This window comes from Acinetobacter sp. WCHAc010052 (assembly GCF_002165295.2).
Taxonomy (GTDB): Bacteria; Pseudomonadota; Gammaproteobacteria; order Pseudomonadales; family Moraxellaceae; genus Acinetobacter; species Acinetobacter chinensis.
In genome coordinates, this window is sequence record NZ_CP032143.1 from 3,453,731 (window position 1) to 3,511,401 (window position 57,671).

53 protein-coding genes (2 of these 53 running past the window's edge) are annotated in these 57,671 nt (G+C 42.5%); 26 read left to right on the forward strand and 27 right to left on the reverse strand.

Features of this window, described 5'->3' with window-relative positions:
* The 4 genes in view from CDG61_RS16900 to CDG61_RS16915 are tightly spaced (at most 60 nt apart) and all read left to right on the forward strand, a layout consistent with a single transcriptional unit that may run on beyond the window.
* Positions 1-99, forward strand: partial view of a phosphatidylglycerophosphatase A gene (locus tag CDG61_RS16900; RefSeq protein ID WP_118998486.1) — the end only. The gene continues 378 nt to the left of window position 1, outside the view; the window shows 99 of its 477 coding nt (coding positions 379-477); its start codon lies off the left edge, out of view; the stop codon is at positions 97-99.
* Positions 100-120: 21 nt separating this feature from the next.
* Positions 121-1,485: a bifunctional UDP-N-acetylglucosamine diphosphorylase/glucosamine-1-phosphate N-acetyltransferase GlmU gene (glmU, locus tag CDG61_RS16905; protein WP_118998487.1), complete on the forward strand. Its 1,365-nt coding sequence runs from the start codon at positions 121-123 to the stop codon at positions 1,483-1,485.
* Between the two features lie 12 nt (positions 1,486-1,497).
* Positions 1,498-3,336 (forward strand): glutamine--fructose-6-phosphate transaminase (isomerizing), encoded by a 1,839-nt coding sequence (gene glmS / locus CDG61_RS16910; protein WP_087551112.1) that lies wholly within the window; start codon positions 1,498-1,500, stop codon positions 3,334-3,336.
* 60 nt (positions 3,337-3,396) lie between these two features.
* Positions 3,397-4,767 (forward strand): phosphomannomutase, encoded by a 1,371-nt coding sequence (locus tag CDG61_RS16915; RefSeq protein ID WP_087551111.1) that lies wholly within the window; start codon positions 3,397-3,399, stop codon positions 4,765-4,767.
* 62 nt (positions 4,768-4,829) lie between these two features.
* Here the strand turns inward: CDG61_RS16915 and pgi are convergent, their stop codons facing one another.
* From pgi to tviB, 16 genes are all read right to left on the reverse strand, one after another.
* On the reverse strand, positions 4,830-6,494 hold the full coding sequence (pgi, locus tag CDG61_RS16920) for a glucose-6-phosphate isomerase (RefSeq protein WP_087551110.1): 1,665 nt from the start codon (positions 6,492-6,494) through the stop codon (positions 4,830-4,832).
* Entirely contained in the window at positions 6,494-7,750 is a 1,257-nt protein-coding gene (locus CDG61_RS16925) for a UDP binding domain-containing protein (protein WP_087551109.1), read from the reverse strand. Before CDG61_RS16925 ends, pgi begins: the two co-directional genes overlap by 1 nt.
* 20 nt (positions 7,751-7,770) lie before the next feature.
* Entirely contained in the window at positions 7,771-8,649 is an 879-nt protein-coding gene (galU, locus tag CDG61_RS16930; protein ID WP_087551108.1) for a UTP--glucose-1-phosphate uridylyltransferase GalU, read from the reverse strand.
* A gap of 30 nt (positions 8,650-8,679) precedes the next feature.
* Positions 8,680-10,554, reverse strand: coding sequence for a polysaccharide biosynthesis protein (locus CDG61_RS16935; RefSeq protein ID WP_087551107.1), 1,875 nt, complete (start codon positions 10,552-10,554; stop codon positions 8,680-8,682).
* 139 nt (positions 10,555-10,693) lie between these two features.
* Positions 10,694-11,863: a DegT/DnrJ/EryC1/StrS family aminotransferase gene (locus CDG61_RS16940; protein WP_087551106.1), complete on the reverse strand. Its 1,170-nt coding sequence runs from the start codon at positions 11,861-11,863 to the stop codon at positions 10,694-10,696.
* A 34-nt stretch (positions 11,864-11,897) separates the two neighbouring features.
* Positions 11,898-12,551 carry an acetyltransferase gene (locus CDG61_RS16945; protein ID WP_087512945.1) on the reverse strand — a complete coding sequence of 218 codons (654 nt, stop codon included), beginning with the start codon at positions 12,549-12,551 and terminating at the stop codon, positions 11,898-11,900.
* Positions 12,541-13,155: a sugar transferase gene (locus CDG61_RS16950; protein WP_087512944.1), complete on the reverse strand. Its 615-nt coding sequence runs from the start codon at positions 13,153-13,155 to the stop codon at positions 12,541-12,543. Before CDG61_RS16950 ends, CDG61_RS16945 begins: the two co-directional genes overlap by 11 nt.
* 3 nt (positions 13,156-13,158) lie before the next feature.
* Positions 13,159-14,400, reverse strand: a complete 1,242-nt coding sequence (locus tag CDG61_RS16955) for a glycosyltransferase family 4 protein (RefSeq protein WP_087512943.1) — start codon at positions 14,398-14,400, stop codon at positions 13,159-13,161.
* Between the two features lie 158 nt (positions 14,401-14,558).
* On the reverse strand, positions 14,559-15,686 hold the full coding sequence (locus CDG61_RS16960; RefSeq protein ID WP_087551105.1) for a glycosyltransferase family 4 protein: 1,128 nt from the start codon (positions 15,684-15,686) through the stop codon (positions 14,559-14,561).
* 91 nt (positions 15,687-15,777) lie between these two features.
* Entirely contained in the window at positions 15,778-16,944 is a 1,167-nt protein-coding gene (locus CDG61_RS16965) for a glycosyltransferase (protein WP_087512941.1), read from the reverse strand.
* Positions 16,945-17,016: 72 nt separating this feature from the next.
* On the reverse strand, positions 17,017-18,336 hold the full coding sequence (locus tag CDG61_RS16970; RefSeq protein WP_087512940.1) for an O-antigen polymerase: 1,320 nt from the start codon (positions 18,334-18,336) through the stop codon (positions 17,017-17,019).
* A gap of 53 nt (positions 18,337-18,389) precedes the next feature.
* Complete coding sequence (locus tag CDG61_RS16975) at positions 18,390-19,661, reverse strand: lipopolysaccharide biosynthesis protein (RefSeq protein ID WP_087512939.1); 1,272 nt, start codon at positions 19,659-19,661, stop codon at positions 18,390-18,392.
* A gap of 3 nt (positions 19,662-19,664) precedes the next feature.
* The gene (locus CDG61_RS16980; RefSeq protein ID WP_087512938.1) at positions 19,665-20,747 is read right to left on the reverse strand and encodes a DegT/DnrJ/EryC1/StrS family aminotransferase; all 1,083 of its coding nucleotides are present in this window, start codon (positions 20,745-20,747) and stop codon (positions 19,665-19,667) included.
* A complete protein-coding gene (gene wbpD / locus CDG61_RS16985) occupies positions 20,744-21,331 on the reverse strand; it encodes a UDP-2-acetamido-3-amino-2,3-dideoxy-D-glucuronate N-acetyltransferase (RefSeq protein WP_087512937.1) in 588 nt (195 codons plus the stop codon). Before wbpD ends, CDG61_RS16980 begins: the two co-directional genes overlap by 4 nt.
* Before the next feature lie 16 nt (positions 21,332-21,347).
* Positions 21,348-22,292 (reverse strand): Gfo/Idh/MocA family protein, encoded by a 945-nt coding sequence (locus CDG61_RS16990; RefSeq protein WP_087512936.1) that lies wholly within the window; start codon positions 22,290-22,292, stop codon positions 21,348-21,350.
* A 31-nt stretch (positions 22,293-22,323) separates the two neighbouring features.
* Complete coding sequence (gene tviB, locus CDG61_RS16995) at positions 22,324-23,622, reverse strand: Vi polysaccharide biosynthesis UDP-N-acetylglucosamine C-6 dehydrogenase TviB (protein WP_087512935.1); 1,299 nt, start codon at positions 23,620-23,622, stop codon at positions 22,324-22,326.
* A 439-nt stretch (positions 23,623-24,061) separates the two neighbouring features.
* Between tviB and CDG61_RS17000 the strand changes: the two genes are divergently transcribed.
* Genes CDG61_RS17000 through CDG61_RS17010 form a run of 3 tightly spaced genes read left to right on the forward strand, consistent with a single transcriptional unit; the run spans position 24,062 to position 27,803 of the window.
* Positions 24,062-25,165: a polysaccharide biosynthesis/export family protein gene (locus CDG61_RS17000; RefSeq protein WP_087551104.1), complete on the forward strand. Its 1,104-nt coding sequence runs from the start codon at positions 24,062-24,064 to the stop codon at positions 25,163-25,165.
* Positions 25,165-25,593: a low molecular weight protein-tyrosine-phosphatase gene (locus CDG61_RS17005; RefSeq protein WP_087512933.1), complete on the forward strand. Its 429-nt coding sequence runs from the start codon at positions 25,165-25,167 to the stop codon at positions 25,591-25,593. Before CDG61_RS17000 ends, CDG61_RS17005 begins: the two co-directional genes overlap by 1 nt.
* 17 nt (positions 25,594-25,610) lie before the next feature.
* Complete coding sequence (locus CDG61_RS17010) at positions 25,611-27,803, forward strand: polysaccharide biosynthesis tyrosine autokinase (RefSeq protein WP_087551103.1); 2,193 nt, start codon at positions 25,611-25,613, stop codon at positions 27,801-27,803.
* A 57-nt stretch (positions 27,804-27,860) separates the two neighbouring features.
* Here the strand turns inward: CDG61_RS17010 and CDG61_RS17015 are convergent, their stop codons facing one another.
* A complete protein-coding gene (locus CDG61_RS17015; RefSeq protein WP_087512931.1) occupies positions 27,861-28,511 on the reverse strand; it encodes an START domain-containing protein in 651 nt (216 codons plus the stop codon).
* Positions 28,512-28,565: 54 nt separating this feature from the next.
* Positions 28,566-29,381 (reverse strand): 4-hydroxy-tetrahydrodipicolinate reductase, encoded by an 816-nt coding sequence (gene dapB, locus CDG61_RS17020; protein WP_087512930.1) that lies wholly within the window; start codon positions 29,379-29,381, stop codon positions 28,566-28,568.
* 260 nt (positions 29,382-29,641) lie between these two features.
* Here dapB and CDG61_RS17025 point away from each other — a divergent pair, with 260 nt between their 5' ends.
* Positions 29,642-29,875, forward strand: coding sequence for a hypothetical protein (locus tag CDG61_RS17025; protein ID WP_087512929.1), 234 nt, complete (start codon positions 29,642-29,644; stop codon positions 29,873-29,875).
* A gap of 60 nt (positions 29,876-29,935) precedes the next feature.
* On the opposite strand, the gene dnaJ is transcribed toward CDG61_RS17025, so the two are convergent.
* The 4 genes from dnaJ to CDG61_RS17045 form a co-directional block, all read right to left on the reverse strand.
* Entirely contained in the window at positions 29,936-31,048 is a 1,113-nt protein-coding gene (dnaJ, locus tag CDG61_RS17030) for a molecular chaperone DnaJ (protein ID WP_087512928.1), read from the reverse strand.
* A gap of 105 nt (positions 31,049-31,153) precedes the next feature.
* Entirely contained in the window at positions 31,154-31,531 is a 378-nt protein-coding gene (locus CDG61_RS17035; protein WP_087512927.1) for a hypothetical protein, read from the reverse strand.
* A 133-nt stretch (positions 31,532-31,664) separates the two neighbouring features.
* Positions 31,665-34,811, reverse strand: coding sequence for an efflux RND transporter permease subunit (locus CDG61_RS17040; protein WP_087551102.1), 3,147 nt, complete (start codon positions 34,809-34,811; stop codon positions 31,665-31,667).
* Entirely contained in the window at positions 34,808-35,914 is a 1,107-nt protein-coding gene (locus tag CDG61_RS17045; protein ID WP_087551101.1) for an efflux RND transporter periplasmic adaptor subunit, read from the reverse strand. The genes CDG61_RS17040 and CDG61_RS17045 overlap by 4 nt, the downstream gene beginning before the upstream one ends.
* Positions 35,915-36,064: 150 nt before the next feature.
* Here CDG61_RS17045 and CDG61_RS17050 point away from each other — a divergent pair, with 150 nt between their 5' ends.
* Positions 36,065-36,682 carry a TetR/AcrR family transcriptional regulator gene (locus CDG61_RS17050; protein WP_087512924.1) on the forward strand — a complete coding sequence of 206 codons (618 nt, stop codon included), beginning with the start codon at positions 36,065-36,067 and terminating at the stop codon, positions 36,680-36,682.
* 90 nt (positions 36,683-36,772) lie between these two features.
* Here the strand turns inward: CDG61_RS17050 and CDG61_RS17055 are convergent, their stop codons facing one another.
* Positions 36,773-37,912 (reverse strand): fatty acid desaturase family protein, encoded by a 1,140-nt coding sequence (locus CDG61_RS17055; RefSeq protein ID WP_087512923.1) that lies wholly within the window; start codon positions 37,910-37,912, stop codon positions 36,773-36,775.
* Positions 37,913-38,048: 136 nt separating this feature from the next.
* On the reverse strand, positions 38,049-39,071 hold the full coding sequence (locus CDG61_RS17060) for a ferredoxin reductase (protein ID WP_087551100.1): 1,023 nt from the start codon (positions 39,069-39,071) through the stop codon (positions 38,049-38,051).
* 175 nt (positions 39,072-39,246) lie between these two features.
* On the opposite strand from CDG61_RS17060, the gene CDG61_RS17065 reads away from it, so the two are divergent.
* Positions 39,247-39,894, forward strand: a complete 648-nt coding sequence (locus CDG61_RS17065; RefSeq protein WP_087512921.1) for a TetR family transcriptional regulator — start codon at positions 39,247-39,249, stop codon at positions 39,892-39,894.
* Positions 39,895-39,960: 66 nt separating this feature from the next.
* Here CDG61_RS17065 and CDG61_RS17070 read toward each other — a convergent pair whose 3' ends face one another.
* Entirely contained in the window at positions 39,961-40,578 is a 618-nt protein-coding gene (locus CDG61_RS17070; RefSeq protein WP_087551099.1) for a thiol:disulfide interchange protein DsbA/DsbL, read from the reverse strand.
* Positions 40,579-40,760: 182 nt separating this feature from the next.
* Between CDG61_RS17070 and ubiG the strand changes: the two genes are divergently transcribed.
* From ubiG to CDG61_RS17135, 14 genes are all read left to right on the forward strand, one after another.
* Positions 40,761-41,477, forward strand: coding sequence for a bifunctional 2-polyprenyl-6-hydroxyphenol methylase/3-demethylubiquinol 3-O-methyltransferase UbiG (gene ubiG / locus CDG61_RS17075; RefSeq protein ID WP_087551098.1), 717 nt, complete (start codon positions 40,761-40,763; stop codon positions 41,475-41,477).
* Positions 41,474-42,160 carry an HAD family hydrolase gene (locus CDG61_RS17080; protein WP_087551097.1) on the forward strand — a complete coding sequence of 229 codons (687 nt, stop codon included), beginning with the start codon at positions 41,474-41,476 and terminating at the stop codon, positions 42,158-42,160. The genes ubiG and CDG61_RS17080 overlap by 4 nt, the downstream gene beginning before the upstream one ends.
* A 43-nt stretch (positions 42,161-42,203) precedes the next feature.
* Positions 42,204-42,950 carry a YciK family oxidoreductase gene (locus CDG61_RS17085; RefSeq protein WP_087512917.1) on the forward strand — a complete coding sequence of 249 codons (747 nt, stop codon included), beginning with the start codon at positions 42,204-42,206 and terminating at the stop codon, positions 42,948-42,950.
* A gap of 152 nt (positions 42,951-43,102) precedes the next feature.
* Positions 43,103-43,525: a hypothetical protein gene (locus CDG61_RS17090; protein WP_087551096.1), complete on the forward strand. Its 423-nt coding sequence runs from the start codon at positions 43,103-43,105 to the stop codon at positions 43,523-43,525.
* Between the two features lie 159 nt (positions 43,526-43,684).
* Positions 43,685-43,840, forward strand: coding sequence for a hypothetical protein (locus CDG61_RS17550; protein WP_171405618.1), 156 nt, complete (start codon positions 43,685-43,687; stop codon positions 43,838-43,840).
* Between the two features lie 248 nt (positions 43,841-44,088).
* Positions 44,089-44,478, forward strand: a complete 390-nt coding sequence (locus CDG61_RS17095) for an RcnB family protein (RefSeq protein WP_087512915.1) — start codon at positions 44,089-44,091, stop codon at positions 44,476-44,478.
* Between the two features lie 216 nt (positions 44,479-44,694).
* Positions 44,695-45,054: an RcnB family protein gene (locus CDG61_RS17100; RefSeq protein WP_087551095.1), complete on the forward strand. Its 360-nt coding sequence runs from the start codon at positions 44,695-44,697 to the stop codon at positions 45,052-45,054.
* Positions 45,055-45,174: 120 nt separating this feature from the next.
* Positions 45,175-46,527: an amino-acid N-acetyltransferase gene (gene argA / locus CDG61_RS17105; protein WP_087551094.1), complete on the forward strand. Its 1,353-nt coding sequence runs from the start codon at positions 45,175-45,177 to the stop codon at positions 46,525-46,527.
* A gap of 327 nt (positions 46,528-46,854) precedes the next feature.
* Positions 46,855-47,829, forward strand: coding sequence for a sulfonate ABC transporter substrate-binding protein (locus tag CDG61_RS17110; protein ID WP_087551093.1), 975 nt, complete (start codon positions 46,855-46,857; stop codon positions 47,827-47,829).
* A gap of 93 nt (positions 47,830-47,922) precedes the next feature.
* Positions 47,923-48,846 carry a sulfonate ABC transporter substrate-binding protein gene (locus tag CDG61_RS17115; RefSeq protein ID WP_228199647.1) on the forward strand — a complete coding sequence of 308 codons (924 nt, stop codon included), beginning with the start codon at positions 47,923-47,925 and terminating at the stop codon, positions 48,844-48,846.
* A 30-nt stretch (positions 48,847-48,876) separates the two neighbouring features.
* Complete coding sequence (gene ssuD / locus CDG61_RS17120) at positions 48,877-50,052, forward strand: FMNH2-dependent alkanesulfonate monooxygenase (protein WP_087551091.1); 1,176 nt, start codon at positions 48,877-48,879, stop codon at positions 50,050-50,052.
* Complete coding sequence (gene ssuC, locus CDG61_RS17125; RefSeq protein ID WP_087551090.1) at positions 50,049-50,858, forward strand: aliphatic sulfonate ABC transporter permease SsuC; 810 nt, start codon at positions 50,049-50,051, stop codon at positions 50,856-50,858. Before ssuD ends, ssuC begins: the two co-directional genes overlap by 4 nt.
* A 9-nt stretch (positions 50,859-50,867) precedes the next feature.
* Positions 50,868-51,662, forward strand: coding sequence for an ATP-binding cassette domain-containing protein (locus CDG61_RS17130; RefSeq protein ID WP_087551089.1), 795 nt, complete (start codon positions 50,868-50,870; stop codon positions 51,660-51,662).
* 363 nt (positions 51,663-52,025) lie between these two features.
* Positions 52,026-52,646 carry a TetR/AcrR family transcriptional regulator gene (locus CDG61_RS17135; protein ID WP_087513008.1) on the forward strand — a complete coding sequence of 207 codons (621 nt, stop codon included), beginning with the start codon at positions 52,026-52,028 and terminating at the stop codon, positions 52,644-52,646.
* 55 nt (positions 52,647-52,701) lie between these two features.
* Here the strand turns inward: CDG61_RS17135 and CDG61_RS17140 are convergent, their stop codons facing one another.
* Both CDG61_RS17140 and CDG61_RS17145 read right to left on the reverse strand, forming a co-directional pair.
* Positions 52,702-53,265: a 5'-nucleosidase gene (locus tag CDG61_RS17140; RefSeq protein ID WP_087551088.1), complete on the reverse strand. Its 564-nt coding sequence runs from the start codon at positions 53,263-53,265 to the stop codon at positions 52,702-52,704.
* A gap of 88 nt (positions 53,266-53,353) precedes the next feature.
* A complete protein-coding gene (locus CDG61_RS17145; RefSeq protein ID WP_087551087.1) occupies positions 53,354-54,496 on the reverse strand; it encodes a TDT family transporter in 1,143 nt (380 codons plus the stop codon).
* Positions 54,497-54,700: 204 nt separating this feature from the next.
* Here CDG61_RS17145 and ribF point away from each other — a divergent pair, with 204 nt between their 5' ends.
* Complete coding sequence (gene ribF / locus CDG61_RS17150) at positions 54,701-55,702, forward strand: riboflavin biosynthesis protein RibF (protein ID WP_087551086.1); 1,002 nt, start codon at positions 54,701-54,703, stop codon at positions 55,700-55,702.
* 62 nt (positions 55,703-55,764) lie between these two features.
* Positions 55,765-57,671 carry the 5' portion of an isoleucine--tRNA ligase gene (ileS, locus tag CDG61_RS17155; protein WP_087551085.1) on the forward strand. Its footprint extends 937 nt past the window's final position, so the window shows 1,907 of its 2,844 coding nt (coding positions 1-1,907); it begins with the start codon at positions 55,765-55,767; its stop codon lies beyond the right edge, outside the window.

Genomic DNA, 57,671 nt, shown 5'->3' on the forward strand with positions numbered 1-57,671 from the left:
CAGGTCGGTGGCGGTTTTGGCATCATGCTTGATGACATCATCGCGGGTATATGGGCTGCACTGTGTATCTGCATTTACTTATATTTTACTATTGCTTAAACGTTGTACCTGGAAAAATACATGTCAACTAACGTTATTATTCTTGCCGCTGGTAAGGGAACGCGAATGCGCTCCAGCTTACCCAAAGTATTACAACTACTGGCGGGTCGCCCTTTACTTGGTCATGTGATCGAAACTGCAAAAAAACTGAACGCAGATAATATTATTACGATTTTTGGACATGGCGGTGAGCTGGTACAACAAGCCTTTGCCGCAGAAAATGTACAATGGGTTGAGCAGGCAGAACAGCTGGGTACAGGTCATGCTGTTAAAGTGACCTTACCGGTCTTACCTGCAGATGGCATTTCTCTGATTCTGTCTGGAGATGTTCCATGTATTACCCAGGACACGCTTAAAAAACTGCTGGATGCCTCCACCTCTACAGGTATTGGTCTCGTGACCCTGACGGTCGCAGATGCAACTGGCTATGGTCGTATTGTGCGTGAAAACGGTAAAATCCAGGCCATTGTTGAACATAAAGATGCGTCTGAAGAACAGCGTAAAATCAAAGAATTTAACACTGGAATCTATGCGGTCAGTAATGCAAAACTGCATCAGTGGCTGCCACAGCTGTCCAACGACAATGCTCAGGGCGAATATTACCTGACTGATATTGTCGCTATGGCGATTGCTGATGGACTGGAAGTGGCTTCTGTAGAACCAGAACGTGCTTTTGAAGTTGAAGGTGTAAACGACCGGATTCAGCTTGCCGCTCTGGAACGCGAATTTCAGCAGTATCAGGCAAAACAGTTAATGCAGCAGGGCGTGCATTTAATTGACCCTTCACGTTTTGATCTACGTGGCAAACTGAATGCAGGTTCAGATGTCCGTATTGATATCAATGTGATTATTGAGGGTGAATGTACCTTTGGCAACAATGTTGAAATTGGTGCAGGCTGTATCATTAAAAATACAGACATTGCAGCAGGAACAAAAGTTCAGCCATACAGTGTCTTTGAAAATGCCGTGATTGGCAGCGATGTGCAGATTGGACCCTTTGCCCGTCTTCGCCCAGGTGCGAAACTTGCTGACGAGGTTCATATCGGTAATTTTGTCGAAGTTAAAAACACACATATCGGTACAGGTTCAAAAGCCAATCACTTTGCCTATCTGGGCGATGCAGAAATTGGTGCAGGTTCAAATATTGGGGCAGGAACCATCACCTGTAACTATGATGGGGCAAATAAACATAAAACCATTATTGGCGACAATGTGTTTATTGGCACCAACAACTCACTTGTGGCACCTGTCAGAATTGGCAATGGTGCAACCACGGGTGCAGGCTCTACAATTACACGCGATGTTGCAGATCACAGTTTAGCTGTCGAACGTTCAAAACAGTTCGAAAAAGAGAACTATCAACGTCCCCAGAAGATTAAGAAATAAGAGGATTCACCTATGTGCGGTATTGTTGGCGGCGTTGCTGAACGCAGTATTACCAATATTCTGATTGAAGGTCTGAAACGCCTTGAATATCGTGGCTATGACTCTGCTGGACTTGCACTGATCAATCAGGGGCAGGTACTGCGTGAACGTAAGGTGGGGAAAGTTGCCAACCTTGAGCAGGCTGTTTCAGAAGCTGATCTTGCAGGTGCCCTCGGTATTGCTCATACCCGCTGGGCGACACACGGCAAACCGACTGAAAATAATGCCCATCCTCATATTTCTGGTAATGTTGCCGTTGTTCATAACGGTATTATTGAAAATTATCAGGAACTGAAAGATGACCTGGAAGCGCTGGGTTATGTATTCACTTCACAGACTGATACCGAAGTCGTTGCCCATCTGGTCAATGATGCCCTGAAATCCACACCAAGCCTGCTTGAAGCAGTACGCCAGGTCGTTCCTCAGCTGAAAGGTGCGTATGCACTTGGAATTGTTCACACAGATCACCCTAATGAGTTGATTACTGTCCGTGAAGGTTCTCCGCTTGTCATTGGTGTTGGTATTGGTGAAAATTTCATCAGCTCTGACCAGCTGGCTCTGCTGCCGGTGACCAACCGTTTCATCTACCTCGAAGAAGGTGATATTGCACGCCTGACCCGTAGCAGTATTGAAATTTTTGTTGACGGTAAACGTGTTGAACGTCCTGTAAAAGAACTGGACGCGACTATAAGCAACGCATCTAAGGGCGAATACAAGCACTACATGCTCAAAGAAATTTATGAGCAGCCAGAAGCAATTCAGCAGACAATTTCTCAGGCACTGAACGGCAATGCATTACGCTCAGATTTCCTGAAAAATGCCGAAACAGACTTCAGTAATATTCAACAGGTGCAGATTATTGCCTGTGGTACCAGTTACCATGCAGGAATGATTGCAAAATACTGGTTTGAACAGCTGATCAATCTGCCATGTCAGGTCGAAATCGCGAGTGAATTCCGCTACCGTACACCTGTGATTGTGGGTCAGACCCTGTATGTGTGTATTTCACAGTCTGGTGAAACCGCAGATACTTTAGCTGCTCTGCGTGATACGCAGAAACGCGCTGCTGCTAAAGAGCTGAACATCACCACCATGACCATCTGTAATGTCGCTACATCATCCATGGTCCGTGAAACCAATCACAGCCTGCTGACTTTAGCGGGTCCTGAAATTGGTGTTGCATCGACCAAAGCATTTACGACTCAGCTGGCGGCATTAATGCTGCTGGTGCTGAAAATCGGTCAGATCAAACAGTCCATCACTGAACAGCAGATTGCAGACATCACGACAGATCTGTGGCATACACCAAAAGTGATTTTGGATACTTTACAGAACGACAAAGAAATTCTGCGTCTGTCTGAACTGTTCAAAGAAAAACAGCACTGTCTGTTCCTGGGACGTGGCACGGAATTCCCAATTGCGCTGGAAGGTGCACTGAAGCTGAAAGAAATTTCCTACATTCATGCTGAAGGTTATGCTGCCGGTGAACTGAAACATGGACCACTGGCACTCGTGGATAATGATATGCCTGTAGTGATCCTGGCGCCGAAAGATGATATGCTGGATAAATTAAAATCCAACATGGAAGAAGTTCAGGCCCGTGGTGGTGAACTTTTTGTATTTGCTGATGAAAACAGCGGTATTAAAGGCAAAGACCGCCAGCACGTTGTGCATGTTCCATCTATCAATCCGATTCTGGCACCGATTGTGTACAGTATTCCGGTACAGCTGTTGTCCTATCATGTTGCGGTCTTACGCGGTACGGATGTAGACCAGCCACGGAACCTGGCAAAATCAGTCACCGTCGAATAATCCTGATCAAGAGGGCTGAAATTTCAGCCCTTTTTTCACTGTATTTTTAAGAGAAAAAAGATGTCTGAACTCACCTGTTTTAAAGCTTATGATATCCGCGGTAAACTCGGCTCAGAATTAAATGAAGATATCGCCTACAAAATAGGACGTGCCTACGGTCAGATTTATCAGCCCCGCACTATCGTGATTGGCAGCGATGTCCGCCTGACCAGCGAAAGCCTGAAGCAGGCAACCATTCAGGGTCTGAACGATGCTGGGGTCAATGTACTTGATCTGGGCATGACGGGAACAGAAGAAGTCTATTTTGGTGCTTTCCACCTGGATGTTCAGGGCGGAATTGAAGTGACCGCCAGTCATAATCCAATGGATTATAACGGGATGAAGCTTGTCCGTGAAAACTCACGACCTATCAGTGCAGATACAGGACTGAAAGATATTCAGAAACTTGCTGAAAGTGCTGAATTTAGAGAAGCAACGCTGAAAGGCAGTACTCAGAAATACAATATTCTGCCTGAATTTACTGAACATCTGATGAACTATATTGACCCTGCCAGAATCCGGCCATTAAAACTGGTGGTCAACGCAGGCAATGGTGCAGCAGGTCATGTCATTGATGCCATTGAAGAAAAATTTAAGGCATTACAGATTCCTGTTGAATTTATTAAAATTCATCATGATCCTGATGGCACATTCCCAAATGGTATTCCCAACCCGATTCTGATTGAAAACCGGGGCAGCACATCTGCTGCTGTGCTGGAACATAAAGCAGATATGGGTATTGCCTGGGATGGCGACTTTGACCGCTGTTTCCTGTTTGATGAAAAAGGACAGTTTATTGAAGGCTATTACATTGTCGGTCTTCTGGCTCAGGCTTTCCTGCTGAAACAGGCTGGTGAAAAAATTGTGCATGATCCACGACTGGTGTGGAATACCCTGGATATTACTGAGCAGTATCAAGGCATCGCGGTACAGTCCAAATCAGGACATGCTTTTATTAAAGATGTAATGCGTGAACACAATGCTGTTTATGGCGGTGAAATGAGTGCCCATCATTATTTCCGTGATTTTGCATATTGTGACAGCGGCATGATTCCATGGTTACTCGCGGTATCGGTTCTTTCTGAAACCAGACAGACTCTGTCATCCCTGGTTGAAGATATGATTCAGAAATTCCCATGCAGTGGTGAAATCAATTTCAAAGTCCAGGATACTCAACAGACCATTCAGAAAATTTTCGATTACTTTGCCGATCAGCAACCTGCCATTGACCGTACTGATGGAGTCAGTCTGGACTTTGGCGCATGGCGTCTGAATGTACGTGCATCCAATACCGAACCGTTATTACGTCTGAATATTGAAAGCCGCCGTGATCAGAACCCTCAACCAATGCAGCATTATATTGATTTGCTGACCAGCCTGATTCAGGGCTGATCAACAAAAAATAAGGAGTCATTAAGACTCCTTATTTTTCTGATAACAATAAAATCCGTTATTTATTGTTCCAGTAAAATTTTCAGTAACCCCTGGGTAGAGGCATCGAGTGCGGAAAGATCCTGCTGCTCTCTGTTCAGTATCGGTAGCAGCTGATTAGCGATTTCCTTCCCTTTTTCCACACCCCATTGGTCAAAAGGATTGATATCCCACAACACCGACTGAACAAAAACTTTATGCTCATATAACGCAATCAGCATACCTAAGCTATGTGGATTCAGCTCTTTTAACAATAAAGTACTGCTGGGCTGATTCCCTGAATATTGCTTATATTTTTCCAGCTGACTCAGTTCTGACGGATCAAGTGCCTCATTGCCAAATGCCAGCAGTCTGGATTGAGCCAGACAGTTGGAAAGTGCCAGATGATGCTGCTCAATCAATGCATCCGCATTTTCCGCATAAGTAAACTGATTGGCGTTGTAGCGTTGAACCGGTGCAATAAAGTCACAGCTGACGGCATGAGTTCCCTGATGCAGCAACTGATAAAATGCATGCTGCGCATTAGGTCCAACCTCGCCCCAGACAATTGGACAGGTGTCCATACTGACCCGTATATTATTTCGCTGAATCGATTTACCGTTGGATTCCATTTCCAGCTGCTGTAAATAAGACGCAAAATATTTCAGTCGACCATCGTAGGGCAAAACAGCATGTGTCTGAATATTCAGAAAATTATTATTCCAGACGCCCAGTAAGCCCATCAGCACAGGAATATTTTTTTCAAATGGCGCAGACTGAAAATGCTGATCAACTTCATATGCCCCAGCCAGCAACTGTCTGAATCCATCCATACCAATACTGAGTGCTATCGGCAGTCCAATACACGACCACAGCGAGTATCTTCCTCCCACCCAGTCCCATAACTTCAGCTGGTTTTCAGGAGCAATTCCCCATGCTGTCATTTTTTCAGGCTTGGTCGAAATCCCAATAAAATGGTGCTTCAGAATCTGAGGCTGATGTCCCAGCGCTTTTTCAAGCCACAATCTGACCGTCTGTGCATTGGATAAAGTATCAATGGTACCAAATGACTTGGAAGAGATAATAAACAGCGTTGTTTCAGGGCGGAGTCTGTGCAGCAGTTCTGATAACTGACTGCCATCCATAGTGGATACAAAATGTACATCCAGTGGCTTAACCGTCGGTTTCTTAAAATCAGACAGCGCCTGAGTCACCATCAGAGGTCCAAGGTCAGATCCACCGACCCCAATATTCACCACGTCCTGAATGACTTCACCTGTTGAACCACGACGCTGACCCTTATGTATCTGTTCAACCAGAACAGCCATACGCTCCAGTTGTGTATGCACCTCGCTTGCCAGTTCTGGACAGTTCTGATCATGCACTGGCAACCTTAAAGCCCAGTGCATAGCCGCACGCTGTTCGGTATAGTTAATTTTTTCCTGTGAAAACAGTCGTCGGATCCAGCCTGACAGATCCCGTTCTGTAGCAAAACCGATCAGTGCATCCATCACCTTTTTATCAATCCGATGCTTGCTGAAATCAAAACATACCTGATTCAAGCGTTCAGAAAAATGTTCAAACCGTAATGGATCCTGTGCAAACAACTCATTCAGATGACGGGTTTCAAAGGCAGTTTTCAGTTGATTCAGTTCGAACAGACCCGATGAAGACGGTTCAGATATATCTGTCCCAGAATGTGCAGTCATCAACGGCCAACTCCCATATAAGCAAATCCTTGAGATTTCACATATTCAGGATCATAAATATTACGCCCATCCAGTAACAGCGGATGTGTCATTCTTTTTAACAGTTCTGTGTAATCCAGGCTGAAATACTGTTTCCATGCAGTCAGTACGCATAGACCATGTGCACCATCCACTGCCTGATACTGATTTTCACACAGAATCAGATCAGGACGTTCACCATAGATCTGCCTGATCTCGTTTAATGCCTGAGGATCATGCAATGCCACTGCCACCCCCTGCGCCCATAATGCTTTTAACATCACATGGATCGGGGAATGCTGTACTCTTGTGGTGTTTTCCTTAAATGATGCACCCCAGATAGCAAGACGTTTACCCTGAAGATCACCCTGATAATAATTCCAGAATTTCTGAAACATCAGTTCTTTCTGCTGCTCATTAATTTCCCAGACCTGAGAAAGTAATCTGCTTTTTACACCTGTATTGGTCACAGTATTAGCGAGCGTCTGAATATCATGAGTAAAATTCTCACCACCAAAGCCTGCCCCAGGATACAGATAAGATGCCCCTATTCGACTGTCGGCTGCCATTCCCTGACGCACATGGGAAATATCAATCCCCAGCTTTTCTGCAACCACAGCCAGGTCATTGATGTAACTGATCCTGGTTGCCAGCATACCTGAGATACTCAACTTGGTAAATTCGGCATCCAAAACAGGCATAAACAGAAAATTCTGTTCCAGTGGAAATAAAGGTCTGAGCATCTCTTTCAGTCGGATCTGTGCTGCAGGATCTGTACAACCGGCCGTCAGCTGCTTCGCCTGAGTCAGACTGCGTAATGCATTACCTTCCTGAATGGTATCCGGTAAATAAATCCACTGATCATCAGGTAAAATTCTGCTGAAACGGTCAGTACCATTCAACCCCAGTGTTGAAGCATTGATCATCAGTTTAGGGTGAATAATCGGTCTGTGCTGCAACTGGGTCAACAACTCAAATGCAAGACTTTCTTCAGCTGGGCTGAAGCTGAAAATATAAGCATCCACAGTCAGTGGCAGTTCTGAAAACTCACAGAATTTCAGCCGCTCTTCCTGACGCTGCTGCTCCAGCAGTTGAGTAACAGACTCATCCTGAAAATGATAGTTTTCGGCATCAGATGAGCTGAAAATATTACACCAGTAGACGTCATGCCCACATTCAGCAAGTAAGGCTGACATAACACCTGAATAAAGTGTTTTACCAAAAACAGCAATCTTCATCGCAAAAATCCTGTGCTTTCTTAGAGCGGAAGTTCCTGAATCAGTGCCTTGAACTCATTGCCTAATTTAGGGTGCTCAATTCCATAATGCAGTACTGCTTTCAGATACCCCAGTTTACTGCCACAGTCAAAAGTCTGACCTTTCATACGATAGGCATCAACAGACTGTTCAAGCTGCAGGGCAGCAATCGCATCAGTCAGCTGAATTTCATTCCCCGCACCTTTAGGAGTATTTTCAAGCAGTTCCATAATTCGGGCTGGCAGAATATAACGCCCTACAACGGAGAGGGTGGATGGTGCAGTACCTATAGCCGGTTTTTCCACAATCCCCTGCATCACCACACTTTCACCCTCAGCAGGTGCTGCAGCCACATCAACAATTCCATACTGATCAACCATATGATCAGGTACGGCTTCAACCATAATCTGCGCATGCTTACGCTGTGAAAAATGGTCAATCATCAATGTCAAATCACTGGTATTGTCCTTCGACTTGACCAGTACATCCGGTAGCAGAACTGCAAAATCCTCCTGACCAATCACTTCTTTTGCACAGAGAACCGCATGTCCGAGACCTAAAGGTTGTGGCTGGCGGACACTGATCACACTGACATGTTCAGGTAAAATTTCTGTGATTTCTTTCAGCAGATCAAACTTTTTTTTCTGCTCAAGCGTAGTCTCAAGTTCAAAATTACGATCAAAATAATTTTCAATCGAAGCTTTGGAAGAATGTGTCACCAGAATAATCTGTTCAATTCCTGCTTCAACAGCTTCTCTGACGACATATTCAATTGCAGGACGGTCAACAACTGTCACCATTTCTTTGGGAATGGATTTACTGGCAGGTAAAAAACGGGTACCCAGACCAGCGACAGGGAGTATGGCTTTTCTGATTGTCATGCAATTTCCTGAATGTACAAATGAACAGGCTTAGTTTACCTGAATTTCTTTACCACGTTGATAGCCATCCACATAGTGTTCAAGCTGCGATAAAGCCCAGTCAATATCCTGCTGTGTCGCGGTCAGCTCGTTGATCCGTTCAAAAACTTTCATCAGCTCATCCAGCGGATAATGCTTTTCAAATGATCTTAAAATCCGGCTGTGATCAGTGACTTCAGTATCTTCCTGGTCAATCAGCAGTTCTTCATACAGTTTTTCACCTGGACGCAGGCCGGAATATTTAATTTCAATATCGCCATCAGATGAACCCTCTTCACGTACACGCAGTCCACTCAGGGAGATCATCTGTCTTGCCAGATCCTGAATACGCACAGGCTCGCCCATATCCAGCAGGAATACATCACCACCCTGCCCCAGTGCACCGGCCTGAATCACCAGCTGTGATGCTTCTGGGATCGTCATAAAATATCGAGTGACATCGGGATGTGTCACAGTTATTGGACCACCTTTAGCTATCTGCTGTTTAAACAAGGGTACCACTGAACCTGATGAACCCAGTACATTACCAAATCGAACAATACTAATTTGTGTCTGATCTTGAGCTTCAGCCATTGCCTGACAATAAAGTTCAGCCATCCGTTTCGACGCGCCCATAACATTGGTCGGTCGTACAGCTTTATCCGTCGAAATTAGAACAAAGGTTTCAACTGCATTTTTTACAGCAGCATTCAGGCTGAATGCGGTGCCAAGAGCATTATTCTTCAGACCAGAAATCGGATTGCACTCGACCAGTGGAACATGTTTATAGGCCGCTGCGTGATATACCGTCTGTACGCTGTACTGCTGAATAATACGTTCGAGCTTCGGCTGATCCAACACCGTTCCAAGAATAGGAATAATTTCAATCTGAGTTTTTAAACGCAGTTCCTTATCTATACTGTACAGGGCAAACTCAGTCAGTTCAAAAATAATCAGTTTCTTCGGCTGATTTTTCACAATCTGTCGGCATAATTCAGACCCGATAGACCCCCCTGCGCCTGTGACCATCACTACTTTATTTTTAATATTCTTTGCCAGTAATTCTGCAATAGGTGGAACAGGATCTCGTCCTAACAGATCGATAATATCCACTTCCTGAATATCTGAAACGTGAATATCACCATCAACAAGCTTTGTCAGACCAGGAATTTCTGTAATTTTTAAATGTACAGGTTCAAGAAATTTAATGATTTCACTTTTTCTGACCCGCCCTACAGAAGGCAAAGCAATCAGAATTTCATCAATCTGTTGTTTTTTCAGCTGTTTAAGACTGTTTCCTGCATCAAAAACCCGTAACCCACCAATAATCTGACCGGATAAAGAAGTATCGTCATCAATGAAAAAAACCGGTAAATGCTCATCCGAACGGTACAGCGTTGCAGCGACCTGTTGACCTGCATAACCTGCGCCATAAATAGCTACTCTTTTACGCGGCACATCAGATGACAAATGGGACTTGACCAGCATACGGATCGCAGCCCGACTGAACCAGATCCATGAAAACATCATGAAACCGAACATAATCGGAATGGAAGTCGGAATGAATGCGTGTGTCAGATAGGCAAGTAGATACAAGCCAGCAACAGTAACAAAAGTCGCCAAACCTAACTTAAAAATAAACGCTTCATTGAATGTACGGACAATGAAACGGTAAACCCCACAAATAATCAATGCAACTGTAGTGATCAGACTCACCCAGACCGCACCAAAATCAAGACGAGGAACAACCTCCGCACCTAAATTAAATTCGCGGATGGCATAACACAACCAGATCAGTGCAGGAAACACACAAAAATCTATAAGAATTAAAAAAGCCTGTTTTGCCAGTCTGGGCGCAGCAGCCAATGAGATAATAATTGATTTCACAGAAAACTTCTTTTCGGCCTGACGTTCTTATCCATTTTTAATGCAGTACATACATTAATTGATGGATACCCTCACAATATCGTTATTTTTAATATACAGATACATTAAATATGTATCTGTATAGACTGATTTTTTCCTGTTAAAGCTGACCAATAACCTGCTGAATTACTGTAACAGTTTTATTCAGGCTGGCTTCACTCAGCGTTGGATGAACCAGAAACATCAGACTGGTTTCACCCAGCTGCTGCGCATTCTCAAGACGCTTTTCCGGTCGCCATGGTGTATTGTCAAAAGCATGCTCAAGATAGACTTCCGAACATGATCCACTGAAACATGGAACACCCTGTGCATTGATTTCCTGCATAATCCGGTCACGTGACCACCCTTCAGGTAATGCATCTATATTGACCTGAACATAACATTTATAACAGGCATGTACATAATCCTGCGATGGACGGTGTACTGTAAAAAATGGACTGTCATCAAATGAAGTCAGAATCTGATTCATGTTCTGAGTTCGTTTTGCTGTCCACTCAGGCATACGGGTCAGCTGAATTCGACCAAGTACTGCCTGCATTTCCATCATTCGCCAGTTTGTACCGAATGAGTCATGTAACCAGCGGAACCCTGGCGGATGCTGTTTGTTGTAGACACTGTCATAATTTTTACCATGGTCTTTGTATGACCACATTTTTTTCCACAACGTTTCATCATTGGTTGTGACCATTCCACCTTCACCGCCAGTCGTCATGATTTTATCCTGACAGAAAGACCATGCTGAGATATGTCCAATTGAACCTGCAGATTTACCTTTATACTTAGCCCCATGCGCCTGTGCACAATCCTCGATGACATACAGACCTTTTTCTTCAGCCAACTGCATGATTGGGTCCATATCACACATCCACCCTGCAAGGTGAACACAGATGATGGCTTTAGTTTTTGTACTGAATACAGCATCTATAGTGCGACGGGAAATATTCTGCGAATCAGGTTCTACATCTGCAAATACAGGCGTTGCACCTGCTGTAATAATTGAGCTGACTGAAGCGAGAAAGGTTCTGGAGGTCACAATCACTTCATCGCCAGGACCGATGTTTAATGCTTTCAGCGCAACATCAAGTGCTACGGTACCGTTGGCAAGTGCAACTGCATACTCAGATTCTGCGAACTGTGCAAATTCTTTTTCAAATTCACGGCATTCCTGACCCGTCCAGTAATTCACCTTATTTGAAAGTAATACTTGAGATACAGCATCCGCCTCTTCCTGAGTGAAACTTGGCCACGGTTCAAATGCAGTGTTTAACATATTATCTGTCCTGATTTCTGAGCGGTTTAAACTCTTATTTCTTCTCTAAAATTCGTGCCGGGTTACCGACAACAGTCACGCCTGGTGGTACGCTTTTCGTTACAACAGCCCCCATTCCCACCACCGCCCCTTTACCAATCACTAAAGGCTTATCCGGCGTACCCTGCTTAATAACTGCGCCTGTTCCGATATAGGCATGGTCTTCGATATGAATATTACCATTACATTTTACACTCGGTGCAAAAGTAACATAATCGCCAATCACACAATCATGCGCAACATAACTATAAATATTGGCATGGAAAAACTTGCCAATTTTTATATTTGAAGTCAGACATGTAAATGGGCAGAGTAAACTGCCTTCACCAATTTCCACTTCATCCAGAATTACTGTATTCTCAGCTTTCACTTCCAGATGCTGAATGCTGTCTTCATTTAAACGTAATACAAGTTTTTCACGAACGATGCTGTTTGCAATAGCAATTGTAACTGATTTTGAAACTGCTTTATGTGATTTGAAATCATGATAACTTAGTATTGGATATCCATTCAGATCTGTTCCTGCTTGCCCATCATCAATAAAAACAAAGCATTCTTTTTCTATATGAGGGAATTGTTGGCGCACCAAAGGCATTACTTCTTTACCAAAACCGCTGGCACCATACACTCCATACAATTCAACTGTCATTCTGTTTTTCCTTTTCATGTGTACCAGTAAAACGAGTCATCGTTGCTTCGCCCTCTGCACTGATATCGTCTTTTGCAATCACTTTATGTACGGTTTTAAACATAATTTTAAAATCAAGCAAGGTGGATCGGTTCTCTACATACCAGGTATCCAGCTTAAATTTTTCTTCCCAGCCAATCGCATTACGTCCATTCACCTGGGCATGACCCGTCATGCCTGGGCGCACATTATGGCGTTTTGCCTGTTCTTCATTATATAAAGGTAAATACTCCATAAGTAATGGTCGAGGACCAACAATACTCATATCACCTTTAATTACATTCCACAGTTCCGGCATTTCATCCAGACTGGTTGAGCGCAGCATTTTACCAAAAGGCGTTAATCGCTCACTATCGGGTAAAGGATTACCTTGTGCATCCACCCCATCTTTCATGGTGCGGAATTTAATCATTTCAAAAGGTTTGCCGTTCAGACCTGGACGTACCTGACGAAACAGAACAGGAGATCCCAGATTCTTTTTTACTTTACGTGCCACGATAAAATACAAGGGTGACAGCAAAATCAGAGCAATAGAGGCGATGATGATATCGAGTATTCTTTTCATTAATCAGTCCTCATCGTTCAAAACAACATTTACAAGTTTTTCTGCAATCTTTGTATAATCCAAATTCTGAATAACATAATTTTTACCATTATCCCCCATCTCATGACGCTCACTGTCACTTAAACTGTATAACTGTATAACTGCGTCAACAATAAGTTCGGGATCTTCTGCCTCAATTCTGATACCAGCATTTGCAAGTTCTACCACATCCCCTTTACCGGAAAATGCATGAATAATAGGTTTTGCAGAAAAAAGGTATTCCGGTAATTTATTCGGAGCAATCCCAAATCTATAAAGAGAATTCTTCTGCCACCCTATATAACAAACATCAAAATAAGCCAACATAGACTGAATCTGCTTTTTAGGTATCGCATCAATAAAAGTAACATTACTTAAGCCTAAGGATTTAACTTTATTGACCAGATCTTCTTTTTCTTTACCCGCACCTACTAATACAAAATGAATATCTTTTTGTTGCTTCGACAGTGATTTTGCAGCTTCAATTAAATCATCAATTGCATTCGCAACTCCTATAGTCCCAGTATAGCCCACAATGAATTTATCATTTGGAATTTGATTAATAATATCAATATTCAATGGTTCTCTATGTGTCACTTCTTCCAAAGAAATCCCATTGGGAATCCAATGAAACTTAGCTCTGTCAAGACCTCTTGTTTGCATATGCTCTACGGCATTAAACAGATTGGAAAACACAAAATCAGCTTTTTTATAAGCTCTGTCTTCTATCCATTGCATAAAACGCACAAAAGGATGTTGAGGAGAGTGACCACCTAGCTCAATCCATGTTAGAGGCCAGATATCCCGTACTTCAAAAATAAATTTTGCTTTAAATTTATTAGAGAGATATTTTGCCCCAAGATAGCCAACAAGTGATGGCGATGAATAAAGAACAATATCTGGTTGATGTTCCATTAAAGGCGGTAATTTTTTTAATGCCCATGAAAATCTAAACCAGTTAATGACTCGCTGCTTACTGTGAGCTTCCTCATATTTTGGTAAATTTATCCATACGAATGAAAAGTTTGGTGCAATAGCCTCCAAGAGATAGGGAGATTTAAATTGTTTAGGTTTTCGTAATAAATGACTGTACCCACCTGCAATGACATAAACCTGATGCCCCATTTTAGCTAATTCAGAGGCAATATAATAATGTCGTCCACCCATTGCAGTCTCAGGAGTAGAACTGTATTGATTAACAATCCAAAAAGTTTTCTTAGTATTCATACGCTACACACTAATCAAAATAACAGCACACTTAATGCTGTTTGTAAATAACAATTTCAGCATATTATGATTTAAATTATTAATACAAAAATCCTCATTCAAAAATTAACAACTCATTTTCTTTCATCAAAAACATCTGCATGAATTTTATAAAAATATTACGAATCCTCACAATAAAAAGAAGAATAATCATTGATTACATTTTCAGAAATAAAAGGAAGTAAAAGTTTCTTTAACTCAAAATCAGATATTTTTATATCTTTATCCAATAAATTGTTTAATGCCTCTGAAATACTAATACAATCACATGGGTCAACGGTATAAAGAATATTTTCATTACTGAACAAACCATCTATTCCTTGATTTTTTGAACATATGGCAATACAACCTTGACTGATAGCCTCAATATAGACCATACCAAAAGTCTCTAAAAAGGATGGTACCAATAATATATTAGAAGAACGATACTTCAACAAAAGCTCTTCTTTAGGAATTTTATCTAAAACAGACACCCAATCAGGTATTGAATTAATCTGACAGATCTTTTTAAAATCTGTCACACTACCCCCAATAAATTCAAGCTGAAAATCCCCTCTTAAGTTATAAAGAGCAGAGCAAGAATTAAAAACTGCCATAATATTCTTATTAAGATCAAAACTGCCTACAAACAAAATCTTTTTGTTATTAATGCTTAAATTATCAAAATAATAAATATTATCAACCCAGTAATCATTTATCGGATTTGGTATAAATTTAAACTTATTTGAATTTTTTTCTAAAAATAGTGTTTTTTCACCATTTTTCATTAACACTAAGCTAGGAAAATAAATATATTTAGACTTACTTGCTATCAATCTGAAAAACAATCTTAAATGATAGCCGTATTTAAAAAATATAGACACATCAGTAGTTCTTACAAAAGTACTAAATACTGTTCCAAAAATAAAATAAAGATACAAACACAATACACCATCAGACCAAAAAGTATAAGACAAAGCTTTGCTTTCCTTCATATCTATCTTATAAAATTTTATTTTGGAAATAATCATAAAAATAATTATTAGTGATTTTATTATTGGAAAAAATTTCATGTACTTATTAACATAAAAATATTCAACAATAATATTATTTTTACTAATATTATTTCTACCAATAAGCCCCCTATTGCTACAAGGTACAAAAATATAATGATTAATATTGCTGTATTTTCTTGATAATTTTAAAATAACTTCACTATGAACCTTATTTCCAGTGAAATTATTACAAATATAAATATAAGATTTCATGCACACCTTCAATCATATATATTCTTTATTTAAAACCTTCATAAAAACGATGCCTTACATGAAGGTGACTCCCCACCATACTATTTATATATCATTTATTTTTTAGATCAAAAATATCATGATTCTCCAATAATTTACGATAGGAAAATATCATCTTCTGCTCCTGAACCTCCCAAGAGTTTTCGCATGCCACATCATAAGCATTTTTCTTCATAGACACCAAATCTCTAGTCAAAAAATCATCAACCGCTTGATTAATACCTTTTGAAGAAAAATCACTAATTACTACCCCCATATTATTCTTAACTACTAATTCAGACATATCTTTCATATTAGAGACCAAAACAGGTAAACCCGCCATAGAATATTCGAATAGTTTATTAGGCATACAATAATAGTAAGATAAACAAGTATTTTCGATTAAAGAAATACCTAAGTCAGCTGATGAAGTATATTCCAGCACAACCTGTGGTGATACTGCTGGGAAAAAGAAAATATTATTATAATTTTTAGCTAAATCAGTTATATCTTTCTCTAATTCACCATATCCCATAAAAACAACCACAACTTTGTCATCTTTTCTATCTCTAAATGCATCTAAAATTAAATGAATACCTCTACCATAAAATAAACCACCTTGATAAATTAATATGATTTGATCTTCGCGAATATCCAACTGCTCCCTGAAATGGTTATTTTTTTTCATTTCTCTTTTATTTGGTGCATTTAAAACAACAGGAGGACGTTTGATGTCATATTCTTTTTGATACCAATCAGCAATACTTTCACTAACAACTATTGTCATATCAACATGTTTTATCAACTTTGACTCAAAAAATCTGCTTATTTTCTTCCTTACTCCTTTTAAGCCATTACGCTCCACCTCAAGCTCGTGGGTGTCATAAATTAATATTGCTTGAAAGCAATATTTTAAAAAAAGTCCAAATGGAAGCATACTCAAAGAATGAATGTTTATCATTTTTATATTTTTATCTTTATAATAATTATAAATTGAAAAACAAAACTCTATATACTTTATGACTTGCATAAAAAGACTTTTATTTAAACTTCTACTCCTTAAAGAAAACCTTTTCAACTCTCTCTTATTGTCATAATTAAATTCACTATCCAACCCTTCCTTGTATAAAGCTGCAATATATAGCTTATCCACAATACCAGAATCAACTAAGCTTTTAGTCTGCTTCAAAACACGACTTGCATTTGTGAATTCATTCAAACTTATATGAAGATTTCTCATAATCACTTACTCACACATTATCAATTAATTGGAAATAAGAATATTTCATTGCACATTACTTCCATAAAAGCTTTATCTGACATAACTTAACTTCAATTTTTTCATTGAAATAAAAACAAAAACTAACGTGATTATAATAAGAGTAATATTTAATATAAAATTAGAAAAACTTGTAACTGACAACGATCTAAAATACAAAATCACCCACACATAGTAACCTGCTCCGATAGGAAGCTCTCTAAATTTCAAAATAATGCTATCTAGAATTCTTAAAACAAAACCTATAAAAAATGAAAATGGTGCAATAAAAATTGGGCCGAAATTAGCGTAAATCTCTGCCCAATAAACTGTTGGCATAGTTCCAACAATTCCTAATTGTTCTAACTGAGGGTTTACCCAATTCATAACCAATACGGTTAGCCTAACAGGCTCATATGGAAATATTCCCTTTGGATTAGGAAAACTTTTCCCATAAAGAAAATCATAATGTTCAGGAAATAATTCCAAATAAAAATATGCTGGTGTAATACTTCCTGTAAAAGTTCTAGATAATACTGAGTTAAAAGCATCCGACACCGACAAACTTTTCATAAAAAACATATACATACATATTAATATAGAAAATATTGGAATTGAAATTTTGAATATTGATTTAATAGGAATTAAACCCTTCCTACAAATAATCGTATTTACTAAAAACATTCCTACAATTAACCAAATTAAAGGGGCTTTTTCTGTAGCCATTAATGCAATAAATCCATTAACTACAAACAAGAATAAGACAACATATAAATCTTTTTTATTATGAAAAACCAACCATTGTGCATAGAAAGAGAATAATAGAAATTTTAAAATATCTTCCATAAAAATACTGTATAAAAAATATGAACCTTCAAAATTATTCCCCATATCACTTCTTAAGCTTTGTATTCCACTTTTACTTTCAAAAGAAAAAATATTAAAAATAGCAATTTCAGGAACAGCTTTAATATAGAGATAAAGAAAAACAATCCCGATAACAATGAATATGTATGATTTTAATCTTTGTATATTATTAATTTTTTTTATTCTTTCAATAGAAAAATGTGAATCAGCTAAAGATAAAGTTTTTTTAGCAACCCCTCCTCCTAGCATTATAAAAAAAATTGATAGTGAGGAAAAAAACCAAACCAAGAATATAGTTTCCCTATCAATGACTCCATTTGAAACTCTCAACGGATCCATATGGAAAAATAAAAATATTATCCCTATATATGCAAAGACAAAAATGCTAATTAAAAGAAAATTTAAAATTCCAACCTTAAGAATACTTTCTTTAAATATATATTTATACACATATAGTGCTAAAACCGGGAATAGAAAAAAAAGAATTACGAACAAAAATTCAAACATTTGATTCTCTTCCAATTTTCAAATTAAATATATATTTAAACAATATCACTCTATTAAATACCTCTTTTTTTTACAGCCCAAATCACAACAAGCATATAAATAAAATAAAATAAAAAACCTGAGAAAATATAATAATCAATAACAAATTCACTCCCAATCCATGCTAAAGCAAATAAAACACCGACACGAATTAGAAAACCAAAAACTTGTAAAATTAAAGCAATTTTTTGAAAGCCAACGATATGCAACGCCATTGAAATGGGTGATGATAAAATTTGCATAAAATACCACGGTATCATTATTAAAATATACTTACCCAAACCCGCCCACTCAATCCCAAAAATAAAATCAAATATAAAAGAACTAATTAAAGCCAATAAAACAAAAGGGATAATGATAATTTTAAATATTTTAATTAGAATAGAAATTGTATAATCATATAATCCTCCATTTATATAATAATGTGGAGCTTGCGACAAATAAACCTGTGACATTGAACTTCCAATTAATGTCATAGGCACACCCAAAAGCTTCATTGCCATCATTAAATAACCAACCTCAGAGCCAGCTAAAAAACCTGCTATAACTATCAATGGCAACTGAATTGCACTTGAGTTTGCTAATGCTTCAAAAGTTGAATATTTAGGAAATTTACTATATTTATGAAAAGTCTTTTTTATTGATGCACTCTTCACTTTTCTTAAATCTTTCTTAGCATCGGCTGCCAATTTAAATATTCCGCCAGAAAAGTTTAAAATTTGCCCTAATATTAAACCCCAAAATCCCCCCCAAACCAACCCAGTTGAAAGGCTTACCCCATTACCCAAAACTGCTTGAGTCATTCGTGTTTGAGAAATATCTTTAAATCTTTTATGACGTGTTGTCCAATATTGTAATGCAGAATATAACCCTGAAACAAAAACACCAAGTGGAATCAACCAAATCCAGTAAGATAATTGATCAATTATTTTATATTTTTGAATATATGGATGACTTATTATAAGAAATATATAAAGAATAATGGTGAGAATAATATTACTAAGTAATGATAATAATAATAAAGCTTTCCCGTCACTTTCATTTTCCGGTATTGGAATAGCAATATCAAACCTTAAACATGAAATTACGGCAAAAATTGAAACAATAGCAACATATACACCCAAGACAGAATAGTCTTCAGGAGTATACAAACGTGTCAAAATTGGTAAGCACAAAAATCCTATCAATTGGGCAAATGCTGTACCACCAACCAACACAGATACAGCCTTTAAAAAGCCCCCTTGCGCATTTAACTTTGCATTAACTTTTTCAAGAAGGCTTTTCACTACTTATTTACTCAAAAGTGCTGCAACAATTTTTTCTTGAGCTTCTACAGTCAAGTAAGGATGCATCGGCAAACTCATCACACGTTCAGCAATTGCATCACCAACAGGTAAAACAGCATCATTTGCAACAGCAGGCTGTTTATTCAGTGGAATTGGATAATGTACCGCTGTAGGAATACCCTGCTCTTTTAACTTTGCTTGTACATCATCACGATTTTCCACTTGAATGGTATATTGCGCCCAAGCACTTTGGTTATATTCTTCAATAAATGGGGTGGTTAAAATACCTGCCTCATTAAAAAGTTTTGTATAGGTTTCCGCAACACGTTGACGTGCCTGCATTTCATCATCCAGAATTTCTAATTTTGGAAGTAAAATTGCAGCCTGCAAAGTATCTAAACGACTGTTCATTCCTACACGAACATGATGATAACGACGATCCTGCCCATGGCGTGCGATCTGACGAATAATTTTTGCCAATTCATCGTCATTGGTAAAAATTGCGCCACCATCACCATAACAACCCAAAGGCTTACTTGGGAAAAAGCTTGTACATGCTACCGTACTTAAATTACAACTTTTACGGCCTTTATAGGTTGCACCAAAACTTTGCGCAGCATCTTCGATTACGGGTAAATTATACTTAGCCGCAATTGCATTAATGGCATCAAAGTCAGCACACTGACCATATAAACTAACAGGAATAATCGCTTTAGTACGTGGCGTAATCGCTGCTTCCAGCTTTTCAATATCCAGGTTATATGTTTTTGGGTTTACATCTACATAAACAGGGGTTGCACCTAACACAGCAACCGTTTCAGCTGTTGCAATATAGGTAAATCCTGGGGTAATCACTTCATCGCCAGAACCGATTCCAAATGCCATCTGCACAATTTGTAATGCATCAGTACCATTTGCACAGCTGATACAATGCTTTGCACCTACATAGGCTGCGAGTTTTCCTTCCAACTCTTTAACTTCAGGTCCAAGAATATACTGACCATGGCTCAATACATTCTGAATCCCCGCTTCAATTTTATCTTTTAAGCGTTCCTGCTGTGCTTTTAAATCAATAAATTCAATCATTTTTGTGCCTGTTGTTTTGTTACATTCTGACCATCCAAACGGTAAATTGCACCTGTATGTGAGCAAGTGGTTTCTGCTTGACCAGCCACAGGTAAATCAAGCTGCTCACCAAACTCACTCATCCAGCCAATCTGTTTCGCAGGAACTCCAACCATTAAGGCATAGGCTGGTACATCCTTATTAACTACTGCACCTGCACCTACAAATGAATATTCACCAATAGTCACACCGCAAACAATCGTACAGTTTGCCCCCAAAGTCGCACCTTTTTTCACCAGGGTATTGCGATATTGATCTTTGCGTTCAATTAAAGAACGTGGATTGTAGACGTTTGTGAACACCATACTTGGACCACAAAAAACACCTTCTTCCAAAGTCACATTGTCATAAACAGAAACATTATTCTGTACTTTACAATGATCGCCAATCACAACTTTGTTACCGACAAAGACGTTTTGCCCCAAGGAAACGCCTTGTCCAATTCTGGCACCACCGCACACATGTACAAAATGCCAGACACGAGAGTTCTCACCAATCTGAGCACCCTCGTCAACAATTGCACTTTCATGTTGATAAAAACTCATCGTGTTTCCCCTTTTATTATTTTACTTTTGCTAACAACGGATGCGGATTACCTGGATTTTCAACAATCGGAGCAATACGAATCACTTCTACTGTTTCAATAGCAGCACGGTTTTCTTCAACACCGTAGCCTTTACCAGCAAGAATACGCTCATAACTTTGCGTATGAAGATCCGTAAAACCACCTGAAAATTCAAGCTCTTCATTCTCAATTGTAATACTGCGATAAGTCAGTTTTTCACCTTTCACCGCATTTGATGGCAAATTGTTTGCATCAATAGACAAGAACCAGCGTACACGTGCACGCTCATATTCCAGATAACCTGAAGCTGTCTTTTCATCACGGAAATGCACTTCATTTTTTACGATATCACCAAAGATGAAATGCAACATGTCATAAAAATGCACACCAATATTGGTTGCAACACCACCAGACTTGTTATCTACACCTTTCCATGATTTTAAGTACCATTTACCACGAGAAGTCAGATAAGTTAAATCAACATCGAAAATTTTTCCTTCAGGTGCTGCCTGCACTTTGTCACGCAATGCAATAATTGAAGGATGTAAGCGTAACTGCAAAATTGAGTTTACTTTTGCACCATACTGTTTCTCATATTGAGATAGCATGTTGAGGTCTTCTGAATTTAAAACCAATGGTTTCTCACAAATCACTTCAATACCATTTTTGAGTGCATATTTCATGTGAGGTGCATGTAGATAGTTCGGTGAACAGATCGCAACGTAATCGAGTTTTTCACCTTTTAATTTCTGATCTTCCACATACGCTTCAAATTCTTCAAATTCAGTAAAAAATTCAGCTTCAGGGAAGTGGCTATCCATAATCCCGACAGAATCATTAATATCCATTGCAACAGCTAAAGTATTACCTGTTTCTTTAATCGCCTTTAAATGACGTGGAGCGATATAACCAGCAGCACCAATAAGAGCAAACTTTTTCATAATTCAATACTTTATAAATTGATTTTTAAAATTACAGACGGAAAACAGTAAAACCTTCAGCTGCAAGCTCATTACGGTCGAACAGGCTTTTTACATCAGCAATAACTGGCTTATCGCAACGCACATATGATTTCAGCTGTGCAGGTGTCAATATCCGGAACTCTTCATGACCAACAGCAACCACCAGACTGTCCACCTGATTTTCAGCATTCACAGTTCCAAGTTCAACGCCATACTCATGTCTGACTTCCTCAGCGTCCGCCCATGGATCAGCAACAATCACCTGAGCCCCCCACAGTTCAAACTCCCTGATCAGATCTGAAACTTTACTGTTTCGGATATCCGGACAGTTTTCTTTGAATGTCACGCCAAGTATACCAATACGGGCACGAGGAACATCCACACCATTTTTCAGCATATGCTTAATCGTGTTGCGAGCCACATAACGCGCCATATTATCGTTAATCCGTCGACCCGCAAGAATCACCTGCGGATGATAACCAACTTCTTCTGCTTTATGCGTCAGATAATAAGGATCCACACCAATACAGTGACCACCAACAAGACCGGGGCGGAATGGAAGAAAATTCCACTTACTGCCCGCAGCTTCAAGTACATCCACCGTATCAATACCGATACGCTCAAAAATGACTGAAAGCTCATTAACGAGTGCGATGTTAAGATCACGCTGAGTGTTCTCAATTACCTTGGCTGCCTCAGCAACTTTTATACTTGATGCTTTGTGTGTCCCTGCTGTAATAATGCTTGCATAAACACCATCCACCAGGTCTGCAGTTTCAGGTGTACTACCACTGGTAATTTTTTTAATTTTAGTCAGTGTGTTTACCTTATCACCTGGATTAATACGCTCCGGGCTGTAACCTGCAAAGAAATCCTGATTGAACTTCAGTCCTGAAACACTTTCCAGAACAGGAATACAGACTTCTTCTGTTGCACCTGGATATACAGTTGACTCATAGACAACAACATCCCCCTTCGAAATCACCTTACCTAATGTCTCACTTGCTTTTTTAAGTGGAGTCAAATCAGGACGATTAACGTGGTCAACAGGTGTAGGAACAGTAACAATAAAAAAATTGCAGCTTTTTAAATCTTCCAGATTTGCTGAATAAGTTAACTGCGCTGCCCTAGCCAGTTCTTCAGAAGATACTTCCAACGTATGATCTGTACCACCCTTCAACTCATCAATTCTTTTCTGATGAATATCAAAGCCCACTACCGGGTGTTTTTTACCAAATTCCACTGCGAGCGGAAGACCGACATATCCTAATCCGATAACCGCAATTCTTAGTTCCGAGATCTGTAACATTCCAGAGCCTTATCTTGTATATTTATGTATATAATAAAACAGCTTTTAAGCACAGCATAATATAACAGACTTTTTTTATTCCAGTTATTAAAATCATAAAATAAATATCAATAAAGCCATTTTTTACTCTGCAAACAAAAATCAAGATCATCCAAATATAATAAATAAAAACAATGACATAAAAATAAAATCAATGGCAATATTTATCATTGCTTACCAAAAGCATATTGAAACCATCAGAAAACATACATTAACTCGACATAAATTTATTTTTAAATTTAATTCAGTGCACACAATAATAATCGAATAATACTACCGCTATACCAGCTTCCTGGTATAAAATAGCAATTACAATTTGTTATATTTTTTTTTATATTGAATTGGGTACAATACCAACTATTTTAATTATCTAACATTATTTTTATAAGCGGGATTGCGAGTGAGACAACTACCATTATCATTACTGCTAGCTTTTGGTCTGACGGGTTCAGGTTGCGCCATTACATCTGGCCTACAGACCTATGACTTACCTGTTGAAGGGGTTTATCAGACTGATCTTGGCACATCAGTGAATGTGGTTCAGTTAACACAGGAATCCTTACCCGCTGTTCAACCCGCACAGATCAATATCCGTCAGGACTACGCTCATCTGTTTAACCGCTCACATAAAAACTATCTCTTAAGTGCTGGCGATATTTTATCCATTTACCTGTGGGCTTATCCCGAAATCACACCACCAACAAATACCATCAATAATGAACAGGCCGCACAGTCCAACGGTTACCAGATAGACCAGAATGGATATATTCAGTTTCCTGTGATTGGTCGTTATAAAGCAGCAGGAAAATCCTTAAACCAGGTCAATCAGGAACTGAGAAGTCAGTTATCCCGCTTTTTAAAAACACCTGATGTTGTTGCACGCGTCCTGTCTTATCAGGGACAAAGATTCTCCGTCCAGGGTAACGTCATGAAAGGTGGCCAGTTTGCACTCAGTGATCAGCCTGTCAGTCTTTATACAGCACTGGGGATGGCTGGTGGCATCAACACTCTGAATGGTGACAATACAGCAATCACCCTGGTCCGACAGGGTAAAACATACAGTTTAAACAGTATTGAACTCGAAAAAGCAGGTTATTCTCTGCACAATCTGTTGATCCAGCCCAATGATACTATTTATGTCAATTCACGTGAAAATCAGAAAGTTTATGTCATGGGTGAGTCTGGGAAAAATCAGTCTCTAACCATGCGTGATCAGGGGATGAGCCTAAGTGATGTGCTGGGCGAAAGCCTTGGTCTGAATCCACTGTCTGCTAGCCGAAGTAAAATTTATGTAGTTCGCAGCAATCCAAATGATTTCAGTACTGAAGTTTACCATCTGAATTTAACCAGTATTGGTGACTTTGGCCTGGCAAACCAGTTTAAAATGCGCAGCAATGATATTGTTTATGTAGATGCTTCAGGACTTGCCCGTTGGCAACGTGTTGTCAATCAGGTTATTCCTTTCTCCAACATGATTTATAACGTTGACCGTATGGGACAGTAATGAAGATCCAGAACATCCTCGTTGTCTGTGTGGGTAATATCTGCAGAAGCCCAATGGCAGAGTATTTACTGAAACATGAATATCCAGACCTCCATATTGAGTCAGCAGGCATTTCTGGTCTGATTGGTCATTCTGCAGATGACAAAGCAGATCTTTGCATGCAAAAATTAGGCATTGATATGTCGCCGCATAAAGCACGCAAGCTGAATGGTGATCTGATTAAAAAAGCCGATCTGATTCTGGTCATGAGCAGTAATCAGCAAAAGCACCTTGAACAGACCTGGCCATTTTCCAAAGGAAAAACATACCGATTAGGACACTGGCAAGGAAAGAATGTCTCTGATCCCTACCGCCATGACCAGGCTGTATTTGATGAAACCTGTCTACTGATTCAGCATTGTGTCGCAGACTGGAAAAAACATATTTAACTTTTGATACCAAGATTATGAGCCAAAATACTAATACAGAAGATACAATTGACCTGAAGGAACTGTTCTTCTCTCTCATTGCTCAATGGAAACTGATTGCGCTGTGCATCATTTTAAGTATGGTCTGTGCTTTACTTTATCTGAGAACAACACCTGATACTTATTCGGTGGATGCACTGGTTCAGGTTGAGGAAAATAAAGGAGCTTCGGCGGCACTGCTGGGTGACCTATCCAGTATGGTGGATCAAAAACAACCTGCTCAGGCTGAAATAGAGATTCTGAAATCCCGCTTAGTATTAGGCTCTGTCATTAATGGATTGAACCTAAATATTAAGGTCTCAGGTACACAGGATACATTCTGGAACCGCTTACTGAACAAACACGAATATAATGCAGAATATTATGGGAAGTCAGTTGTATTCTATGATGATGCAAAATCCTTTGAAATCCGTCAGTTTGATATTCCTGCAAATTTTCTCGACAAAAGTCTTTTGCTCAGCTTCAAAGACAATACTTTCTCTCTGATCAATGAAGCAACTGAACAGACTGTATTTTCCGCACCTATCAATCAACTGACTCAAAAGCAGTCTGAATATGGCGCATGGAAAGTTGCTATCTTTACTAAAGATCACTTAAAAGCCACATACAACATCCGCAAACAGACTTTACCTGCTGCTATGAAAGCATTAACCAACAATTACTCTGTTGCTGAAAAAGGTAAAATGACGGGGATACTGGGGCTGAATTATCAGGGAACCGATAAAGAGCACATCACCAAGGTACTGAATGCAATCCTTGTTGCTTATAGCCAGCAGAACATTGAACGCCGTTCCGCTGAAACTGCACAGACTTTAAAGTTTCTGGATGAACAACTGCCTGATCTGAAAAAACAGCTCGATGTAGCTGAACGTGAATTCAATAAATTCCGTCAGCAGTTCAATACAGTTGATGTGACCAAAGAATCTGAGCTCTATCTGACCCAAAGTATCACTTTGGAAACACAGAAAGCCCAGCTGGAACAGAAACAGGCTGAGCTTTCAGCAAAATATACGCAGGAACATCCTGCCATGCATGAAATCAATGCTCAACTTGGTGCAATCAATAAAAAAATTGCAGAACTGGATGGCACGCTGAAACGTCTTCCAGATCTGCAACGTCAGTATTTACAGCTGTATCGTGAAGTTGAGGTGAAGCAGCAGCTGTATACTGCACTGTTAAACTCTTATCAGCAGTTGCGTATTGCAAAAGCAGGTGAAATTGGTAACGTTCGTGTCGTCGATACCGCAGTTGAACCGATTGAACCGATTAAACCAAAGAAATTGCAGATCCTTGTACTGTCCATATTCTTAGGTGGATTCCTTGGGACTTTACTGGCATTACTGCGTAACATGTTACGTTCAGGGATCAAAGACTCAAGTCAGATTGAAAATGAACTGGATTTGCCTGTCTATGCAACTGTACCACGTTCACCTGTTCAGGAAAGCCGGATTAAACTGCTGAAAAAGAAAAAATCCATTCCTGTGCTTGCGGTTAAAAACAGTGATGATATTGCCATTGAGAGTCTGCGCAGCATGCGTACCGCAATTCACTTTGCGCTCAGCAACGCGAAAAATAATATTATTATGATTTCAGGACCTGCACCCGAGGTTGGTAAGTCATTTATTTCAACCAACCTTGCGGCTATTCTTGCACAAAGTGACAAGCGTGTTCTGATCATTGATGGTGATATGCGTCGTGGTTATCTGCATAAATATTTTGACCAGGAAAACAAAAATGGTCTGTCTGAATATCTGAATGGTCAGTTAAATCTGCAACAGGCGATTCATCAGTCATCCATTCAGAATCTGTCCATTATTCCTCGTGGTAAAAGCCCGACGAATCCTTCTGAGTTATTGAGTTCTGCAAAATTTGCTGCAATGCTTGAAGAAGTGTCCGCGCTGTTTGATCATGTGATTATTGATACCCCACCAGTACTGGCAGTAACCGATGGTATTATTATTTCACAATATACCGGTGTGAACCTGGTGATTGCCCGCTATGCGAAGTCTCAGATCAGAGAACTCGAACTGACGGTCAACCGTTTCGATCAGGCTGGAGTCAAAGTGAATGGCTTTATTCTGAATGATATTCAGCGTGGCACGGGTGGTTATGGTTATGGCTATGGCTACAACTATGCTTATGGTTATAAAGCCTCACAGGATAATGACTGATTTCATAAAGTAAAAAAGCCCGCGAAATGCGGGCTTTTTTACTGACCGAACGGGCATTCAGCGTAAGAATTCTGGTAAAGGCTGATAGCTACTGTTTTTGGCAAGTTCAGTCTTCATTCTTTGCAACATCTGATAGGGCTGTTGCTCAACCAGCAGATTAGTCACACTGGCCGGAATAGCCCCTTCAGGATTTGCATGCCCCGTTGTTGTGACTTTAACCCGCCCATCTGCCTGCTGCTGAAAAACCCAGTCACCAGAATAATCACTGATCCGGATATAACCTGGGTTTACAGGTTTAACCTTTGAAACAGCCGTGTTTTTTATACTGATCACGCCACTGGCATCTTTATACATTTTACCTTTTACAACCATATCACGGTCTTTTAAAGGAAATGGAAAGTCCAGCACCATATACAGGGTAAATTCACCTTTGGCATCGTCACGACTCAGTACTTCTGCCTTGGCGACATTGGGTACCCATCGGGTACTGTTCCGGACATCAAGAATTAAGGCAACCGCCCTTTCTATAGACACATCCAGCACTGTTTCTGCTTTATAAGACAGCACTGACTGTCCTGTATTCTGATAAGTCCAGACCTTCACATTGTTTTTATTCAGGCTGAGTCTGGCATTGGTGGGAACAGCTGCCTGTGTGGTCAGACTGATTGCAGCGACCACACAGCTAAGAAACATCGCTTTTTTTTTCATTTTAGGATCAGTTTTATTTAATACTGCTACAGTTTAAACAAAGCTGCATCCCGCTTAAATGTCATTTAAGCCTAAAACATCCTTCATATCGTATTTTTTTGCATCTTTGCCGACAACCCATACTGCAGCTCTGACTGCACCTGATGCAAAATTCATTCGACTGGTGGCTTTATGTGTCACTTCCACACGCTCACCTTCACCAATGAACATTACGGTATGTTCACCTACAATATCTCCGCCACGGATCGTTTCAAAACCGATTGTTTCACGCTCACGTGGACCCGTATGTCCTTCACGGCCATAAACCGCAACTTTTTTAAGATCACGACCCAGTGTATCAGCAACTGCTTCACCCATCATCAGTGCTGTACCTGATGGTGCATCCACTTTATGGCGGTGATGAGCTTCAATAATTTCAATATCCACTGTATCGCCAAACACTTTCGCAGCAAGCTCCAGCAGTTTAATGGAAACATTGACACCCACTGAATAATTGGCAGCATAAACAATCGGGGTCTGAGCAGCAGACTGATTTAACAGTTCTTTCTGTTCATCAGAAAAACCCGTTGTACCAATCACCATTGCAACACCTGCTTCAGCACATAATTTCAGATTATGCGCAGTCGCAACAGGTGCAGTAAAATCAATCACCACATCCACATCTTTCAGAATTTCTTCCAGACTGCCTGCAATCTTCACCCCAACGGCACCAATCCCGGCAAGCTCGCCTGCATCTGCTCCAATCAAAGAACTTTCAGGGCGTTCCACTGCTGCCGCAAGCTGATAACCCGCAAGCTGCACAGCCTGAATCAACGTACGGCCCATACGACCGCCTGCACCTAAAATACCAATACGTGGAGCTGTAGACATGATCTATTCCAAACTGACTTTTAATTGTGCTTACTATAACAAAACTCCCTGCTTAGACTAAGTTTTCAGACTAAAAATAAAGTAAATCCGTGCGGCTGTATGATCGCTCAGATCTATTCCAGTATTTACAGTCATGCTTTCAGGCTGGAAGGAATTTAAAAATATTTTCAGACACTTGCCCATTTTCACAATTCTGAAAACTTGCCCATGCAGACTCACCTGTACGAATGATCACAATACAAGTAAATAAGGAGATGAAAATGCATTCGGTGAAAAAGCTGCTTGTGGGTTTACTGGGGATGATGATGGCTGCTGCCTGGGCTGAACCTGCTGTACAGCCTGGAGATACCCTCGAAAGTCTGGCTCAGGCAAAAATCAGTGTCACGGTTCGCGACCAGGTTCAGTCTGAAAAAACAACTGAACAGGCGGCTGAAGAACAAAGTACAGGATCAGAGGTACGGGTTGAAGATATTGATGCTCCAGTACTGGAATAAACTCTGTTTTGAACAGATATAAAAAAAGGCGATATCACTATCGCCTTTTTTTAAGAACGGTCAGTCAAACAGCCGATCAAAGAATGATTTCTTTTTTGGAGATGATTTATTGTCATCGCCATCCATTGTTTCCTGCAGCTCTTTCAGCAGTTCACGCTGGCGGGAAGTCAGATTGACCGGTGTTTCCACCACAATACGGCAAAGCAGATCGCCCTGCATACTGGTCCGTACCGGTTTCACACCTTTGCCGCGTAAGCGGAATAATTTACCGGTCTGTGTTCCTTCTGGAATTTTGAGACTGACACGACCTTCGAGAGTCGGGATTTCAATTTCTTTACCCAGAGCTGCATCAGCAATGCTCACAGGCACATCCATATACAGGTCTGCACCATCACGCTGGAAGATTTCATGCTCACGAACCACGACCTCAACATAAAGATCGCCGGACTGACCATCACGGATTGCTTCACCTTTACCACTCAGACGGACACGGTCACCGTTGTCCACACCTGCGGGAATTGTAACTTCAAGCGTCTGCTGACGGTCTGAAACACCTGAACCATGACAGGTATTACATGGGTTTTTAATAATTTTACCCTGACCACGACAGGTACTACAGGTCTGTTGTACAGAAAAGAAGCCCTGCTGCATACGAACCTGACCGTGTCCATGACAGGTTTTACAGGTTTCAACATCTTTCGGGTTTTTGGAACCTTTACCGTCACATGTTTCACACGGCGCTGGCGCCGTAAATGTAATGGTCTTTTTCACGCCTTTGACCGCTTCTTCAAGCGTCAGTTCCATTACATAGCGCAGATCCGAACCACGACTGGCACGTTGCTGACGTCCACCGCCACCAAATGCACCACCGAAAATATCGCCAAACTGACTGAAAATATCTTCTGCGTTAAAACCGCCACCAAAGCCACCGCCGCCGCCCATACCACCTTCAAAGGCACGGTGCCCCATACGGTCATACATACTGCGCTTTTCACTGTCAGATAAAATTTCATAAGCTTCAGCAGCTTCTTTAAATTTTTCTTCAGCCTCTGCGTTGTCAGGGTTACGGTCAGGGTGATACTTCATCGCCAGCTTACGGTAGGCTTTTTTAATTTCATCATCACCAGCGGATCTGGCAACACCCAGAACCTCATAATAATCACGTTTAGCCATGTTTGGCGAAGCTCCTCACGGAATTTTGTTTAATACTTAACTGTGGTCTGAAATTGGGGGTCAAACCGAATATTACAAGGGCAGGACTGAAAAAATTTATGAGAATCAGAAAACAGCTTTGTTCTGGAAGAATTTTGCCACGCCTTTAATCCAGGCATTCAGCAAAAACAGGAAACCGATCAGGGCAAAAGAAACGCCTGCAACTGTGCAGCCAGTCACCCAGAGATAACTGTCCCAGTAAAAGAAAAATAAAGGAATGAACCAGAGTGCAGCAAAAGCCGTAATAATAAAATAAATCAGAATATTCCGCATGACCCAGAGTGCCTGTGCCTGTAACCAGACTTCGGTATCGACGGCCTGAGAAACTTTACGAGCAAAGAGGTAAGCAAAAATTCCACTGATCACGGTAAAAAGTGTCAAAAACATGAAGACATAAGAGATCGCAACAGAGCGGCGATACCTGGATAAATTGTCTTGCTTCATGTGCTTTCCAACCTTATTTACTGCATGTTTGATTTTGTAATATGCAGTAAAAAATAGCTTTTCAGAATTAGTAAAATATAAGGTGCTACTATATTGAAATTTTCAATTTTTCACACCCCATATTGTCATAAAATTAAGCAGTATTGTTATTTTTTTTTACTTTAAACCACTGTGCATACAATGCTGGTAAAAAGAACAGCGTCAACAGCGTTGCAATAATCAGCCCCCCCATAATCGCAACAGCCATTGGACCAAAGAAAATACTGCGTGACAGTGGAATCATCGCCAGTACCGCAGCCAGTGCTGTCAGGATAATCGGACGGAAACGGCGTACCGTTGCATCCAGAATTGCATCCCACTGATTCTGCCCTGCCAGTATGTCCTGCTCAATCTGATCAATCAGAATCAGCGAGTTCCGCATGATCATTCCCGACAGTGCAATGGTCCCGAGCATGGCTACAAAACCGAAAGGTTTGTTGAACAGCAACAGGAACAGCACAACACCAATCAGTCCGAGTGGTGCGGTCAGAAACACAATGAATGAACGGGAAATACTTTTCAGCTGAATCATCAGTAAAGTAAAGACCACCGCGAGAAATAAAGGCATACCCGCATTTACAGAGTTCTGACCTTTGGCTGACTCTTCCACGGTTCCACCCACTTCAACCAGATAACCATTCGGTAACTGAGCACGCATTTCATCCATCTTTTCAGTCAGCTGCCCAACCACCGTTGCAGGCTGTAAATGGGTACGGATATCTGCGCGGACGGTGATGGTCGGCAGACGGTTCCGGTGCCAGATCAGACCATCTTCAAACTTATAGTCGATTTTTGCAATCTGAGCGAGTGGTACTGTAGTTCCATTACTGGTCGGTACAGCAAGACTGGACAATGATTCCACACCAATCCGTTCGTTCTGATCGCCACGGATACGGATATCAATCAGCTCACGTTTTTCACGGTACTGATTGATGATAATGCCTGAAATGGAACTGTTCAGGAAATTCGCCAGATCCTGAGAGCTGACACCCATCTGACGGGCACGGTCCTGATCAATATTCAGAGAAATAATTTTACTTGGTTCACCCCAGTCCAGATGAACATTGGTGGTGTTTGGATTTTCTCCAATGATTTTTGCAAGCTGCTGCGCCTGCTGACGCACTGTTGCAATATCCTCACCTGAAACACGGAACTGTAATGGATAACCCACAGGTGGACCATTTTCCAGTAATGACACACGGGTTCTGACCTGTGGTAGTAATGCACGGATCTGAGTATCCAGGGACTTACGGATTTCATCACGGTCATCCAGCGAACTCGCCAGTACCACAAACTGAGCAAAACTTGCCTGCGGCATCTGCTGATCAAGCGGTAAATAAAAACGTGGTGAGCCTGTTCCTACATAAGCAACATAGTTGTCGATACCCTTTTGCTTCGCCAGGAACTGCTCTACTTTTTTCACGGCATTTTCAGTGGCTTTCAGTGATGCGCCTTCTTCCAGTTTTAAATCCACCAGAATTTCGGCGCGGTTCGACGGTGGGAAAAACTGCTGAGGTACAACCTTAAACATCGCAACAGACAGTACAAAGATACCTACCGTAACTGCAATCACCGTCTTACGGTAAGTCACACACCAGTTCACCAGTTGACGGAAACGCTGATAAAACCCGGTCTGGTAAGGATCAAAATGCTCACCTGCATGATGCACCACAGGCTCAGGTTCTGGCTGTTTGCGTAAACGGGCAATCAGACGCTGATACCACGGCGCTCTTTGTGGCGCATTATTAAAATCAGGCAACAGTTTGTCACCCAGATAAGGAACAAATAAAACTGCAGCCACCCAGGACACGATTAAAGCAATGGTCACCACCTGGAAGATGGAGCGGGTATATTCACCTGTACTGGAGGCAGCGGTTGCAATCGGTAAAAAACCTGCTGCTGTAATCAGTGTTCCGGTCAGCATTGGAAATGCGGTACTGGTCCAGGCATAGCCTGCCGCTTTCATCCGGCTGTAGCCCTGCTCCATTTTGATAGCCATCATTTCCACAGCAATAATGGCATCGTCCACCAGCAAGCCTAAAGCCAGGATTAATGCCCCCAGGGAAATTTTATGTAATCCGACATCAAACAGGTTCATTCCTGCAAAAGTCATTGCCAGTACCAGCGGAATGGAAAATGCCACCACAAGTCCAGTACGGAACCCTAAGGAAAAGAAGCTGACCAGTAATACAATAATAACGGCTTCAGCCAGAACCTTAATAAACTCCTGAATGGAGCGTTGCACTGCCACCGGCTGATCAGATACTTTTTTCAGCTCCATGCCCAATGGCAAAGTCTTCTGTAAATGCTGAAATTCAGTTTCAAGATTTTTACCCAGCGCAATAATATCGCCACCTTTACGCATGGAAACAGCAAGCCCAATACCATTTTCACCCATAAAACGCATACGTGGCTGAGCAGGGTCACTGAATCCCCGGTAAATTTCGGCAACATCTCCCAGCTGAATGGTTTTATCTCCCACTAGCAAAGGCATTTTTTTCAGATCATCGACATTTTTAATCGCCCCACTGACCCGAACCTGAATCCGGTCTGAACCTGTTTCAAAGAAACCGGCACTGGTGATGGCATTCTGCTTAGATAATGCATCCTGAATCGCTGTGACAGGAACACCCAGCTGTACGGCTTTGGTGTTGGACAGTTCAATCCAGATTTTCTGATCCTGCAATCCAACCAGATCGACTTTGCTGACATCTTTGACCCGCTGTAACTGAAGCTGTAAACGGTCGGCATATTCTTTTAAGGTTGCATAATCATAATCATTACCTGTCAGGACATAGATGTTGCCAAAGGTGTCACCAAACTCATCATTGAAGAAAGGTCCCTGTACACCACCGGGCAACTGCCCTTTGATATCGCCGACTTTTTTACGTACCTGATACCAGACATCCGGTATCTGTGCAGATTTCAGTGAGTCTTTAGCCATGAACATCACCATGGATTCACCAGGTCGTGAATACGCCATGATTTTGTCGTACAGTCCTGTACTCATCAGCTCTTTTTCAATTTTATCCGTGACCTGTAAGGACACTTCTTCGGCAGTGGCACCAGGCCAGTACGTCTGAACCACCATCACTTTAAAGGTAAAAGGTGGATCTTCACTCTGCGACAGTTTTGAATAGGAAAAAAAGCCAACGATGCCCATGAGAATCATAAAATAAAGAACCAGTCCTTTATTTCTGAGTGCCCATTCAGACAGGTTGAACCGGGAGAAGTTACTCATGCAGCTGCTCCTTTCTGAACAGTGACAGCACGGTTTTCACGGTCTACAGGTTTAATTTTCTGTTTTTCATGCAGCAGGTGTACGCCCCCAACCACAACCCATTCACCAGGTTTCAGCCCTGAAAGGACAGGGACACTGTCCCGACCATAAGCACCCAGTGTGACATTCACTTTACGGATGGTCTGATCTGGATTGACCACCCAGACATAAGCCTGATTACTGGTTGCCGAGACACTGGATAACGGTACACTTAAAACATTCTGTACATTCTGCGTAAAAAACACGCGGGCACTCTGACCCAGCTGAATCGCCGACTGTCCTTCCCTTAAAGCCACTTTCACACTGAATGTTCTGGACTGATCAGCAGCCGGAGAGATTTCCCGTACATAAGCTGCAAATTTATCTTCAGGTCTGGACCACAGGGTAATCCATGCATCCTGACCATCTTTTATGCTGGACACAGCCTGCTCAGGAACACCGATCACCACTTCACGGTCACCATCCATAGCCAGCTGATAGGCTGCCTGCCCTGCGGAAACCACCTGCCCCACTTCAATATTGCGCTGTGTGATCACACCGTTTTTATTTGCCACCAGCTGGTTATAACCGGTCTGGTTAGCCGATACATCATAATTGGACTGCGCCTGCTTCAGGGACGCCAATGCTGCATCGTACTGATTTTTCACTGCATCATACTGTGAACGGCTGACAGCATTGATCGGTAAAAGCTGCTGAAAACGTTTGAACTCATCACCCGCCACTTTGGCAGCTGACTGCGCACTTTCCAGCTGTGCGCGTGCTGAGTTCAGCTGAAGCTGTGCATCTTTGACATCCAGCTTTGCCAGTACCTGCCCCACTTTAACTCTGTCCCCAACATCAACCAGACGCTCTGTAATCTGCCCTCCAACACGGAATGCCAGTGCTGTCTGCTGACGGGCCTGAACCTCACCCGCATAACTTTTCTGATCCAGATGTGAGGTTGCAGGCTGTGCAACCATGACAAATGGAATCTGCTCTGCAGCAGGCTGTTCCTTACTGCACCCCCACAGCGTGACACAGCATACAATGATCAGACTGCTGACCGATGTTTTCAGAATATTCATAGCTAAAGGCTCTTATTCAAATACTTTTTTTCAGGCAAAATACTGACAGGATATTAATTTGATCAATTTTTAATTAATATACTGCATGGTACACTAATTGTGAATCCTGTAAAAAGTAAATGACCGATTCTTTTTTTTCTGGAATATATTGTGCAAATCACTGTAGGACGCCCGAAAGATCTTGAAAAAAGACAGCAGATTTTACAGGCTGCCAAAGACCTGTTTTTAAGATGCGGCTATCACGGTTCCAGCATGAACCAGATTGCTAAAGAAGCCCGTGTGACCAAACTGACGGTTTATAACCATTTTCAGGACAAAGAAAACCTGTTCTGCTGTGCGATTGCAGAAACCTGTGAAGAATCCATCAGTGCCCGTAAGTTTCTGCTGAGCCCTGACTGTGACTTTAAAGCTGAACTGTCCAAAGCCTGTCAGCTTGCACTGGATGTGATTTATTTACCTGAAGCCATTAAACTGGACATTTTACTGGTGGAACTGGCCGCAGAAAAAAGCCCGCTCGCTCAGCGTTTTTATGATGCCTCACATCTGCGCATGTGCCGTGTGTGGGAAGACCTGTTCAGCCAGGCGATTGAGCTTGGATTTATTTCTGAAGATGATGTGCTGAAACAGACTCAGCTGATCCTTTCACTGTTACTGGGAATGCGCCACCACGAAGTTCTGCTGGGCATTGCCACTGCACCTACGGCACAGGAAAAACAGCAGATCATTACGGAAAGCATTGAGCTGTTTATGCTGAAATATCACGTTTAAAAAATAAACAGGACTGAACGGTTAAGGCTCAGTCCTGTTTTTTAAATATCAGCCCTGCCCATTTAAAACAGGGCTTAGCAACCGCTCAGATCAGGCAAAAATACCTTTCACTTTCTGCAATGACTGGGTAATAGAGGCAGTCCACTGGTTAGGCAGAGAACATTTTGCTAAACGCACCCAGACACTCCAGAACTGCTGAAAGAAGTTGGCTTCGTTATAATTGATGCCATATTCAGCGCACAGTGCCTTAATTTTGGGTGCGACTTCTGCATAGCGGTTTGCAGGCATATCTGGAAATAAATGATGCTCAATCTGATGGCTTAAATTACCACTTAAAATATGCAGCCATTCTGCGCCGCTAAAGTTACTTGAACCTCGGATCTGACGTAAATACCACTCTGCACGGCTTTCATTTTCAGTATTGTCCGCCTCAAAAGTTTCAGCATCTTCGGTAAAATGACCATTAAAAATAACCGCTGAAGCCCATAAACTGCGGATGATATTGGCAATGGCATTTCCTGCTAAAACAGGCAGTGCATTCGGTCCTGCAATCACCGGGAAAAATACATAATCTTTGAGTATCTGACGGCGGGCTTTTTTACGGAACTTGGTTGCATCCGCCCAGACCTGTTTCCAGGTTTTGGTTTTATAGACAGCAGCGTCTTCAAGATGCAGATTCTGCACCCCGACATACCACTCAAAAAACACCATCAACTGAATCGCCAGAGGAATATTCAGCAGAAAACGTGGCTCCCATTTCTGTGACTCACTGACACGCAGTAGGCCATAGCCAACATCATGATCTTTACCGACAATATTGGTATAGGTGTGGTGGATATAGTTATGGGTATATTTCCAGTCATCACCAGTTGCCATCGTGTCCCAGTCATAGCTGGCGCCATTCAGGCTCGGATCATTCAGCCAGTCAAACTGACCATGCATGACATTATGACCCAGTTCCATATTTTCCACGATTTTGGAAATCCCGAGTAATCCTGTACCGATCACCCACACCGGTGGAATCCAGCCTCCGAACATCAGCATGCCGCGTGAAGCAATCTCACTGTAACGTACAAAATTACGGATTTTATAAATATATTTCGCATCCTGTTCACCAATGTTCTCCATCACTTCACGACGGATTTCATCGACACGGCGACCAAATTCAGCCACCTGTTCAGGGTTCAGATGCTTTGATTTCGAGTTCGGAAAACTGACTGACATATTCATATTTTTTCTCCTGAGTGCTGTTGTTTTCAGTCACTCTGCAAATTCTGGATGCAACTTTCCTGAACCGGATAAATTCCCAGTTTCTGAATTGCATATTTTTTAAATCGGTTAAATATCTGGACTAATCTGGTTCAATCTACAGATTAATGGTGACCGGACTGACCGCCTGGCTGATGCACAGCTTGATCTGGGTATTGGCGTCATGACTGATTTCACCGGTCAGCATATTTTTGGTTGAACCACTGACTTTGGTACAGGTACAGGTGTTGCACATGCCCATACGGCAACCATGAGTCGGTCTTAAACCTGCCTGTTCAGCGCTTTCCAGCAGACTGCCTTTTGCACTGAATTCCTGCTGCGCTCTTAAAAAAGTCACAGGCTGTGTCTCCAGACTTTCATCAGCGGTCATATGAAAATATTCCTGCTTCAGCTGCGAAGAAATTCCCTGTACTGCAAAAATTTCTTTCAGGCTCTGCATCATGGACTGAGCACCACAAGCATAGGTCAGCCCTTGCTGATAATCAGGAACCAGCCGTTCCAGTAAAGCCAGATCCAGATGCTGTTTATGCTGTGCTGTGTTTACCGCATGAAACTGAAAATTCAGATGCTGCTGGAACAGCATTTCCAGTTCGGACTGAAATGCCTGATCACGACTGAAGTAAATCAGGTCAATATGACGTTCAGGCGTCTTTAATGCTTCCATCAACAGTGAATAAATCGCCGTAATCCCACTGCCCGATGCAATCAACAGCAGTGGCGTTGCTGTATCCTGCAGGACAAACTCACCCTGAGGCTGAGACAGTTCTACAAGACTGCCTGCATTCAGACGGGTTAAATGACCAGACACCATGCCCTGACGCTTTACGCCCAGTAAAATGTCGCCGTTTGACAACAGACGGATGACTGAATAACTGCGTTGCTGACGCACACCTGCAATCTCCACAGTCACCAGCACACTTTGTCCTGCTTTAAACTGCTGATGTTTAAAATTGCGGTTCGGTCGCAACTGGATCTGATAAAAATCATGGCTCAGGGTGCGGCTTTTCACCACACTGGCTTTGACTTTTTTCCATGCCCATAACGGATTGATCTTTGCAGCGATAAAATCGACAAAGTCTTCACGAACCCACTCAGGACTGTATTCAACTGTACTACTCATTTTGCGTTCCTCTTTGTGCTTGCTATTTATTGAGTGAACAAATGTTCTTTTAGTGAACATATGTACACTATACGCAAAATCCATATTCAGTCAACACCTGTACACTGACATTCGTCGTTTAATTTTGATAAATATTTGATAGACTCATGGCACTTTATTTTTCTCAGGTTCAACAATGTCGATTCGTGATGAACGCAAACAGCAAAGTCGTCAGGCTTTACTTGATGCTGCTTTAACTTTAAGCACATCGGGTCGTTCATTTTCGAGTATCAGCCTGCGTGAAGTTGCCCGCGAAGTCGGACTTGTACCTACGGCTTTTTATCGGCATTTCCAGGATATGGATGAACTGGGCAAGGAACTGGTCGATCAGGTTGCGCTTTATCTGAAAAATGTCATGCATCAGCTGGGACAGGGAATGGCACTGCCTGAAGCAAAAACCAGATCCAGTATGGAGCTGTTTTTTGGCACCGTGGACAGTAACCCGCATCAGTGGATTTTCATGATTGCAGAACGCTGGGGTGGTTCCGAAGTTGTGCGCCATGCGATCGCCCGTGAAATTGACTTTCTGATGGACGATCTGATCAACAGCCTGAAAAAGTTTGAAATTGTGCAGCAGCTGCATGATGAAAATGATCTGAAAGTCCTGTCCAATATTCTGATTAACCTGTCTTTTACCTGGGCAATGTCCTGGCTCAGTCTGAGCCGTCAGTACAGTGGTCTGGAGCTGGAACTGCGCAAAGCCGTTGTCAAAAAGCAGGCGATCACTCAGGTCAAACTGATCTTCAGAGGCGTTTCGGGCATGCAGGTGAAAAGTTCAGACTGAACTTCTCCATATTACAGACATAAAAAAAACCGCAGTTGATGCGGTTTTTTTTACAGCGCTCAGGACTTATTTTGCCTGACGCTCTTTTTCCACCAGGTAAGTGACGACTTCAGTGACTTTTGCATCTTCGCCCTGAACCACGTATTTACCGTTCACCACCACAGCCGGAACACCCGTCAGCTGATACTGTTTAGACAGCTGGTTCGCCTGTGACACTTTGGATGTAATGGCAAAAGAGTTGAACATACTGTTGAATTTAGCTTCAGGAATGCCGTATTTCGTAAAGAATTTTGCCTGAGATGCCTGATCAAAAATCTGCTGTCCCTGAACATGAATGGCATTAAGCAATGGAATGTGAGTTTTCTTACGGACACCCAGTGCCTCAGAAACATAATAACCACGTGCACCCTGTTCCCATACAGGATTCATTGCCGCAGGTGTACGTACAAAATATACGTCTTTTGGCATTTTTTTCAGCCATGCCTGCATATGCGGTTCAAGTTTGAAACAATGCGGACACCCGTACCAGAAGAACTCACGTACTTCAATTTTACCTGGCAGTTCTGACTTCCCCGGATTGGCAATTACCGTGTAATCCTTACCCGCTTCAAAACTGGCTGCCATCGCGCTGCCAGAAAATGCAATCACTGCTGTGGCAAGACTGCCCAAAAGGAATTTTTTCATTGACCTTGTCTGTCCTCTTCATCGTTATGATTAGCTTATTCGAACACTATAAAACATTTACACTGATTTCGTTTTCATTCTGTGAACTTTTTTACGGGTTTTATCGCTTTTTCCAGAATAATCGCTACACTAGCATCGCATAGACCTTTTTAAATTCTAATGACTTGATCGAGGTGACCCCCATGTCGCAACTGAATGTTGATCCGCAGGAAATTGCAAAATTTGAAGCCTTTGCGGCCATCTGGTGGGATCAGCATTCCGAGTTCAGACCTCTGCACCAGATCAACCCGCTGCGCCTGAACTGGATTGATGAATTTTCCGGTGGCATTCAGGGTAAAAAAGTCCTCGATGTCGGCTGTGGTGGCGGTATTCTGTCGGAAAGCATGGCACGTCGTGGTGCAACTGTTCTGGGCATTGATATGGGTGAAGCACCTCTCAATGTCGCCCGCATTCATGCGGAACAGGAAGGTGTGGCAAATATTGAGTACCGTCAGATTCCTGTGGAACAGCTCGCTGAAGAACAACCGGGACAGTACGACGTCGTGACCTGTATGGAAATGCTGGAACATGTACCAAACCCTGCCTCGATTATTCAGGCCTGCCATAAACTGGTAAAACCAGGCGGTCATGTATTCTTTTCCACGATCAACCGCAATCCCAAGTCCTATCTGTTTGCCATTATTGGTGCTGAATATGTGTTGCGCATGCTGGCTAAAGGCACACATGACTATCATAAATTCATTAAACCATCAGAACTGGCGCATGATATCCGTAGTGCAGGACTGCAACTGAAAAATATGACCGGTCTGCATTTCAACCCGATTACCAAGCACTACTGGCTTGCACCAAATGTCGATGTCAATTACATGGTTCACACCACAAAAGCAGGTGAAGCATGAAAGCCGTTCTGTTTGATCTGGATGGAACACTGATTGATACCGCAGCCGATTTTATCCGTATCATTCAGGAAATGTGCCGTCAGGAAGGCAAAGCCGTTGTGGATGCTGAGCTGATCCGTACACAGGTGTCCGAAGGCGCACGTGCAATGGTCAAACTGGTCTACCCTGAACTTGAGGTTGAAGATCCTGTGTTCCTGGCACATCGTCAGCGTTTTCTGAACCTGTATGGTCAGGATATTGCGGTGGATACCGACCTGTTTACAGGCATGTATCCTTTGCTTGAAACACTGGAACAGCATCAGATTCCCTGGGGCATTGTGACCAATAAACCCCGTGATCTGAGTGAATCTCTGCTGGAAGCCCTGAACCTGACTGAACGCTGTGCTGTACTGATCTGTCCAGAAGATGTCAGCAGAACCAAACCTGACCCTGAGCCGATGTACCTGGCAGCAGAACAGATTCAGATCATAGCCAAAGACTGTATCTATGTCGGTGATCATCCACGTGATATTGATGCAGGACGCAATGCAGGGATGTATACCATTCTGGCTGCTTACGGTTATTTACCATTAGCGCACAAAGATGATCTGAACGCATGGCAGGCGGACTGTATAGTCAACGATGTCGCTGAACTGCAACAGATCATTTATAAACTGGTGGATATTCAGCCGGCTTCAGCGTAATTTAGTGAAATGCAAACATTATAAAAACTGAAGGAGGTCTCCCATGAAATACTCAGAATACCAGCCTCGTCCTGATCTGCTGAAGGATAAAATTATCCTGATTACCGGTGCCGGTGACGGGATTGGTCGCGCAGCAGCACTCAGCTATGCCCTGCATGGTGCAACTGTTGTTCTGCATGGCCGTACACTCAATAAACTTGAAGTTATTTATGATGAAATTGAGGCTTTAGGTGCGCCTCAGCCTGCAATTTTACCTTTACAGCTGTCCACAGCAACATCGCATGACTATGAGTTACTGGTCAGCACCCTGGAACAGCAGTTTGGCCGTCTGGACGGGATTCTGCACAATGCTGGCATACTCGGTGAACGTGTAGAACTGGCACATTATCCAGAGGAAGTCTGGGATGATGTCATGGCAGTCAATCTTCGTGCACCCTTTGTCCTGACTCAGGAACTGCTGCCTTTACTTCAGAAATCAGAGCATGCCTCTGTGGTCTTCGCAAGCTCAGGCGTTGGACGCGAAGCACGTGCTCTCTGGGGTGCTTACTCGGTCTCAAAAATTGCCATTGAAGCGGTCAGCCAGATTTTTGCCAAAGAAAATACATACTCCAATATCCGCTACAACTGTATTAACCCAGGTGGAACACGGACTGCGATGCGTGCCAAGGCTTATCCTGAAGAAGATCCCAAAACACTGCCGACACCTGAAGCCATCATGCCTGCCTATTTATATCTGATGGGCGAAGACAGCCGTCATTTAAATGGTGAAAGTATTGATGCACAGGACTGATGCAATCTGAAACATTCAAAAATGGAGGTTTTGATTCCTCCATTTTTTATATCTGAACAATAGTCTATACAGCACCTTAAAACAGTTGAATCTGTTTCTGATTCACTTATATTGGACGGCATTCATTCTTCCATTCAAACATCGGGGTTTATATGTCTGATTTTAGCAATATTACAGTGACTGAAAATGATGATGGTCAACTGAGCCTGTCCGTTGCAGGAAAACCCATTTCTGAAAAATATGGCGTGACCTTTGAGCCTGGTATTGTTGACGAACTGAAAGCCCTGGTATCGGGTCAAAGCCTGAAACTGTTTGATCAGTTCATATTTTCACATACCGATCTGAATTTTGAACACAGCTATCGCTACGTCACCAGCATGATCAGAGAAGAAGATGAGAACTACCGGGTAGCCACCAGTTTTGTTTACCGCATCACGGCTGAATCTCAGGAACCTTTTGAGCATGTCATTACCCGTCAGGGACAACCGATGTCACCTCAGGATATTCATGAGTTTATCCAGGCGCATATGTTAAAGTCACTGAACGATTATACGGACCTTGCATACGCCTATTGATTCAGACCTGCTGATCAGGGCAAATGCTGCCCTGATTAATCAGACCCGTTTTATAAATCGCATTTTTAAATCAATTACATAATATTATTCGGTTTTACAGTTCATATATTCTTTCCTATGCTTGCTTTCAGCGTCCTTTAACAGCCACTGAGAAGCAAAATGAAAGATCCTGTCCGCAAATCTGATGCGATCCGCTCCATCAAAAATCTGCAGCTGTCTGACAGTTTAATTGTCGCAATGGATGATGCCCATCAGGCACAATGCGTGATTGAAGCGCTTGATTCTTTAAAAGATCTGATTGAACAATGGAACTGAAACAGCTTTCAGAATACCCTTCTGAACAGCTACCCTGAGAAAAAGACAAAAGCTGGAATTTAAACAGAAGAAACTGCTATTCTGTGAATTGTTTCGCAATAAGCGGGATTTTCATTTTTGATGCTTTCACGCATAATATCCTGACTATATCCGCTTTTTTTAAAAAATTACTGATTTATCTTCACAGTTTCTCTGCATTTTTTGCGTACAGTAGATCCAGTAAACAAACGGTCCTATGAGGGTTCAACATGAAAAAGATTTTGGCTGCTTTAGCTATTTCTTTAAGTGCATTGACTGCAAGCAGCCTGACCTCTGCTGCGCCTCACTTTGATGATGACAGTTATGACAATCCACGCGGTTTCAGTAAAGGCCGTGACTATCGTAATTCAGATGATGATGACGATATTCAGGGTAAACGCCGTATGCGTGAAGAACGTGGTGTCCGTCGACTGCAGCAGCACAAATGGCAAACAGGTTATGTCATGCCTCAGCACTATCGTGGCAATGGCTATAAAGTGGAATTCAAAAATCATAATCTCCCAAAACCAGGGCGGAACCAGCAATGGTATAAAATCAATAATGATTACATTCTGGTGGATTCAGATTCCAACAGCATTGTCCGTATTCAGGGCATGTAAATAAATGCGTCATTAAAACCTGGATTTTTCCAGGTTTTTTTATGCGCTGTTTTTATACCGAAAAGTTAATTGCTGATCTTTAAAGCCTTTATTTTCACCACTTCTCCGTTATTTCTTCATGAAGTTCACAATTGCACTATAGTTCCGTCATTCTTTATCTCCACTTGAACGCTATGTTTGAGTTATCAAAATACAGTTCTTTCTGTGGTGAAAAAAATGAAAAAGTTAATTTCAGTACTGGCGCTTTCCCTGGGTGTTCTTTCTGCAACTTCAGCTATGGCTGGTTCTCAGTACAGCCATTATGATGAACATCGCTATCATTCACAGGACCGTCACCATTGGGACAATAATCAATGGAATGACCGTTATCAGCAGCAGAAACGGGTCAACCCAAGCCGTGACTGGCGTGCTGGACAGAAATTTCCCCGCGCTTTTGACAATAACCGATATGAAATCAGTCACCGTGATTCAAACCGTTTAAACCGACCTGGACGTTATCAGCAATGGTACAAAATTAATGGTGACTATGTGCTGGTCAATGAACGCAGCAACCGGATCATCCGTATTGTAGGCTGATCATTGCTTTCCTTTTCAGACACCTGAACCCGTTTCAGGTGTTTTTTTATATTCGCTGTTCCACTCACATCATTTTGAATTAGAATCATCTTAAGAAAATATCTCTGATTCAGATCCGTCATGCACAATTATCCGGCAGAAACATCCCAAAGTACCACCCAGCAGTACGTGCACTGGTTCCGACATTCGGCACCCTACATCAATGCACACCGCGGGAAAACCTTTGTCCTGATGTTTGGTGGGGAAGCTGTACAGCATGAAAATTTTCAGCACATTATTCATGATATCGCGCTGTTGCACTCACTCGGTATCCGCCTGATTCTGGTTCACGGCGCACGTCCTCAGATCAATGAAAACCTCAAAGAAAAACAGATTAAAAGCCCGATCCATATCAACCGTCGTGTAACAACACGCGAAGCTCTGGGCTGTGTGATGAATGCTGTCGGCTCCATACGTCTACAGATTGAAGCCCTGCTGTCGATGGGTCTTGCCAATTCACCGATGTTTGGCGCACGTATCGATGTGATATCAGGCAATTTTATCACTGCCAAACCTTTTGGTATCCGTGATGGGGTGGATTTTCAACTGACCGGTGAGGTTCGCAGTGTGGATACTGCTGCGGTTCAACGGCATCTGGACAACCATAATATTGTGCTGCTTGGACCCACCGGATATTCAACAACCGGTGAGGTGTTCAACTTACTTGCAGAAGAAGTTGCGACCAAAACTGCAATTCAGATTCAGGCGGATAAACTGATTTTCCTGGGCAACCAGCAGGGTCTGTTTGATGAACATGGTCATTTACTGCGGGAAATCACACCACATCAGCTTGATCAGCACATTGCCAAGTTTCAGGATTCCAATTTTGAAATTGCCCTGCATCTGCACAACGCCAAAGAAGCCTCTTTAAATGGTGTTCATCGGGTACACCTGCTCTCCTATGCACATGATGGTGCACTGATTGAAGAACTGCTGACCCGCGATGGACACGGCACCATGATTACCGATGCACATTATGAAGAAGTCCGTATGGCGGGGATTCAGGATGTCGGTGGTCTGATCAATCTGTTGCGCCCGCTTGAGGAAGAAGGAATTCTGGTTTACCGCTCCAGGGAACGCCTTGAAAGTGAAATTGAACAGTTTGCGGTCATTGAACGGGACGGAACCATTCTGGCCTGTGCCGCGCTGTATCCTTTACCGGTTACAGGGAATGAACTGAAGTCTGCCGAGATTGCCTGTGTAGCCGTTCATCCTGGTTATCGTAAATCTAACCGTGGCAGCCAGATTCTGCATTACCTGGAAGAAAAAGCCCGCAGTCAGGGTATTCAACAGCTTTTCATTCTGACCACACGCACAGCACACTGGTTTCTGGAACAGGGTTTTGAAAAAGTCTCTGTCGATGATTTACCCGATGCCCGACAGGCGCTTTATAACTATCAGCGCAATTCAATTGTCTGCAAAAAGCCACTCTGATGTGGCTTTTTCATTATTTGTTATATCTTTATTTCTGAAGTCCTTATCACAAGTACAGATAGCCTGACTGACAGACCCTTATCTTTTTCTTTTATAAGCATATCCGCACCTTAAAAATCATTAAATTTCCATTGAAAAACAATCAGATGAATCATTGTAAATTTATAATTTATCTATTTATAAAATCATTTTTCTGCATAAGCTCTGCATATTTTTATTTATATTTTTTTTAGATTTTAAATCCCTGATTATTTATTTTTTTAGAAATAGATATTTCTTTAGCGTATGCCTGATCAAACATTCTAATTTTTTTCAGGAGTACAGCTCATGTCACATCAACCTGCATTTTTTCAGACCAGAATACTGCTTCTGACTGCTCTCAGTGCAGGAATGATGTTTATCTCAGGCTGTGCTCAACAGAAAAAAGAACAGACCACCCTGAATATCGGGTTTCAGAAATACGGTGTACTTCCTATTGTAAAAGCACGTGGTGTCCTCGAAACCGCACTGAAAAACCAAGGTGTACAGGTGAAATGGGTTGAGTTTCCAGCCGGTCCCCAGCTGCTCGAAGGTCTGAATGTCGGCAGCGTGTCCTTTGGTGAAGTCGGTGAAGCACCTCCTGTTTTTGCACAGGTTGCCAACCCTGACCTGGTGTATATCGCCAATCAGCCCGGTGCTCCGCTTGCTGAAGCATTGATTGTTCCTCATCACTCAGCCATCAGAACGGTTAAAGATTTAAAGGGCAAACGGGTGGTGCTGAATAAAGGTTCCAATGTTCACTATCTGCTGCTGAAAGTCCTTGAGTCCAATGGTCTGACACTGAACGATATTGAGGTGGTGTATTTGCCTCCTTCTGATGCCAGAGCCGCTTTTGAAAAAGGTGCAGTGGATGCCTGGGTCATCTGGGACCCGTTCTATGCCGCAGCAGAACAACAGCTCAATGCCCGGACCATTGCCACAGGTCAGAACCTGGTCAAAAACCATCAGTTTTATCTGGCTGACCGAAAGTTTGCTGAACAATATCCTGATGTCCTGAAAACCGTGGTCAATGAACTGAATACAACCACCCAATGGGTATCTCAGCATCAGCCTGAAGCCGTAAAGCTGCTGGAAAAACCCACAGGCTTACCAACTGATGTATTAAAAACATCCATCGCCCGCATGAGTTTCGGTGTCAGCCCAATTTCTGGCGAGGTTGCCAAAGAACAACAATACGTTGCTGATGCTTTTTATCAGCAAAAACTGATTCCCAATAAAATCAATATTCAGGCAGCTGTTTTAGCGGACAGTTCGTCCCGTTAAGCATGCCATACAGAGGAAAATTCAATGACTCAGTCTACTGCACAGTTTCAGATCACTTCATGGTTAAAAAGCGTGTCTCATGGCATCTCTGCCATGGCAGTCTGCTGTGCAATGCTGGGAGCTTCCTCTGCCTGGGCGGTTGATCCCAGCGTCAAGGAATTGCGTATCGGTTTTCAGAAAAGTGCCATTAACTTTGCCATTGTGAAGCAACAGAAACTCTATGAGAAAGAATTTCCTAATGCAAAAATCACATGGAATGAATTTCCTGCGGGTCCACAGATTTTAGAAGCTCTCGCGGTTGGTTCACTCGATATTGGTGTCACAGGTGACACTCCTCCTGTTTATGCACAGGCAGCGAAAAAACCGCTGTATTACATTGCCTACGAAGCGGCGAAACCGCTTGCTTCCGCCATACTTGTACCTGAAGGCTCAACCCTGACTCAGCTCAGTCAGCTCAAAGGAAAGCGCATTGCGGTACAGAAAGGCTCGAGTGCCCATTACCTGCTGGTCCAGGCTGTTCGTAAAGCAGGTCTGAAATGGACAGATATCCAGCCCATCTGGCTGTCACCTGCCGATGCCCGTGCAGCATTTCAGAAAAGTGCCGTCGATGCCTGGGCTATCTGGGATCCTTATTTTGCCTCTGCACAGCTCGAAGATCAGGCACGGATTCTGGCATCAGGCAAAGGCTTAAGTCCTAACTATACTTTTTATCTGGCATCTCCAGATTTTGTGAAAAAACACCCCAAAGCAGTCAAAGGCATCATTCAACAGATTAATGCAGCTGACCGCTGGGTACAGAAAAACCGGGTCGAAACCGCACAACTGATTAGCAAAAGTACCGGTCTGAAAAGCAATGTCAGCCAGACCTTTATAGACCGTCGCCCACGCCCTTCAGGTGCAGCGCCACTGTCGCCAAAAGTGGTTGCCGATCAGCAGCAGCTCGCAAACCGATTCAGTGAATTAAAAATTATTCCCGGCACCATCAGGATTCAACAAGCTGTCTGGACAGCAAAATAATCTGACATTTTAAATTTAAGGACAATATTCATGAAAATTTTCTGGTTCATTCCCACTCACGGTGACAGTCGATATTTAGGTACCAATAAAGGTGCCCGCCAGGTCGATCATGCCTATATGAAGCAGATTGCAGTGGCCGTAGACAACTTAGGTTATGAAGGCGTGCTGATTCCAACTGGACGCTCCTGTGAAGATCCATGGATCACAGCGGCCAGCCTGATTGATGCGACAAAAAATTTAAAATTTCTGGTTGCATTACGCCCTGGCGTGACCACACCTGCACTGGCTGCACGTATGGCAGCAACTTTTGACCGTTTATCCAATGGTCGTGTATTGCTGAACCTGGTCACAGGTGGTGATGAAGAAGAACTCAAAGGGGATGGCGTCTATGAAGATCATGCCACACGCTATAAAACAGCAGCCGAATACACCACCATCTGGCGTGAAATTTTAACCCGTTCCCATACAGGTGAACCGTATTCTTTTCACGGCGAACGTCTGAGTGTGGATCATGCAAAACTGCTTTATCCACCTGTTCAGCAACCTTATCCTCCACTCTGGTTCGGTGGTTCTTCTGATGATGCTGTTGAGCTTGCAACGGATCAGGTCGATACCTATTTGACCTGGGGCGAACCTCCTGCTGCAGTTAAAGAAAAAATTGAAAATGTCCGTGCCAAAGCGACTGCCAAAGGACGGACTTTAAATTATGGAATCCGTCTGCATGTGATTGTCCGTGAGACAACGGAACAGGCATGGCAGGCAGCGCATGAACTGATCCAGTATGTTGATGATTCAACCATTGCTGCGGCACAGAAAAAATTTAAGCAGATGGATTCTGTCGGACAGCGTCGTATGGCTGAACTGCACAATGGTGACCGTTCAAAACTGGAGGTTTCCCCTAACCTGTGGGCAGGTGTTGGACTGGTTCGTGGCGGTGCAGGCACGGCGCTGGTCGGAGATCCTCAAACCGTTGCAGACCGTATTCAGGAATATGCTGAACTGGGCATTGATACTTTTATTTTCTCAGGTTATCCACACCTGGAAGAATCCATCCGTTTTGCAGAACTGGTATTCCCTCTGCTTCCGATTGAAACACAGAAAAAACTGACACAGCCCAATTTAACCGGTCCTTTCGGTGAAATCGTTGCCAATAATTTTGCTCCCGAAGCGACGAAAGATCCTCAATCGTTAAAGGAGTCTGCATGAGTGCTTTGACTGAGAAAGAACCTTCTCTCGTTTCACGTGGAACAAAACAGCTGGGGCAGCGTCTGCTGCCCTGGATTGTCCCGATAGGCTTAATCCTGATCTGGCAGATTGCCTCTCAGACAGGATTGCTGGAAAGCCGGATTTTACCGGCTCCAACTGCTGTCGTTTCAGCGTTCTGGACACTGCTGGTCAGTGGTGAACTGTGGCAGCATGTCAAAGTCAGTGCCGGTCGTGCCTTATTGGGCTTACTGGTGGGCGGTGGACTTGGACTGATTTTAGGACTGCTGAATGGTTCATCCAGAATTGCGTCCAATTTACTGGATACAACCTTGCAGATGATTCGGAATATCCCTGCACTGGCGTTAATTCCACTGGTGATCCTTTGGTTCGGTATTGATGAATCCGCAAAGCTGTTTCTGGTCGCTGTAGGCGTGTTTTTCCCTGTTTATATCAATACTTATCATGGCATCCGTTCGGTAGACCCACAACTGATTGAAATGGGTAAAAGTTATGGTCTGAACAGATGGCAGCTGTATAAAGAAATCATTTTACCTGGTGCTATGCCCTCCATACTGGTGGGACTGCGTTTCGCACTGGGACTGGTCTGGGTACTGCTGATTGTGGCTGAAACCATTTCGGCACAGTCCGGCATTGGCTATATGACCATGAATGCACGTGAATTTTTACAGACCGATATCGTTCTGGTCGGTATTTTACTGTATGCCCTGCTGGGCAAACTGGCCGATGTTCTGGCGCAATTCTTAGAAAAATATTTACTGCGCTGGCATGCAGGCTATCAAAAATAGGAGCGTATCATGACCGACTTAAGCATAGGACAATATGCAGATCTACGTATTATCAATGAACCTGAAGTTACACCTGAACCAAAAACAGGCGCAGAAATTTCCATAGAACAGCTGCATAAGTTCTATGGTCAGGTCAAAGTACTGGAAGATCTGGATCTCCACATTCAGGCAGGTGAGTTTGTTGCGATTGTTGGACGCAGTGGCTGTGGTAAAAGCACCTTACTCCGTTTAATTGCAGATCTTGAACAGCCCAGCTATGGTGAAATCAAATTCAGATCTTTACTGAATTTCCGTGAAGGAATTACCTCGGATGACATCAGGGTCATGTTCCAGGACCCCCGTCTGCTTCCCTGGAAAAGTATTTTGCACAACACCCAGCTAGGACTGAAAAAACATGATTTTGCCAAAGCTGAGCAACTGCTGGAAAAAGTAGGGCTGAAAGAGAAAGCGGCACTGTGGCCTTCCCAGCTTTCCGGAGGTCAACGGCAGCGTACAGCCCTTGCCCGCGCACTTTCACATACCCCCCGCATTTTGTTGCTGGATGAACCTTTAGGTGCACTGGATGCACTGACACGACTTGAAATGCAGAGTCTGATTGAAAGACTATGGCTGGAACAGGGTTTTACCACTATTTTAGTCACACATGATGTCAGTGAAGCCGTTCAGCTGGCTGATCGGGTGATTCTGCTCGATAAAGGTCATATCGCCAGTGAATTCAGCATTGATCTCCCCCGCCCACGTATTAAAAATGCCGATTTTGCCAGACTTGAACAGCAGATCCTGCATGCCGTTCTTGCAACATAAATCTGTCTCCCTGGAAGCTCTGACAGCACCTGTCATATTCAGAATTCCAGGGGATACATTATAATTTGTTAATATGATTTTTTAATTTATTTAAAGACTGAAAAAACACTATTCCACTATTATTCTGATCATGTTTTATGATGAATATCATAAACTTTTTGAAATACCTTATAAAATTCTGAACACTCATCCTGGAGTGAAAGTTAAGATTATTTTCCTATTATTCTTTTTTATGCAAAACAGACAGCGAATCTACAGAATTAATTATCAATATTCATCAAATTGCAATTTTAGAGCATGCACAAATCTGATGATTTGCCGTACAATTCAGCTTCCCCCCTTTTCATTGCTTTAAGTGTGCAGATGGAACAAAAGAAGAGTACTCAAAAACGGAATCAGCTGCTGAACGCAGCACTGGATGTATTTTCACTGTATGGATTTACCGGGGCCAGTCTGGATGAGATTGCCCAGATTGCAGAAATGCATAAATCCAATATTTTCTATTATTATGAAAATAAAGAAGCGTTGTATGTTGAAGTTTTAACTACCGTTCTACAGAAATGGTTAGCACCACTGCAGACACTGGAGTCAGAACTGGAACCAGCTGAAGCGATCACCAATTATCTGTTGACGAAAATTGAAGTGTCGCGTACTCAGCCGAAAGCTTCACGCCTGTTTGCACTTGAGGTAATTCAGGGTGCTCCGCATATTCTGGAGATTCTGAAAGGACCACTGAAAAAGCTGGTGAAACGTAAAGCGAAAGTCATCACCATGTGGCAGGAACAGGGAAAAATTTCAGCTGAAATTGATCCTGAACTGCTCATCCTGAATATCTGGGCGATTACTCAGAACTATGCTGACTTCGCTGTTCAGATGGAAATGGTGACAGGAAAAACACTGCGTAACCGCAGTATGCAGCAGCGCATTATTCAGCATACCGTACATATGATGCTGTACGGTATTTTACCTCGCGACGAAAAATAAACTGGCTCAGGCATACGACCATAGAAATCTATGGTCGCCAGAAATTACAGGTCACTTACAGGCTTTGATATAATTTTAATAGTTTCTGTGCTCCCAGCAACAGATTCTCTTCCCAGTCGAGATGGGCAGTATCATCTGCACCATCGGTAATATATTTTACGGAAATTAAGCGCACACCGAGTTTTTTACAGACTTTTGCCAGTGCATAACCTTCCATATCCACCAGCTGACATGCAACTTTAGGTCTGCCGGTTTCAAAACTGTCACCTGTACCACAGATTCCTTTAGGCAAATCTGCAAAACTGCATTCCAGGGAAATCTCCGCAGGAAAATCAGTATCCATCGGTGTCTCACCCACCTGAAAGCCCAATGGAGAAACATCCATATCACGCTGCACAAAAGTCTGCACTTCCACCAGTTCGTGTGCCTGAAAATGCGTACTGCCTGCTGTACCCAGATTCAGTAATGTTTTACAGCCTGTTTTCTGGATCACTTCAAAGGCTTTAAACGCTGCATTGACTTTACCAATCCCACTGTAATGTACGTCTATACCGGCCTGTTCAAACAGACCTTTGGATTCACTGGGTAAAGCCATGATCAGAGCAAAATCAGTTTTCATAACACCGCACACGATTAAATTTGTGCGTTATTAAAAGACAAAAACCGCACCGGTGCAATGTTGCATCGGTGCGGCTGATTGATTCGGTTCAGAGTCCTTTCTGCTCACGTTCCAGCAGGCTTTTCAGACAGGGTGAAAAGAACAGATGCCCCTGATACATTCCTCTCACTGTTTTCGCCATGACCATGACCCACAGCAGCATCAGAATGGCAGCAAAGCCCAGTCCCGTATCCACAATAAACTCAAGCTTCAGCTGATGACCTAAATTAAGAACAGCCAGTGTAAATACACCCAATGGGAAGGTCAGCCCCCACCAGCCCAGGTTAAACGGTAACTCATTCACAGCATGTTTCAGTGTGGTCAGAACCGCTATCGCAAACCACCAGATACCAAAACCCAGCAGGATAAAACTTGCAACGATGCCTGCCTGCTGGAAGAACACACCCAATTGCTGCATCTGAATAAATGCCAGAACCTGTGGTGCCTGTTCACCCAGAACCAGCAGTGCCAATGCCCCTGTTCCAATCGGTCCCAGTGCCAACCAGCCACTGATGGCCAGTTCTTTACCGGGCAGTTTATGCAAAGCCAGGCGCAACATCAGAATGGTCAGTACCGCAAAGGCCGGTAATACAGACATCCCCCACAGCACATAACCTGCAAATAAAATCCCAACCGCTTCCTGCCCCGCAGGTAAATGTGCCACCAGTAAACCGCCTGACGTTGCTGCAACCTCACAGGCTACAATCGGCAGTAACCACATTGCTGTCATGGTCCGCAGCTCATGCTGCTGATAGTTGAACATGCAGAACGGTACAATGATGCCAATCGCAACAGCCAGCACAACATCGGTATACCAGAGCACCTGGGCAATCTGAACCGCGACATCACCATACAGAGGCAATCCAAACTTCAGAAAGCCGTTCAGCACCGTTGCGAGCCCCATTGGGATTGTGCCTAAAAACAGTGCCATGCTTGAGTGGGAAAAAATCTGCCGTGCTTCATGAGGATAGATCAACCACCGCAATAAATATAAAATACTGAATACGCTGAACAATACGGTATTGATTTGCCATAACAGGGTCGCAATACGCAGCAGCAGTTCGTGTGCAAATGGAAATTCAGGTAAAATCAATGCCACCACACCTGTCCCCATAGTGACGGTAAACCAGTTTGGCGTAAACTGGCGGATCACTTCTCTGGGATGGTGTAACTGATAAAATGGCTTTTGCATGGTTTTTTCCTCAATTCAGCAGATAAATTGATCATACCAACGTCTTATAATAAATAAAATTGATTAATATTCATAAAATGAATCAGTTTTGCTTATATAAAACTGTAAATCTCATAATTTTCTGAGTAAAAACACAACAACAGGACGAAATTGTGAGAATATGGCAAAATATATCCTTTCAAATTTTATGCTTATTTTGAAATCATGAAGCTGTTACGTCTAAATGCCTTAGCACCGAATTTGCAATTGCCACCGACCGCTGTGACGATCGGCAATTTTGACGGTGTCCATCTTGGGCATCAGGCGATGATTGCCCAGCTGAAAGACATTGCTCAGCAGCAGCATCTAAAAACACTGGTCATGATTTTTGAACCACAGCCCCTGGAATTTTTTAAAGGCTATGAAGCACCACCTCGCATCAGTTCACTCAGAGAAAAAGTAGAATATTTAACTGAACTGGGTGTCGACTATATTGCGATTGCCAAATTTGATAATCAGTTCCGCAGTTTAAGTGCTCAAAGCTTTGCAGACCTGCTTAAATTTAAACTCAATACCAAAAGCCTTGTTTTAGGCGAAGATCATCATTTTGGTAAAGACCGCCAGGGCAACAGTGAATTTTTAAAACAATACGGCTTTAATGTTACCAATTTAAATAATGTGGATTGCGACGGTGAGCGTGTCAGTTCCACCCGTATTCGCCAGGTACTGCAGGCAGGTGATTTAGCTCTTGCTGCAAAATTACTGGGGCGCCCATACAGCATGACGGGTCGTGTACAATATGGCGACCAGATTGGGCGGACGCTGAATTTCCCGACCATTAATGTACGCATGGGACGTCATCGTCCATGTCTCAATGGTATTTATGGCGTGGATGTGGTCTGTGAAACCATGCCACTGACCGACAAAGTCAAAGCAGACAATCCTGCTAAGCCAGGCATTCAGGGTTACCAGGCAAATGCACTTTATGGTGCAGGTCATGTCGGTACACGCCCTGCGATCAAACAGGAACATCCTGAATGGCGATTAGAAGTACATTTTCCTGATGTTTCTGCTAATCTGTACGGTCTGTTGATGCGGGTCACTTTCCTCGACTATTTACATGGTGAATTAAATTACCCATCTCTTGAAGCGCTACAGGCGGGGATTGATGATGATGTCGAGCGACTGCTTGAGTTTCGTAAAAACACCCCCAAATTTCCTTTTTAAACCAGATTTTTTATTGTAAAACGCGTCAGCAATGGTGCTGATAATATTGGAAGACAACTTGCATGAGCGATAAGCAAACTCCTGAAAATGCTGTGGATTACAAAGCCACGCTGAATCTACCAGGTACTGAATTTGCGATGAAAGCAAATCTCGCAGTACGTGAAGCGAAATGGTTGGAAGAGTGGTATGCCGACAACATTTATCAGCAGATTCGTGCATCGCGTATTGGCAAGAAAAAATATGTGCTTCATGACGGTCCTCCGTATGCAAATGGTCAGATCCATTTAGGTCATGCAGTCAATAAAGTCCTAAAAGACATCATCATTAAAAGCCGTGTCATGGACGGTTTTGACGCGCCATATGTACCAGGTTGGGACTGCCACGGTCTGCCAATCGAACTTAAAGTCGAAGAAAAAGTCGGTAAAGTGGGCGTTAAAGTTGATGCCTCTACTTTCCGTAAAGCATGTCGTGAATATGCCAACACACAAATCGAATTACAGAAAAAAGATTTCGTGCGTATGGGCGTGTTTGGTGATTGGGACAAGCCTTATCTGACCATGAACTTCAAACAGGAAGCGGATATCGTTCGCTCGCTGGGTGAAATTGCCAAAGCTGGTCATATCGAACCAGGTCTAAAACCAGTCAACTGGTGTTTAGACTGTGGTTCTTCACTTGCAGAAGCAGAAGTCGACTATAAAGATAAAAAATCCGATGCGATTGACGTCGGTTTCGGTGTGGTTGATCTTGCTGATCTATCTGCAAAAGTTGGTGTGACTGTATCCAACCCTACAGACATCGTGATCTGGACGACTACGCCTTGGACACTGCCTGCGAACCAGGCGGTTGCCCTACATGCTGAGATTGAATATCAACTGGTTGAAGTTCAAACTGAACGTGGTACACAAAACTTAATCTTAGCTAAAGATCTGGTTGAATCTGCGTGTGAGCGTTACAAACTTGAAAATCCAAAAGTATTGGCGGACTTTGTCGGCGCAAAACTTGAGAATTTAAAACTGCAACATCCATTGCTTGCAGAGCGTCAAGTGCCTGTGATTTTAGGTGAGCACGTGATCGCGACTAGTGGTACAGGTGCTGTACATACTGCGCCTGGTCATGGTGTGGACGATTACAAAGTTGGCTTACAGTACAACTTAAAAGTAGACAATCCTGTAGGCGGTAATGGTGTGTATTTACCGACTGCACCGATTTTTGCAGGCGAACATATTTACAAAGCCAATCCACAAATCATTGCAGCATTGAGCGAAAACAACAAGCTTTGGGCACATGTGCCAATCATGCATAGCTACCCACATTGCTGGCGTCATAAAACTCCGATTATTTTCCGTGCAACACCGCAGTGGTTCATCAGCATGGACAATAAAGGCTTACGTCAGGACGCTTTGAATGCCATTGAAAATGAGATCGGCTTTGTCCCTGACTGGGGTAAAAACCGTATCCAATCAATGATCGAAGGTCGTCCAGATTGGTGTATCTCACGTCAACGTACCTGGGGTGTGCCAATCCCATTCTTCGTGCATAAAGACACCAATGAATTGCATCCACGTACCCCTGAATTGATCGAAGAAGTTGCCAAACTGATCGAACAGGAAGGGATTGATGGTTGGTATAACCGTGATGCGTCTGAGTTTATTGGTGCAGATGCCGAGCAATACAATGCAGTACGTGACACTTTAGACGTATGGTTCGACTCCGGAACAACGCATTATGCAGTACTTCGTGAACGTGAAGAATTGCAAGATCCTGCTGATTTGTATCTTGAAGGTTCAGACCAACATCGTGGTTGGTTCCAATCGTCATTGTTAACATCAATTGCAATCAACAAACGTGCACCATATAAAGCCCTTCTTACTCACGGTTTCGTGGTGGATGAGAAAGGTCGCAAGATGTCTAAATCAATCGGGAATATCATCACCCCGCAGGACATCATCAAAGATATGGGTGCAGATGG

Excerpts from the sequence above, each read along its gene's own strand:
- glmU (WP_118998487.1), top strand. The coding sequence starts at position 121 with ATGTCAACTAACGTTATTATTCTTGCCGCTGGTAAGGGAACGCGAATG.
- glmS (WP_087551112.1), top strand. The coding sequence starts at position 1,498 with ATGTGCGGTATTGTTGGCGGCGTTGCTGAACGCAGTATTACCAATATT.
- CDG61_RS16915 (WP_087551111.1), top strand. The coding sequence starts at position 3,397 with ATGTCTGAACTCACCTGTTTTAAAGCTTATGATATCCGCGGTAAACTC.
- pgi (WP_087551110.1), bottom strand. The coding sequence starts at position 6,494 with ATGACTGCACATTCTGGGACAGATATATCTGAACCGTCTTCATCGGGT.
- CDG61_RS16925 (WP_087551109.1), bottom strand. The coding sequence starts at position 7,750 with ATGAAGATTGCTGTTTTTGGTAAAACACTTTATTCAGGTGTTATGTCA.
- galU (WP_087551108.1), bottom strand. The coding sequence starts at position 8,649 with ATGACAATCAGAAAAGCCATACTCCCTGTCGCTGGTCTGGGTACCCGT.
- CDG61_RS16940 (WP_087551106.1), bottom strand. The coding sequence starts at position 11,863 with ATGTTAAACACTGCATTTGAACCGTGGCCAAGTTTCACTCAGGAAGAG.
- CDG61_RS16945 (WP_087512945.1), bottom strand. The coding sequence starts at position 12,551 with ATGACAGTTGAATTGTATGGAGTGTATGGTGCCAGCGGTTTTGGTAAA.
- CDG61_RS16950 (WP_087512944.1), bottom strand. The coding sequence starts at position 13,155 with ATGAAAAGAATACTCGATATCATCATCGCCTCTATTGCTCTGATTTTG.
- CDG61_RS16955 (WP_087512943.1), bottom strand. The coding sequence starts at position 14,400 with ATGAATACTAAGAAAACTTTTTGGATTGTTAATCAATACAGTTCTACT.
- CDG61_RS16960 (WP_087551105.1), bottom strand. The coding sequence starts at position 15,686 with ATGAAATCTTATATTTATATTTGTAATAATTTCACTGGAAATAAGGTT.
- CDG61_RS16965 (WP_087512941.1), bottom strand. The coding sequence starts at position 16,944 with ATGAGAAATCTTCATATAAGTTTGAATGAATTCACAAATGCAAGTCGT.
- CDG61_RS16970 (WP_087512940.1), bottom strand. The coding sequence starts at position 18,336 with ATGTTTGAATTTTTGTTCGTAATTCTTTTTTTTCTATTCCCGGTTTTA.
- CDG61_RS16980 (WP_087512938.1), bottom strand. The coding sequence starts at position 20,747 with ATGATTGAATTTATTGATTTAAAAGCACAGCAGGAACGCTTAAAAGAT.
- wbpD (WP_087512937.1), bottom strand. The coding sequence starts at position 21,331 with ATGAGTTTTTATCAACATGAAAGTGCAATTGTTGACGAGGGTGCTCAG.
- CDG61_RS16990 (WP_087512936.1), bottom strand. The coding sequence starts at position 22,292 with ATGAAAAAGTTTGCTCTTATTGGTGCTGCTGGTTATATCGCTCCACGT.
- tviB (WP_087512935.1), bottom strand. The coding sequence starts at position 23,622 with ATGTTACAGATCTCGGAACTAAGAATTGCGGTTATCGGATTAGGATAT.
- CDG61_RS17005 (WP_087512933.1), top strand. The coding sequence starts at position 25,165 with ATGAAGATCCAGAACATCCTCGTTGTCTGTGTGGGTAATATCTGCAGA.
- CDG61_RS17010 (WP_087551103.1), top strand. The coding sequence starts at position 25,611 with ATGAGCCAAAATACTAATACAGAAGATACAATTGACCTGAAGGAACTG.
- CDG61_RS17015 (WP_087512931.1), bottom strand. The coding sequence starts at position 28,511 with ATGAAAAAAAAAGCGATGTTTCTTAGCTGTGTGGTCGCTGCAATCAGT.
- dapB (WP_087512930.1), bottom strand. The coding sequence starts at position 29,381 with ATGTCTACAGCTCCACGTATTGGTATTTTAGGTGCAGGCGGTCGTATG.
- CDG61_RS17025 (WP_087512929.1), top strand. The coding sequence starts at position 29,642 with ATGCATTCGGTGAAAAAGCTGCTTGTGGGTTTACTGGGGATGATGATG.
- dnaJ (WP_087512928.1), bottom strand. The coding sequence starts at position 31,048 with ATGGCTAAACGTGATTATTATGAGGTTCTGGGTGTTGCCAGATCCGCT.
- CDG61_RS17035 (WP_087512927.1), bottom strand. The coding sequence starts at position 31,531 with ATGAAGCAAGACAATTTATCCAGGTATCGCCGCTCTGTTGCGATCTCT.
- CDG61_RS17040 (WP_087551102.1), bottom strand. The coding sequence starts at position 34,811 with ATGAGTAACTTCTCCCGGTTCAACCTGTCTGAATGGGCACTCAGAAAT.
- CDG61_RS17045 (WP_087551101.1), bottom strand. The coding sequence starts at position 35,914 with ATGAATATTCTGAAAACATCGGTCAGCAGTCTGATCATTGTATGCTGT.
- CDG61_RS17055 (WP_087512923.1), bottom strand. The coding sequence starts at position 37,912 with ATGAATATGTCAGTCAGTTTTCCGAACTCGAAATCAAAGCATCTGAAC.
- CDG61_RS17060 (WP_087551100.1), bottom strand. The coding sequence starts at position 39,071 with ATGAGTAGTACAGTTGAATACAGTCCTGAGTGGGTTCGTGAAGACTTT.
- CDG61_RS17065 (WP_087512921.1), top strand. The coding sequence starts at position 39,247 with ATGTCGATTCGTGATGAACGCAAACAGCAAAGTCGTCAGGCTTTACTT.
- CDG61_RS17070 (WP_087551099.1), bottom strand. The coding sequence starts at position 40,578 with ATGAAAAAATTCCTTTTGGGCAGTCTTGCCACAGCAGTGATTGCATTT.
- ubiG (WP_087551098.1), top strand. The coding sequence starts at position 40,761 with ATGTCGCAACTGAATGTTGATCCGCAGGAAATTGCAAAATTTGAAGCC.
- CDG61_RS17080 (WP_087551097.1), top strand. The coding sequence starts at position 41,474 with ATGAAAGCCGTTCTGTTTGATCTGGATGGAACACTGATTGATACCGCA.
- CDG61_RS17085 (WP_087512917.1), top strand. The coding sequence starts at position 42,204 with ATGAAATACTCAGAATACCAGCCTCGTCCTGATCTGCTGAAGGATAAA.
- CDG61_RS17090 (WP_087551096.1), top strand. The coding sequence starts at position 43,103 with ATGTCTGATTTTAGCAATATTACAGTGACTGAAAATGATGATGGTCAA.
- CDG61_RS17550 (WP_171405618.1), top strand. The coding sequence starts at position 43,685 with ATGAAAGATCCTGTCCGCAAATCTGATGCGATCCGCTCCATCAAAAAT.
- CDG61_RS17095 (WP_087512915.1), top strand. The coding sequence starts at position 44,089 with ATGAAAAAGATTTTGGCTGCTTTAGCTATTTCTTTAAGTGCATTGACT.
- CDG61_RS17100 (WP_087551095.1), top strand. The coding sequence starts at position 44,695 with ATGAAAAAGTTAATTTCAGTACTGGCGCTTTCCCTGGGTGTTCTTTCT.
- argA (WP_087551094.1), top strand. The coding sequence starts at position 45,175 with ATGCACAATTATCCGGCAGAAACATCCCAAAGTACCACCCAGCAGTAC.
- CDG61_RS17110 (WP_087551093.1), top strand. The coding sequence starts at position 46,855 with ATGTCACATCAACCTGCATTTTTTCAGACCAGAATACTGCTTCTGACT.
- CDG61_RS17115 (WP_228199647.1), top strand. The coding sequence starts at position 47,923 with ATGGCAGTCTGCTGTGCAATGCTGGGAGCTTCCTCTGCCTGGGCGGTT.
- ssuD (WP_087551091.1), top strand. The coding sequence starts at position 48,877 with ATGAAAATTTTCTGGTTCATTCCCACTCACGGTGACAGTCGATATTTA.
- ssuC (WP_087551090.1), top strand. The coding sequence starts at position 50,049 with ATGAGTGCTTTGACTGAGAAAGAACCTTCTCTCGTTTCACGTGGAACA.
- CDG61_RS17130 (WP_087551089.1), top strand. The coding sequence starts at position 50,868 with ATGACCGACTTAAGCATAGGACAATATGCAGATCTACGTATTATCAAT.
- CDG61_RS17135 (WP_087513008.1), top strand. The coding sequence starts at position 52,026 with ATGGAACAAAAGAAGAGTACTCAAAAACGGAATCAGCTGCTGAACGCA.
- CDG61_RS17140 (WP_087551088.1), bottom strand. The coding sequence starts at position 53,265 with ATGAAAACTGATTTTGCTCTGATCATGGCTTTACCCAGTGAATCCAAA.
- CDG61_RS17145 (WP_087551087.1), bottom strand. The coding sequence starts at position 54,496 with ATGCAAAAGCCATTTTATCAGTTACACCATCCCAGAGAAGTGATCCGC.
- ribF (WP_087551086.1), top strand. The coding sequence starts at position 54,701 with ATGAAGCTGTTACGTCTAAATGCCTTAGCACCGAATTTGCAATTGCCA.